Origin of the sequence: Alsobacter ponti (assembly GCF_024294805.1) — a bacterium.
Lineage (GTDB): Bacteria > Pseudomonadota > Alphaproteobacteria > Rhizobiales > Beijerinckiaceae > Alsobacter > Alsobacter ponti.
On the sequence record NZ_JANCLU010000017.1, the window covers coordinates 56,426 to 113,201 of the forward strand.

Annotated in this window: 53 protein-coding genes (1 of these 53 only partly in view); 44 read left to right on the forward strand and 9 right to left on the reverse strand. The window is 68.7% G+C overall.

The features are described 5' to 3' along the window. The 3 genes in view from NK718_RS16290 to NK718_RS16300 are tightly spaced (at most 60 nt apart) and all read left to right on the forward strand, a layout consistent with a single transcriptional unit that may run on beyond the window. Positions 1–133, forward strand: the 3' portion of a protein-coding gene (locus NK718_RS16290) for a carbohydrate ABC transporter permease (RefSeq protein WP_254744411.1). 761 nt of this gene lie to the left of the window's left edge; 133 of the gene's 894 nt are visible here — the last part of the coding sequence; the start codon falls outside the window, past its left edge; its stop codon occupies positions 131–133. A 60-nt stretch (positions 134–193) separates the two neighbouring features. After that, positions 194–1,291, forward strand: coding sequence for a Gfo/Idh/MocA family protein (locus tag NK718_RS16295; protein WP_254744413.1), 1,098 nt, complete (start codon positions 194–196; stop codon positions 1,289–1,291). Positions 1,292–1,322: 31 nt separating this feature from the next. Further along, positions 1,323–1,964, forward strand: a complete 642-nt coding sequence (locus NK718_RS16300) for a ThuA domain-containing protein (RefSeq protein ID WP_254744415.1) — start codon at positions 1,323–1,325, stop codon at positions 1,962–1,964. 262 nt (positions 1,965–2,226) lie between these two features. Here the strand turns inward: NK718_RS16300 and NK718_RS16305 are convergent, their stop codons facing one another. After that, positions 2,227–2,589 carry a hypothetical protein gene (locus NK718_RS16305; protein WP_254744417.1) on the reverse strand — a complete coding sequence of 121 codons (363 nt, stop codon included), beginning with the start codon at positions 2,587–2,589 and terminating at the stop codon, positions 2,227–2,229. A 413-nt stretch (positions 2,590–3,002) separates the two neighbouring features. Between NK718_RS16305 and NK718_RS16310 the strand changes: the two genes are divergently transcribed. The 3 genes from NK718_RS16310 to NK718_RS16320 all read left to right on the forward strand — a co-directional run bounded on the left by NK718_RS16310 (position 3,003) and on the right by NK718_RS16320 (position 6,331). Beyond that, on the forward strand, positions 3,003–3,770 hold the full coding sequence (locus NK718_RS16310) for an outer membrane protein (protein ID WP_254744419.1): 768 nt from the start codon (positions 3,003–3,005) through the stop codon (positions 3,768–3,770). A 109-nt stretch (positions 3,771–3,879) separates the two neighbouring features. After that, a complete protein-coding gene (locus NK718_RS16315; protein WP_254744421.1) occupies positions 3,880–5,331 on the forward strand; it encodes a class I adenylate-forming enzyme family protein in 1,452 nt (483 codons plus the stop codon). Positions 5,332–5,368: 37 nt separating this feature from the next. After that, the gene (locus NK718_RS16320; RefSeq protein WP_254744423.1) at positions 5,369–6,331 is read left to right on the forward strand and encodes a tripartite tricarboxylate transporter substrate-binding protein; all 963 of its coding nucleotides are present in this window, start codon (positions 5,369–5,371) and stop codon (positions 6,329–6,331) included. A gap of 24 nt (positions 6,332–6,355) precedes the next feature. Here NK718_RS16320 and rfbF read toward each other — a convergent pair whose 3' ends face one another. Then, a complete protein-coding gene (gene rfbF / locus NK718_RS16325) occupies positions 6,356–7,132 on the reverse strand; it encodes a glucose-1-phosphate cytidylyltransferase (protein ID WP_254744425.1) in 777 nt (258 codons plus the stop codon). Between the two features lie 142 nt (positions 7,133–7,274). On the opposite strand from rfbF, the gene rfbG reads away from it, so the two are divergent. The 10 genes from rfbG (at position 7,275) to NK718_RS16375 (ending at position 18,087) form a co-directional block, all read left to right on the forward strand. Further along, positions 7,275–8,378, forward strand: a complete 1,104-nt coding sequence (rfbG, locus tag NK718_RS16330; RefSeq protein WP_254744520.1) for a CDP-glucose 4,6-dehydratase — start codon at positions 7,275–7,277, stop codon at positions 8,376–8,378. After that, on the forward strand, positions 8,378–9,625 hold the full coding sequence (locus NK718_RS16335; RefSeq protein WP_254744522.1) for a methyltransferase domain-containing protein: 1,248 nt from the start codon (positions 8,378–8,380) through the stop codon (positions 9,623–9,625). The genes rfbG and NK718_RS16335 overlap by 1 nt, the downstream gene beginning before the upstream one ends. Further along, complete coding sequence (rfbC, locus tag NK718_RS16340; protein ID WP_254744427.1) at positions 9,622–10,149, forward strand: dTDP-4-dehydrorhamnose 3,5-epimerase; 528 nt, start codon at positions 9,622–9,624, stop codon at positions 10,147–10,149. The genes NK718_RS16335 and rfbC overlap by 4 nt, the downstream gene beginning before the upstream one ends. A gap of 144 nt (positions 10,150–10,293) precedes the next feature. Further along, positions 10,294–10,944, forward strand: a complete 651-nt coding sequence (locus NK718_RS16345; protein ID WP_254744429.1) for a methyltransferase family protein — start codon at positions 10,294–10,296, stop codon at positions 10,942–10,944. A gap of 279 nt (positions 10,945–11,223) precedes the next feature. Continuing rightward, positions 11,224–11,934: an outer membrane protein gene (locus NK718_RS16350; RefSeq protein ID WP_254744431.1), complete on the forward strand. Its 711-nt coding sequence runs from the start codon at positions 11,224–11,226 to the stop codon at positions 11,932–11,934. A 324-nt stretch (positions 11,935–12,258) separates the two neighbouring features. Next, positions 12,259–13,008, forward strand: coding sequence for an outer membrane protein (locus NK718_RS16355; protein WP_254744433.1), 750 nt, complete (start codon positions 12,259–12,261; stop codon positions 13,006–13,008). 324 nt (positions 13,009–13,332) lie between these two features. Beyond that, complete coding sequence (locus NK718_RS16360) at positions 13,333–14,082, forward strand: outer membrane protein (RefSeq protein ID WP_254744435.1); 750 nt, start codon at positions 13,333–13,335, stop codon at positions 14,080–14,082. Between the two features lie 376 nt (positions 14,083–14,458). After that, positions 14,459–15,175, forward strand: a complete 717-nt coding sequence (locus tag NK718_RS16365; RefSeq protein WP_254744437.1) for an outer membrane protein — start codon at positions 14,459–14,461, stop codon at positions 15,173–15,175. A 131-nt stretch (positions 15,176–15,306) separates the two neighbouring features. Beyond that, the gene (locus NK718_RS16370) at positions 15,307–16,665 is read left to right on the forward strand and encodes a phenylacetate--CoA ligase family protein (RefSeq protein WP_254744439.1); all 1,359 of its coding nucleotides are present in this window, start codon (positions 15,307–15,309) and stop codon (positions 16,663–16,665) included. A gap of 120 nt (positions 16,666–16,785) precedes the next feature. Further along, positions 16,786–18,087: a phenylacetate--CoA ligase family protein gene (locus NK718_RS16375; protein WP_254744441.1), complete on the forward strand. Its 1,302-nt coding sequence runs from the start codon at positions 16,786–16,788 to the stop codon at positions 18,085–18,087. A gap of 19 nt (positions 18,088–18,106) precedes the next feature. On the opposite strand, the gene NK718_RS16380 is transcribed toward NK718_RS16375, so the two are convergent. Continuing rightward, the gene (locus tag NK718_RS16380) at positions 18,107–18,721 is read right to left on the reverse strand and encodes a TylF/MycF/NovP-related O-methyltransferase (protein WP_254744443.1); all 615 of its coding nucleotides are present in this window, start codon (positions 18,719–18,721) and stop codon (positions 18,107–18,109) included. 307 nt (positions 18,722–19,028) lie between these two features. Here NK718_RS16380 and NK718_RS16385 point away from each other — a divergent pair, with 307 nt between their 5' ends. After that, the gene (locus NK718_RS16385) at positions 19,029–20,225 is read left to right on the forward strand and encodes a glycosyltransferase family 61 protein (protein ID WP_254744445.1); all 1,197 of its coding nucleotides are present in this window, start codon (positions 19,029–19,031) and stop codon (positions 20,223–20,225) included. 1 nt (position 20,226) lies between these two features. Next, positions 20,227–21,108, forward strand: a complete 882-nt coding sequence (locus tag NK718_RS16390; RefSeq protein ID WP_254744447.1) for a glycosyltransferase family 2 protein — start codon at positions 20,227–20,229, stop codon at positions 21,106–21,108. Positions 21,109–21,130: 22 nt separating this feature from the next. Here the strand turns inward: NK718_RS16390 and NK718_RS16395 are convergent, their stop codons facing one another. The 4 genes from NK718_RS16395 to NK718_RS16410 form a co-directional block, all read right to left on the reverse strand. Next, entirely contained in the window at positions 21,131–21,886 is a 756-nt protein-coding gene (locus NK718_RS16395; protein ID WP_254744449.1) for a cephalosporin hydroxylase family protein, read from the reverse strand. Positions 21,887–21,897: 11 nt separating this feature from the next. Next, complete coding sequence (locus NK718_RS16400; RefSeq protein WP_254744451.1) at positions 21,898–23,073, reverse strand: class I SAM-dependent methyltransferase; 1,176 nt, start codon at positions 23,071–23,073, stop codon at positions 21,898–21,900. Positions 23,074–23,229: 156 nt separating this feature from the next. After that, on the reverse strand, positions 23,230–24,003 hold the full coding sequence (locus tag NK718_RS16405; protein ID WP_254744453.1) for an FkbM family methyltransferase: 774 nt from the start codon (positions 24,001–24,003) through the stop codon (positions 23,230–23,232). Positions 24,004–24,035: 32 nt separating this feature from the next. Further along, positions 24,036–24,881, reverse strand: a complete 846-nt coding sequence (locus tag NK718_RS16410; protein ID WP_254744455.1) for a hypothetical protein — start codon at positions 24,879–24,881, stop codon at positions 24,036–24,038. A 540-nt stretch (positions 24,882–25,421) separates the two neighbouring features. Here NK718_RS16410 and NK718_RS16415 point away from each other — a divergent pair. From NK718_RS16415 to NK718_RS16535, 25 genes are all read left to right on the forward strand, one after another. Next, entirely contained in the window at positions 25,422–26,789 is a 1,368-nt protein-coding gene (locus tag NK718_RS16415) for a porin (protein WP_254744457.1), read from the forward strand. A gap of 157 nt (positions 26,790–26,946) precedes the next feature. Beyond that, a complete protein-coding gene (locus NK718_RS16420) occupies positions 26,947–27,225 on the forward strand; it encodes a hypothetical protein (protein WP_254744459.1) in 279 nt (92 codons plus the stop codon). A gap of 383 nt (positions 27,226–27,608) precedes the next feature. After that, positions 27,609–29,309 carry a type I secretion system permease/ATPase gene (locus NK718_RS16425; protein WP_254744524.1) on the forward strand — a complete coding sequence of 567 codons (1,701 nt, stop codon included), beginning with the start codon at positions 27,609–27,611 and terminating at the stop codon, positions 29,307–29,309. Beyond that, entirely contained in the window at positions 29,309–30,643 is a 1,335-nt protein-coding gene (locus NK718_RS16430; RefSeq protein ID WP_254744461.1) for an HlyD family type I secretion periplasmic adaptor subunit, read from the forward strand. The genes NK718_RS16425 and NK718_RS16430 overlap by 1 nt, the downstream gene beginning before the upstream one ends. A gap of 108 nt (positions 30,644–30,751) precedes the next feature. Then, complete coding sequence (locus NK718_RS16435) at positions 30,752–32,029, forward strand: family 4 glycosyl hydrolase (protein WP_254744527.1); 1,278 nt, start codon at positions 30,752–30,754, stop codon at positions 32,027–32,029. A gap of 325 nt (positions 32,030–32,354) precedes the next feature. Then, positions 32,355–32,924: an HPF/RaiA family ribosome-associated protein gene (locus NK718_RS16440; protein WP_254744463.1), complete on the forward strand. Its 570-nt coding sequence runs from the start codon at positions 32,355–32,357 to the stop codon at positions 32,922–32,924. Between the two features lie 95 nt (positions 32,925–33,019). Beyond that, positions 33,020–33,667, forward strand: coding sequence for a dienelactone hydrolase family protein (locus NK718_RS16445; protein ID WP_254744465.1), 648 nt, complete (start codon positions 33,020–33,022; stop codon positions 33,665–33,667). Next, positions 33,657–33,896, forward strand: a complete 240-nt coding sequence (locus NK718_RS16450) for a ChaB family protein (RefSeq protein ID WP_254744467.1) — start codon at positions 33,657–33,659, stop codon at positions 33,894–33,896. The genes NK718_RS16445 and NK718_RS16450 overlap by 11 nt, the downstream gene beginning before the upstream one ends. A gap of 467 nt (positions 33,897–34,363) precedes the next feature. Then, complete coding sequence (locus NK718_RS16455; protein WP_254744469.1) at positions 34,364–35,791, forward strand: extracellular solute-binding protein; 1,428 nt, start codon at positions 34,364–34,366, stop codon at positions 35,789–35,791. A 59-nt stretch (positions 35,792–35,850) separates the two neighbouring features. Next, positions 35,851–36,765, forward strand: coding sequence for a carbohydrate ABC transporter permease (locus tag NK718_RS16460; RefSeq protein ID WP_254744471.1), 915 nt, complete (start codon positions 35,851–35,853; stop codon positions 36,763–36,765). Positions 36,766–36,767: 2 nt separating this feature from the next. After that, entirely contained in the window at positions 36,768–37,655 is an 888-nt protein-coding gene (locus NK718_RS16465; protein WP_254744529.1) for a carbohydrate ABC transporter permease, read from the forward strand. Continuing rightward, positions 37,652–39,115 carry an amidohydrolase family protein gene (locus tag NK718_RS16470; protein WP_254744473.1) on the forward strand — a complete coding sequence of 488 codons (1,464 nt, stop codon included), beginning with the start codon at positions 37,652–37,654 and terminating at the stop codon, positions 39,113–39,115. Before NK718_RS16465 ends, NK718_RS16470 begins: the two co-directional genes overlap by 4 nt. Positions 39,116–39,153: 38 nt before the next feature. Continuing rightward, a complete protein-coding gene (locus tag NK718_RS16475) occupies positions 39,154–40,230 on the forward strand; it encodes a sugar phosphate isomerase/epimerase family protein (protein ID WP_254744475.1) in 1,077 nt (358 codons plus the stop codon). 243 nt (positions 40,231–40,473) lie between these two features. Continuing rightward, entirely contained in the window at positions 40,474–41,664 is a 1,191-nt protein-coding gene (locus NK718_RS16480) for a glycine C-acetyltransferase (protein ID WP_254744477.1), read from the forward strand. Beyond that, the gene (gene tdh, locus NK718_RS16485) at positions 41,664–42,689 is read left to right on the forward strand and encodes an L-threonine 3-dehydrogenase (protein ID WP_254744479.1); all 1,026 of its coding nucleotides are present in this window, start codon (positions 41,664–41,666) and stop codon (positions 42,687–42,689) included. Before NK718_RS16480 ends, tdh begins: the two co-directional genes overlap by 1 nt. Before the next feature lie 252 nt (positions 42,690–42,941). Then, positions 42,942–45,692, forward strand: coding sequence for an SH3 domain-containing protein (locus NK718_RS16490; protein ID WP_254744481.1), 2,751 nt, complete (start codon positions 42,942–42,944; stop codon positions 45,690–45,692). A gap of 174 nt (positions 45,693–45,866) precedes the next feature. Next, entirely contained in the window at positions 45,867–46,688 is an 822-nt protein-coding gene (locus NK718_RS16495; RefSeq protein ID WP_254744483.1) for a chromate resistance protein ChrB domain-containing protein, read from the forward strand. Between the two features lie 318 nt (positions 46,689–47,006). After that, entirely contained in the window at positions 47,007–48,029 is a 1,023-nt protein-coding gene (locus tag NK718_RS16500; protein ID WP_254744485.1) for an ABC transporter substrate-binding protein, read from the forward strand. Between the two features lies 1 nt (position 48,030). After that, positions 48,031–48,864, forward strand: a complete 834-nt coding sequence (locus NK718_RS16505) for an ABC transporter ATP-binding protein (protein WP_254744487.1) — start codon at positions 48,031–48,033, stop codon at positions 48,862–48,864. Beyond that, positions 48,861–49,715: an ABC transporter permease gene (locus NK718_RS16510; RefSeq protein ID WP_254744489.1), complete on the forward strand. Its 855-nt coding sequence runs from the start codon at positions 48,861–48,863 to the stop codon at positions 49,713–49,715. The genes NK718_RS16505 and NK718_RS16510 overlap by 4 nt, the downstream gene beginning before the upstream one ends. Positions 49,716–49,745: 30 nt before the next feature. After that, a complete protein-coding gene (locus NK718_RS16515) occupies positions 49,746–51,098 on the forward strand; it encodes an FAD-dependent oxidoreductase (RefSeq protein WP_254744491.1) in 1,353 nt (450 codons plus the stop codon). Continuing rightward, positions 51,095–52,261 carry a CaiB/BaiF CoA transferase family protein gene (locus tag NK718_RS16520; RefSeq protein ID WP_371877310.1) on the forward strand — a complete coding sequence of 389 codons (1,167 nt, stop codon included), beginning with the start codon at positions 51,095–51,097 and terminating at the stop codon, positions 52,259–52,261. Before NK718_RS16515 ends, NK718_RS16520 begins: the two co-directional genes overlap by 4 nt. Beyond that, complete coding sequence (locus tag NK718_RS16525; RefSeq protein WP_254744493.1) at positions 52,261–53,037, forward strand: enoyl-CoA hydratase-related protein; 777 nt, start codon at positions 52,261–52,263, stop codon at positions 53,035–53,037. The genes NK718_RS16520 and NK718_RS16525 overlap by 1 nt, the downstream gene beginning before the upstream one ends. Before the next feature lie 3 nt (positions 53,038–53,040). Further along, positions 53,041–53,379 carry a ferredoxin gene (gene fdxA / locus NK718_RS16530; protein ID WP_254744496.1) on the forward strand — a complete coding sequence of 113 codons (339 nt, stop codon included), beginning with the start codon at positions 53,041–53,043 and terminating at the stop codon, positions 53,377–53,379. Position 53,380: 1 nt separating this feature from the next. After that, entirely contained in the window at positions 53,381–54,313 is a 933-nt protein-coding gene (locus tag NK718_RS16535; RefSeq protein WP_254744498.1) for a LysR family transcriptional regulator, read from the forward strand. A 390-nt stretch (positions 54,314–54,703) separates the two neighbouring features. Here the strand turns inward: NK718_RS16535 and sorB are convergent, their stop codons facing one another. Further along, the gene (gene sorB / locus NK718_RS16540) at positions 54,704–55,012 is read right to left on the reverse strand and encodes a SorB family sulfite dehydrogenase c-type cytochrome subunit (RefSeq protein WP_254744500.1); all 309 of its coding nucleotides are present in this window, start codon (positions 55,010–55,012) and stop codon (positions 54,704–54,706) included. A 10-nt stretch (positions 55,013–55,022) separates the two neighbouring features. Next, positions 55,023–56,231: a SorA family sulfite dehydrogenase catalytic subunit gene (sorA, locus tag NK718_RS16545; protein WP_254744502.1), complete on the reverse strand. Its 1,209-nt coding sequence runs from the start codon at positions 56,229–56,231 to the stop codon at positions 55,023–55,025. 95 nt (positions 56,232–56,326) lie between these two features. Between sorA and NK718_RS16550 the strand changes: the two genes are divergently transcribed. Continuing rightward, the gene (locus NK718_RS16550; RefSeq protein WP_254744504.1) at positions 56,327–56,656 is read left to right on the forward strand and encodes an ArsR/SmtB family transcription factor; all 330 of its coding nucleotides are present in this window, start codon (positions 56,327–56,329) and stop codon (positions 56,654–56,656) included. The last annotated feature ends 120 nt before the right edge of the window (positions 56,657–56,776 follow it).

Below are 56,776 nucleotides of genomic sequence, written 5' to 3' on the forward strand. Positions count from 1 at the left end.
GGGCGAGTACTCGGCCGAGTGGAGCCTGATCCTCGCCTTCATCACCCTCACCATCCTGCCGACGCTGCTGATGTTCCTGCTCGCTCAGAAGCACATCGTGGCGGGGCTGACCGCCGGCGCGGTCAAGGGATGAACCCCTCTCCGCCCGGCCGCGCGCCGGGCGCAACCCACTGACGGACAGGAGTTTTCGGACATGCGCAGGATTGGCGTCGGCATCATCGGATGCGGCAATATCAGCGGGGCCTATCTGACGGCCGCGCAGGGCCTTCCCGCCATCGAGGTGCGCGCGCTCGCCGACATGCGAACGGCCGCGGCGGAGAAGCGCGGGGCGGAGTTCGGGCTGCCGGCCATGCGGGTCGACGAGCTTTTGAAGCGCGACGACGTCGAGATCGTCATCAACCTCACCGTGCCGCTGGCGCACACCGACATCAGCATGGCGGTGCTGCGCGCCGGCAAGCACGTCTACTCGGAGAAGCCGCTCGGCGTGAACGTCGCCGAGGCGCGCAAGGTCATGGACCTCGCCGAGGAGAAGGGCCTGCGCGTCGGCTGCGCGCCGGACACCTTCCTCGGCGGCGGCCACCAGACGGCGCGCCAGCTCATCGACGAGGGCGCGATCGGCACGCCGATCGCCGGCTCCGCCTTCTTCATGTGCCCCGGCCACGAGCGCTGGCACCCCGCGCCGGGCTTCTACTACCTGCGCGGCGGCGGCCCGATGCTGGACATGGGGCCCTACTACATCACCGACCTCGTGCAGCTGCTCGGCCCGGTCGCCGCCGTCATGGGGTCGACCTCGCGCATGCGCTCCGAGCGGCTGGTCACCAGCGAGCCGATGAACGGGACGCTGATCCCGGTCGAGGTGGCGACCCACGTCGCCGGCACGCTGGAGTTCGAGAGCGGCGCGCTGGTGTCGATCGCCATGAGCTTCGATGTGCCCAAGCACCGCCACACCCCCATCGAGATCTACGGCACCAAGGGCAGCATCGCCGTGCCCGACCCCAACCGCTTCGGCGGCGAGGTGGCGGTGGCGCGCACCGGGGGCGAGTGGGAGACGATGCCGCTCACCCACGGCTACGCCGACGGCAACTACCGCTCGCTCGGCGTGGCCGACATGGCCGCCGCCATCGCCTCGGGCCGCCCCCACCGCGCCAGCGGGGCGCTGGCCTTCCACGTGCTGGAGGTGATGGAGGCCTTCCAGACCTCGTCCGACGAGGGCCGCCGCGTCGCCATTCAAAGCCGCGTCGAGCGCCCCGCCATGATGCGGACCGGCATCGAGACCGGCCAGATCGACTGACGCCCCAACGAGAAAAAACGGAGCAAGACCAATGCGCAAGGCCATGATCGTCTGGGGCGGCTGGGCAGGGCACGACCCCGATCTGTGCGCCTCCATCATGCGGGGCTGGCTGAAGGAGGAGGGGTTCGACGTGCGGATGGAGACCTCCACCGCCGCCTTCGCCGACCCCGCCATCCACGACCTGTCGCTGATCGTGCCGATCTACACCATGTCGAAGATCGAGAAGGAGGAGGCCGCCAATCTCTGCGCCGCGGTGCGGGGAGGGGTGGGTCTGGCCGGTCACCACGGGGGCATGTGCGACGCCTTCCGGGACGCGGTGGAGTACCAGTTCATGTGCGGCGGCCAGTGGGTGGCCCATCCCGGCAACATCATCGACTACCGCGTCGACGTGACCCGCCCTGACGATCCGATCATGAGCGGAATCGCCGACTTCGAGTACCGTTCCGAGCAGTATTACATGCACGTCGACCCGGCCAACGAGGTGCTGGCGACGACCACTTTCGACGGCGAGCACGCGCCCTGGTGCAAGGGGGTGGTGATGCCGGTGGTGTGGAAGAAACGCTATGGAGAAGGCCGGGTGTTCTACTCCTCGCTCGGCCACCGGGCCTACGAGCTGGACGTGCCCGAGGTGAAGACGATGATGCGTCGCGGCCTACTGTGGGCCGCCCGCTGACCGCCTGATGTGTTCCGCTGGAAACGGCCCCGCGAACGCGAGTTCCGGGGCCGAATTCGGGACCGAAACCCGCCGCGATCGCATCGTCGCATGGCGGTTCGGGCTGGATCGGATCTTCGGGTCGAATTCCGACGGCGATGTCGCCCGCTGAGGGGCGCACCTTGAAAGTCGTCGGAAACGCGAACTTCGCATCGAAACGGACGGGCGGGCCGGAGCGACCGGACGCCTCGCCCGGCCGTGCCTGCGAAACCCCGCGCGCGGGCTAGTAGTACGGCCGGTAATAGGGCCGGTAGTACGGTCGGTAGTAGCCGCCGTAATAGCCGCCGTAGTAGGGGTCGCCGTAATAGGGCCCGTAGTAGCCCCCCGCCGGCGCCCAGACGCCGGTCGCCCAGCCGCCAGAGCCGACGCCGACGCCGACCGAGACCGGCGCGGCCACGGCCACCGGCGCGGCGGCGTAGCGGTTCCGCTCTGCGGTGAGGCAGCGGTTGAAGGCGCGCGTGCCGGGGCGCAGGCCCGACTGCTCGCACACATACTCGGCGCTGAGATAGGGATCCGCCGTCTGGCATCCGGCGAGCCCCAGGGCGAGGCCCGCCGCGGCGAGGAAGGAGAGACGCTTGACGCTCATGCACGATCTCCCTGAACGGGGGGCCGACGGTCCCGGCGCGGACCTGCCGTCATTGGCGCGTCCGGCCCGGGCCGCCCGGCCCTTCAGTGAACGTTCGTTCGGCCCCAAAAGATGCAACGACTCTGATCCCGAACGCCACCTTCGGCCTTGACCTCGCGCAAGCCGCGCCGCGAGGGGACTAGGGACGCAAGCGACCCGGCAACCTGACACGGGACCGCGGCCGCGCTCCCGGTGGGTCTCGGCGGTTCAGGAGCCGCCAGTTCCGGGGGACGCGCCCACATCTCACGCCGCCTCCAAGGTCGTGGCATCCATGTCACAGTAGATGCAACTTCTGCGTGTACTCACCTTGTAAAATATCGCCAAAGATGAAATGTTGATCGTGTACTTCGAGTCGCGATCTGGGCAACGCAACAATGAACAAAACCTTTCTGACCGCGGCGGGCGTGCTCTCCGCGGCATTCACGCCGGCAATCGCCGCCGACCTGCCGGTGCGCACCGCGCCCGCGGCTCCGGTGATGACGCTCGCTCCCTACAATTGGACCGGCTTCTACGCCGGCGTGAACGCGGGCTTCGTGTCCGCCGACACCAGCGGCACGGGCTACAATCCGGGGGGCCCGACGGGCGCCTGCTGGAGCTTCGACTGCAGCTTCTCGACGAGCGACTCGACCACCGGCGTGCTGCTGGGCGGCCAGCTCGGCTACAACTTCCAGTCCGGAGCCTTCGTTTTCGGCGTCGAGGGCGACCTCGGCTGGACCAACGCCAACAGCAGCGGCGTCACCCAGACCTACACCTACGCCAAGACCGGCCTGGACGCGCTCGGCACGCTGCGCCTGCGGCTCGGCTACGCCTTCGACCGCGTGCTCGTCTACGGCACCGGCGGCCTGGCCTTCGGCAATCTCTCGAACAAGTACACCGACACGTACTGGTTCGGCCCGTCGGGCTCCTACTCGCCCGCCAAGAACGACGGCTGGCAGGTCGGCTGGACGCTCGGCGCGGGCGTCGAGTACGCCATCAACAACAACTGGACGGTGAAGGCCGAGGGTCTCTACTACGCCTTCGACAAGACGTCCGGCGTGGCGACGAGCTCCAGCGGCATCGACACCTACACGGGCGGCATGCGCAGCGACACCAACGGGTGGGTCGGCCGCATCGGCCTCAACTACCGCTTCGGCGGCCTCTGATCCGCGGGAGCGGGCCGGCCCCGCTCCGCCAGGCTTCGCGCGACCCAGCACCCTCGTGCTGGGTCGCGCCGTTTTCAGCGCCCGCCCGCGCGCGTCCCGAGGGTTTCACGTGTCGTCGCTTTCGCCCCGCCCGCATTTTCCGTCCTATGTGGACGCCGTCCTTCGCCACGCGGCGCTCGATCCGTTCAAGGCGGCCATCGGCACGGAAGGCGGCGTCGTCACCTATGGCCAGCTCGCCGAGGCGGTCCATTGCGCGACGACCAACGCGGCGCGCGCCGGGCTGAAGGCCGGGTCGGTGGTCGGCATCGTCGTCGGCGATCCGGTCTGGCACATCTGCCTCATCTGCGCGCTGCACCGCCTCGGGGTGGTCAGCGTGTCGCTCGGCTATCTCGAGACGGGGCTGCCGCTCGGCCTCGCGGCGATCCTGGAGGACGCCGGCGAGAAGGTCGACTTCGCCGGCCAGGTGCTGCGCGTCGCGCCGGAGTGGTTCACCCGCCCGGCCGACGTCGCGCCGGCGCGGGCCGACTTCGGCCCCACCGACCTGTGCCGCATCGCCCTGTCGTCCGGCACCACCGGGCTGCCGAAGCCGATCGCCATGAGCCCCGAGATCCTGTGGCATCGGCTGACCACCTATCTCCTGCGCGGACGCTTCGGCGTGTCGGAGAAGGTGTTCTGCGGGCCGCCGCTGCGCTCGCACTTCGCCTTCGCCATCGCCTTCGCCGCGCTGATGTCCGGCAAGATGGTCTGCTTCGCCTCCAGCGCCGCCACCACGGTGCCGCTGGTCAGCTATTTCGGGGCCGACCTCGCGGTCATCTCCGTCCACCAGCTCTCCGAGCTCGCCAACGCGCAGCACGCCCAGTTCGGCGGGCTGTCGAGCCTGCGCGAGATCCAGGCGGGAGGCTCCACCATCTCCGACGCGCTGCTCGGCAAGGTCCGCGCGGTGCTCGCCTGTCCGGTGCTCAACACCTACGCCTCCACCGAGGCCGGCACGGCGGCGCTCGCGCCGCTCGAGCGGCTCGGCGCGCTGCGGCGGGAGGGCGCGGTCGGGGTGCTGGCGCCGTGGGCCGAGGTCGTGGCATGCGACGAGGAGGGGCGGGAGTTGCCGCCGGGCGCGGAAGGGCTCCTGCGCGTCAGCGCGGCGGGCATGGCCCCGGCCTACCAGCCCGGCCTACGCACGGTCGAGGAGCCCGCCTGGTTCTTCCCCGGCGACATCGGCCACGTCACGCCGGAGCGCGTGCTCGTCATTCGCGGCCGCGACGCGGAGTTCATCAATATCGGCGGCAACAAGATCGCCCCGGAGCGGATCGAGGAGCTGGTGCGCGAGTGCTCCGGCGTCGCGGACGCGGCGGTGTTCGCGGTCGACATCAAGGCCGACTTCCCGCAGGTCTGGGCGGTGGTGACGGCCAACGGCCCGATCGATCCCACGGCGATCATGCGCCATTGCGCGGCGAAGCTTCCCGCCACGACCCCCACCGTCATCCGTGTCGTGGCGTCCATTCCGCGCAACGCCACCGGCAAGATCATGCGCGACAAGCTGCGCAAGGAGCTGGCCGGCGGCTGACGCCGGTCGCCCGCATACCGAAGAGAGGACACCCCCGATGGGCCTGACGCGCGTCGTTCGAACCGTCATCGCGCTGGGCGCGCTCGCGCTCGCCACCGCCGCCGCGCCGGCCAGCGCCGAGACCTATCCGGACAAGCCCATCCGCTTCATCGTCGGCTTCGGCCAGGGCGGCCCGACCGACGTGGCGGCGCGCGCGCTGGCCGAGGAGATCGGCACGCTGCTGGGCGGCAAGATCTATGTCGAGAACCGCCCCGGCGCGTCGGGCAACATCGCGACCCAGGCGGCGGCGTCGTCGCCGGCCGACGGCTACACCTTCCTGATCGGCGCGACCCCGCTGGCGGTCAACGAGACGCTGTTCCCGGATTTCCCGATCCGCTTCGGCAAGAACATCGCGGCCGTCGGCGCGGTGGGCGCGACCGGCAACGTGCTCGTCGCGCATCCCTCGCTGAACGTGCGGACCGTCGCCGATTACGTGGCGCTGGCGCGCAAGCAGCCCGGCGCGGTGGACTACATCACGCTGGGCCGAGGCTCCTCCTCGCACCTTGCCGGGCTCGAGTTCGAGCGCCTGGCGGGCGTGTCGCTGACGCCGGTTCCCCATCTCGGCAACGGCGAGGCGGTGCAGGACATCGTGGGCGGCCACGTGAAGAGCTGGTTCGCCACCATCCCCTCCGTGGTCGAGCTGGTGAAGGGGGGCCAGGTCGTGGCCCTCGGCGTCACCGGCCCGGTGCGCTCCGCCTCGCTGCCGGACGTGCCGACGCTGTCGGAAGCGGGGCTGACGGGCTTCGACGTGAGGCTCTGGATCGGCCTGTTCGCGCCGGTCGGCATCCCGGCCGAGCGCCTGCGCGCGTTCTCGGACGCCTTCGACCGGGCCATCGCCCGGCCGGAGCTGCAGGCCGTGTTCGCCGCGCAGGGCATCGAGAAGCTGAAGATGACGCAGCCCGAATTCACCGCCTTCGTCGAGGCGGATATCGCCCGCTGGTCGGCGCGGCTCGGCAAGTAGGCCGGGGGAGCGCCGACGCCGCCGTCAGCGCTTCCAGAGCGCCCAGGGGGCCTTGCCGGATTCCCACATCGCGACGAGCTGCTGCTTGTCGCGCAGCGTGTCCATGGGCTGCCAGAAGCCGTCGTGGCGCCAGCCGGCGAGTTCGCCGGCGGCGGCGAGGCGTTCCATGGGCTCGCGCTCCCAGATGGTCTGGTCGCCGTCGACGAGGTCGATCGCCGAGGGGTCGAGCACGAAGAAGCCGCCGTTGATGAGGCCGCCGTCGCTCTGCGGCTTCTCCTCGAACGCGGTGACGCGCTCGCCCTCCAGCACCAGGCGGCCGAAACGGGCCGGCGGGCGCACGCAGGCCACCGTCGCCTTGCGGCCGTGGTTGCGGTGGAAGGCGATCTCGGCGGCGATGTTCACGTCGGCGACGCCATCGCCATAAGTCATGCAGAACGGCTCGCCGGGGTCGAGATAGTCGCGCACGCGGCGCAGGCGGCCGCCGGTGTTCGTCTGGTCGCCCGTGTCGACCAGCGTCACCCGCCACGGCTCGGGGCTGGCGCGGTGATGGCTCACCGTGTTGGTCGTCATGTCGAAGGTGACGTCGGAGCTGTGCAGGTAATAGTTCGCGAAATATTCCTTGATGACGTAGCCCTTGTAGCCCAGGCAGACGACGAAGTCGGAAATGCCGAAATGGGTGTAGAGCTTCATGATGTGCCAGAGGATCGGCCGGTCGCCGATCTCCACCATGGGCTTGGGCCGAACGCTCGACTCCTCGGCGATCCTGGTGCCGAGCCCGCCCGCGAGTATCACGCATTTCATAATGTCGGTTCCATCGCAATTGCGGCCGGGTCGCCGGGCCGGCGCGGACCGTCCCGTGGTTGACATAGCGCGCCGCTGACGCCAAGACCTCCCCGACTTTACGACATTTGCGTTTCCGGCGTCTTTCCATCCGGCGACGGGGCTGAACATGAGCGCATTCTGGTCCGGAAGACGCGTCCTCCTCACCGGGCACACCGGTTTCAAGGGGGCGTGGCTGTCGCTGTGGCTGGAGCGGCTGGGGGCCGAAACCTGGAGCCTCGCTCTCCCGGCGGCGACGCAGCCGAGCCTGCACGCGCTCGTCGCCCGCGCGCCGGATCAGCGCGCCGCCACGCTGGACATCCGCGACGGCGCGGCGCTCGCCGCCTTCGCCCGCGAGGCGCGGCCGAGCGTGGTGCTGCACCTCGCGGCCCAGGCGCTGGTGCGCGTGTCCTACGCCGACCCGGCCGGCACCTTCGCCACCAATGTCGGCGGCACGGTGAACCTGCTCACCGCGCTGCGCGGCGCGCCGGAGCTGGAGGCCGTGGTGGTAGCGACGACCGACAAGGTCTACGCCAACGACGAGGCCGGCCGGCCCTTCGTCGAGACGGACGCGCTCGGCGGGCACGACCCCTACAGCGCCTCGAAGGCGTGCTGCGAGATCGCGGTGGCGAGCCTGCGCGACAGCCTGTTCGTGGGCGGCCCGCGCATCGCCACGGCGCGCGCCGGCAACGTCATCGGCGGCGGCGACTGGTCGGCCGACCGCATCGTGCCCGACATGGTGCGCGCCGCCGCGCGGGGCGACGCGCTGGAACTGCGCTCTCCGGACGCGGTGCGCCCCTGGCAGCACGTGCTCGAGCCGCTGGCCGGCTATCTCGCCTTCGCCGAGGCGCTGGCGACCGGGCGGACCGCGGAGACGGCGCTGAACTTCGGGCCGGACCCGGAGGCCTTCGCGCGCGTCCGCGAGCTGGTCGACGCCATGCGCGACGGGCTCGGCCTGGCGCAGGGCTGGCGTCCGCAGCCGGGCGAGCACCCGCGCGAGGCCGGGCTGCTGACGCTGGATTCGACCCGCGCCCGCGACACGCTGGGCTGGCGGCCGCTGCTCGACTTCCGCTCCGCCGCCGAGTGGACGGCGCGCTGGTACGCCGACTGGCGCGCCGGGGCGGACGCCCGCGCCCTGTGCCTAGCCCAGATCGCCGCTTACGAAGCCCTTTCCCGCGAAGCCCTTTCCCGCCAAGCTCTTTCCCGCGACCGGACCGCCCGCCCATGATTCCCGCCATCGCCTGCCGCTTCTGCTCCGCGCCGCTGACGCGGACCTTCGTCGACCTGGGCGAGACGCCGCTCGCCAATTCCTATCTGCGCGCCGAGCAGCTCGGCCGCCCGGAGCCGCGCTACCCGCTGCACGCGCGGGTGTGCTCGCGCTGCCGGCTGGTGCAGGTGGACGCGGTGGCGACGCCCGAGCACATCTTCAGCGACTACGCCTATTTCTCCTCCACCTCGGCCTCCTGGGTGGCACACGCGCGCCGCTTCGCCGAGGGCGCGATGCGCCGCTGGGGGCTGGGCCCGGAGAGCCGCGTCGTCGAGGTGGCGAGCAACGACGGCTACCTGCTGCGCCATTTCGTCGAGTTCGGCGTGCCCGTTCTGGGCGTCGAGCCCGCCGCCAACGTGGCCGAGGCCGCGCGCAAGGCGGGCGTGCCGACGGAGACGGCGTTCTTCGGCCGCGACACGGCGCGCCGCCTGCGCCAGGCCGGCTACGCCGCCGACCTGACGGTCGCCAACAACGTGCTGGCCCACGTGCCGGACATCGACGACTTCGCCGCCGGCTTCGCCGAGCTGCTGAAGCCGGGCGGCGTCGCCAGCTTCGAGTTCCCGCATCTGCTGCGGCTGATCGAGGGCGTGCAGTTCGACACGATCTACCACGAGCACTTCTCCTACCTGTCGCTGCTGGCGGCGGAGCGCATCTTCGCGGCGCACGGCCTGCGCGCCTTCGACGTCGAGGAACTGCCCACGCATGGCGGCAGCCTGCGCCTGAGCCTGTGCCACGAGGCCGCCGCGCATCGCCCGACGCCGGGCCTCGCCAAGGTCCGCGCCGACGAGGCGGCCGCCGGGCTCGACGGCGACGCCGCCTACGAGGGCTTCACGCCGCGCGTCGAAAAGGTGCGCGACGACCTGCTCGCCTTCCTGCGGACGGCGAAGGCGGAAGGCCGGCGCGTCGCCGCCTACGGCGCGGCGGCCAAGGGCAACACGCTGCTCAACTATTGCGGCGTCGACGGCGCGCTCATCGACTACGTCGTCGACCTCAGCCCCCACAAGCAAGGCCTCTATTTGCCCGGCAGCCACCTGCCGATCCTGCCGCCCTCGCGCATCGCCGAGACGAAGCCGGACTACGTGCTGATCCTGCCGTGGAACCTGCGCGAGGAGATCATGCGGCAGATGGCGCACGTGGCGGACTGGGGCGGACGCTTCGTCGTCGCCGTGCCGCGCCTGACCGTATTCGAGCCGGGGCAGGGGGCATGAAGCTCGTCCCGACGGAGCTGCCCGGCGTCATGGTCGTCGAGGCCGAGCCCGTCGGCGACGAGAGGGGCCTGTTCGCGCGGGTCTATGACGCCGACGCCTTCGCCGCCGCCGGCCTGCCGACGGACTGGCCGCAGTGCAACCTGTCGTGGAACCCCGTCCGCCACACCCTGCGGGGCATGCACTTCCAGACGGGGGAGGCGGCCGAGCCGAAGCTGGTGCGCTGCACGCGCGGGCGCGTCTTCGACGTGGCGGTGGACCTGCGCCCCGCCTCGCCCGGCTTCCGCCGCTGGGTGGGCGTGGAGCTCGACGCGGACCGCCGCAACGCGCTCTACGTGCCGCCCGGCTGCGCGCACGGCTTCCTGACGCTGACGCAAGAGGCCGAGGTGCTCTACATGATGGGCGCGCGCTACCGGCCCGAGGCGGCCTCCGGCGTGCGCTGGAACGACCCCGCCTTCGCCATCGCCTGGCCGGCCGCGCCGGCGCTGATCGGCCCGCGCGACGCCTCCTGGCCGGATTTCGGCTGATCCCGCGCTTGTGACCGCGGCGGCCCGTTTTCTCGCGACGAGATGAGCCCCCACGCGGGGTGGCCGACTTGCGAAATCTCCTTACCACAACTTAAAGTTACATTTTGCTGAGGTGAAACGAGCTCCGACGGGAGAGCCGAACGCGTGTCCAAGCCGATGGTCCTTCGCGGGGATTCGGGCTCCTGGCCCTTCCTGATGCGCGTGCAGCGCGTCCGCAAGGGCGCGCTCGGCGTTCTGATCGCCTGCGGGCTCGGCGCCATGGTGTTCGTCGCGCCGGCGCTGGATCGCGCCGGGGCGGCCGGCGCGGCGATCCGATGGAGCGGCGTGGCGCTGCTGTTCGCCTGCCTGTTCGGCCGCGTCTGGTGCTCGCTCTACATCTCGGGCCGCAAGGGCTCGGAGATCGTGCGAAGCGGCCCCTACGCGCTGTGCCGCAACCCGCTCTACGTGTTCTCGATGCTCGGCGCCTGGGGCGTCGGCGCGCAATCCGGCAGCCTCGCCGTGGCGGCGCTGTGCGCGGCGCTCACCTGGGCGGTGTTCCGCGTCGTGGTGTTCCACGAGGAGGAGTTCCTGACGGTGCGCCACGGCGCGAGCTTCGAGGACTATGCGAGCGAGGTGCCGCGCTTCCTGCCGCGCGCGCTGTGGACGGGGTACGACGGGCAGATCCCCGTCGAGCCGCGCCTCGTCATGCGCACCGCGCTCGATTCAGCGCTGTTCTTCCTCGCCGTGCCGGTTTTCGCCGTGATCGAGCAGGCCCAGCGCTCCGGCCTCGTCGACGCGCTGATCGTCCTTCCCTGAACCACCTCGTTCGGAGTCGTGGGCGGAGCGCCCGCGCCAGGGCGGACTCGCGCGCGGCACGCCAAGCAGCTTGAGCGTAACCACTCAGCATTCGACGCGCCTGAACGATGTGATCCGGCAAGTTGACAAAAGCAAAACACCGACTGAACCGGTGGTGGATTGTTGTTGTTTCGCAGCCACGGCAGCAACCGGAAGTTGACGACATTTCGACTTCTTCTCGACAAGTTACACGCGGGGGTTGTAATCGAGAGCTTCACACTCTCGGAAAGGGCCCTTTTCATGCGTCGCATTCTTCTCGCCAGTGTCATGAGCCTGGCGGCTCTTCCGGCCTTCGCCGCAGACCTTCCGGTCCGCACGGCCCCGGTCGCTCCCGCGCCGGTCTACGCTCCGCTCTACAACTGGACGGGCTTCTACATCGGCGCCAACGCCGGTTACGCGTGGGGCAACAGCGACGTCGTCGACCTCGCGCTCGGCACCAAGTATTCGCTCGATCCGGGCGGCTTCACCGCCGGTCTGCAGGCCGGGTACAACTACCAGGTCAACCAGTTCGTGCTCGGCGTCGAGGCCGACGCCAACTGGATCGACGCCTCCGACAGCTACAGCGACGGCTTTGTCTACGCCTCCAGCAAGGTGTCCTGGCTCTCCACCATCCGCGCCCGCGTCGGCTACGCCTTCAACAACGTCCTGATCTACGCCACCGGCGGTATCGCCTTCGGCGAGGCGAAGGCGACGTGGTACGACGGCGGCGCGATCTCGATCCGCGACTCCGACACCCGCACCGGCTGGGCCCTCGGCGCCGGCGTCGAGTATGCGTTCAACCGCAACTGGACCGCCAAGCTCGAGTACCTCTACTACGACCTCGGCGACTCGTCCTTCTACGGCAGCGCCCCGGTCGTCGGCCCGGCCCTGCTGCCCGTCGGCACGACCACCGGCGCCAAGGCCGACTGGTCCGGCAACATCGTGCGCGCCGGCATCAACTACAAGTTCTGATCCCGTCGCGCTCCGGCGCGACAGCACGCCGCCGCGGCCCCTCCGCGGCGGCGTTTTTTTGTTTCAAGTCCGGCCTGATGCAATCAAAACGGGAATGCAACCGAAATGCATCGGCATGATTTCGCGCCATAGATTTGCACGAGAGCCCAGTCGCGCATCGGTCATGATGAAGTAACTATTGGTTAATCATGTGACAACCTAGCGTATGTGGCGTTCATATCACATACGTGAATTCCGATTGATATTTTTCGGATTTCAACTCGACAAATCGCGACTCCGGTTTTATCTACCGCGCATGGACCACTAGACAGAGAGGCTGTTCCAATGCGTCGTGTTCTTCTCGCCAGCGTGCTTAGCCTGGCGGCCCTTCCTGCGTTCGCCGCCGACCTGCCGGCCCGCACCGCCCCGGGCGCGCCCGCGCCGGCGATGGCTTCCATGTACAATTGGACCGGCTTCTACATCGGCGCCAACGCCGGGTACGCCTGGGGTGCCGGTGACGTGAACGTTGTCGGCGACGCGGCCATCCTCGCCAACCTGGCCGCCGCCACCGGGCCGACCTCCGGTTCGCTGAATCCGGGCGGCTTCACGGCCGGCGCGCAGGCCGGCTTCAACTACCAGATCAACCAGTTCGTGATGGGCGTCGAGGCTGACGCCAACTGGGTCGACGCCAACGACAAGAGCTCCTGGACCGGCGCGGCGCCGGGCTCGTCCGCCAGCTTCAGCAGCAAGGTCGAGTGGCTGTCGACGGTCCGCGCGCGCCTCGGCTTCGCCGTCAATAACGTCCTCGTCTACGGCACCGGCGGCGTCGCCTTCGGCCAGGCCAGGTCCGCGTGGAGCTACAATGACGGCACGAACGCGTGGACGGGCGGGGAGTCCGGCACGCGCGCTGGCTGGGCGCTCGGCGCCGGCGTCGAATACGCCTTCAACCGCAACTGGACGGCCAAGGTCGAGTATCTGCACTACGACCTCGGCGACAAGACGTTCTTCAGCACGACCGCGGCCACCCACACCGCCAAGCTCAAGACCGACTACAGCGGCAACATCGTGCGCGCCGGCATCAACTACAAGTTCTGATCTCGTCGCGCTCCGGCGCGACAGCACGCCGCCGCGGGCCCTCCGCGGCGGCGTTTTTCGTTTTGGGTCCACACGGCGCGATGATGACGGAAATGAGTCCGAGATTCAGCGCCATGATTTGACGCCGCGGACCTTGCGTGCGGGCCCTGTCACGCGTCGGTCATATCTTGGTAACCATTACTTAATCGCGTCACATACTAACGTATGTTGCCGCCATACCACATACGCAACTTCGGATTGATAATTTCGTGATTTCAACTCGACAGATTGCGTCGGGAGGTTGTATCTACCGCGCATGGACTACCAGAAAGAGAGGCTGTTCCCATGCGTCGCATTCTTCTCGCCAGCGTGATGAGCCTGGCGGCTCTTCCCGCCTTCGCCGCCGACCTGCCGGCCCGCACCGCCCCGGTTGCGCCCGCGCCGGTGATGGCCCCCATGTACAACTGGACCGGCTTCTATATCGGCGCCAACGCCGGCTACACCTGGGGCTCGGGCGACGTGAGCGTCGTCGGCGACAGCACCTTCATCAGCAACCTGAACGCCGTCGGCGCGCCGACCAAGGGCTCGCTGGATCCGGGCGGCTTTACGCTTGGCTTGCAGGCCGGCTACAACTACCAGGTCAACCAGTTCGTGATGGGCGTCGAGGCCGACGCCAACTGGGTCGACGCCAGCAAGAGCTCCTACTGGGCTGGCCTGACCCCGGGCTCGACCGCCAGCTTCGGCAGCAAGATCGAGTGGCTGTCGACGATCCGCGGCCGCCTCGGCTACGCGGTCAATAACTTCCTCATCTACGGCACCGGCGGTTTCGCCTTCGGCCAGGGCAAGGCCACGTGGGGCTACGGCGACGGCGTGAACGTGTGGTCGGGCAGCGAGTCCGGCACGCGCACCGGCTGGGCGCTGGGCGCCGGCGTCGAGTACGCCTTCAACCGCAACTGGACGGCCAAGGTCGAGTATCTGTACTACGACCTCGGCGAGAAGACGTTCTACAGCACGACCGCGGCCGGCAACACCGCCGCGCTCAAGGCCGACTATAGCGGCAACATCATCCGCGCCGGCGTCAACTACAAGTTCTGATCCGCTCGCCTTTCGCGAGTATTGGCCGCCGCGATCCCGTCGCGGCGGCCTTTTTCATGGATGGCCCTCGGCTTCGCGCAATACAGGCGGAAAGGGGCGGGCGCGGACGGCCAGTCGAGCCTCCGGGCCGCCTGCCTAAAGAAGGTGCAAAGCCGAATTGACGCCCGTCGCGGCGCTTCGTTCCGCGCCCTCAACTGGGGCGTTCAACTTTCGGTAACCAAACCGACATCATGGCGCATCTGTCCGGACGCGGCGTCTGTTGCCCGAATGCAACGGACACAACCCTTGATTGATTTTACGCAGGTTTGGGCTCGACACCCCACACGCCCCGGTTGTATTCGACTCTCATACAGTTTCACACAAAGGGGCATCCACTATGCGTCGCATCCTCCTCGCCAGCGCCATGAGCCTCGCGGCTCTGCCGGCTTTCGCGGCCGACCTCCCGGCCCGCACCGCTCCGATCGCGCCGGCGCCGGTGATGGCTCCCATGTACAACTGGACCGGCTTCTATGTCGGCGCCAACGCCGGCTACGCCTGGGGTTCGGGCGACCTGACGTTCATCAACTTCCCGACCACCGAGCTCGGCTCGGGCATGTCGCTGGACAATGACGGCTTCACCGCCGGCGTGCAGGTCGGCTACAACTACCAGATCAATCAGTTTGTGCTCGGTGTCGAAGCGGACGCCAACTGGGTTGAAGGCAGCGACAAGCGCACGGTCCTCGGCCCGACGCTGACCGCCTACGGCACCTCCAAGGTCGAGTGGCTGTCGACGATCCGCGCCCGCCTCGGCTTCGCCGTCAACAACTTCCTGATCTACGGCACCGGCGGCTTCGCCTTCGGGCAGGGCAAGGCCACGCTGACGATCGCGGACGCGGAGGGCACTCAGTGGAGCGGCAGCCAGTCCGGCACCCGCACCGGCTGGACCCTGGGCGCCGGCGTCGAGTACGCCTTCACCCGGAACTGGACGGCCCGCGTCGAGTATCTGTACTACGACCTCGGCGACAAGACCTTCTACGCTCCGCAGTCCACCGCCGCGGTCAAGGCCGACTTCAACGGCAACATCATCCGCGCCGGCGTGAACTACAAGTTCTGATCCTCTTACCGGGGCATTCGAGAAGCCGCCGCGAGTCCGCTCGCGGCGGCTTTTTTCGTTCGCGTCGCCGCGCCGCTCGTGACGCCGCATCGGCGTGGTGCAGCGCCCTTATGTGAGTCCGGGACCGAGCCATGGTCGATTTCTCGCGATTCCCGCTGCGCCCGAACGCCTTTTCCGAGCGCCCGCTGAACATCGTCAAGCCGGAGGACAAGGCGGCCTTCGCGCTGCTGATGGAGCTCGTGCTGCTCGAGACCGGCAGCCGCGCGGCGCGCGAAGCCTGGCAGAAGGCCCAGCTCGCCAACGTGCTCGGCCATGCGCAGAAACGTTCGCGCTTCTGGGCCGCGCGCATCGGCCCGGGGAAGGCCTCGGCGGTGAAGCTGCGCAAGCTGCCCGAGCAGACGCGCGCCGAGGTGCTGGCGCAGGTGAAGGGCGAAGGCCCGCTGCTGACGCGCGCCGACGGTGTCGCCACCAAGGCGCACTTCACCTCCGGCTCGAGCGGCCAGCCGGTGACGTTCCACGTCAGCGAGGCGAATGCGATCTACAACGAGATCCGCTCCTTCGCGCAATACCTCATGGAAGACCGGGACCTGCGCGCCAACTGGGTGCGGCTGAAGCCCGCGCCGCCCATGCCCGCGCCGGGCTACAAGATCACGCGGGCTGACAATTTCGCCGGCCGGCTCGGCGGCCTGTTCGCCGCCGGCAAGGCGACGTTCATCGACTTCTCGACGCGCGACCTCGGCGAGGTGATGCGGCTCGTGAAGTCGTGCCAGCCGGGTTACCTCATCGTGCCGCCGCGCTATATCGAGATGTTCATCGAGCAGGCGGGCCTCGACTATCTGAAGAGCCTGCCCCTGAAGCTGCTGATCGGCATCGCCGAGGGCGTCCCCGAGGAGCTGCGCAAGACCTGCGAATCGATCGGCGTGACCTTCGTGTCCACCTATTCCTGCGAGGAGGTGGGCGTCGTCGGCGCGCAATGCCGGACGCAGCCCGACTGCTTCCACGTGGCGACCAGCAACGTCATCGTCGAGGAATCGGACGACAAGGTGGAGGTCGACGGCAAGGCGCTCGGCCGGCTGCTCGTCACCCACCTGCACGGCTACGCCACGCCGTTCATCCGCTACGACGTCGGCGACCTCGGCACCATCCAGGAAAGCTGCCCGTGCGGGCATGACGGGCCGGTCGTCACCAACCTGTTCGGCCGGCTGCTGTCGAGCGTCAAGCGCCGCGACGGCACGCGCGCCAGCCTCTACGTGCGAGGACAGGAGATGCAGCGCGTGCATCCGCTGCGGGAGTTCCGCATCCGCCAGACGGCGCTCGACCTGATCGAGATGGACGTCGTCTCCGACGAGCCGACCCCGGAGGGCGCGCTGAAGCTCGCCGACTATGTGCGCGCCGTGGCGGGGGAGGAGTTCCGCGTCGAGGCGCGCTTCGTCGACGCCATCGACTGGGGGCCGTCGCCCAAGCGCCTCGCGTTCCGCTGCGAGGTGTGAGTCCATCTCGCGTTCCGCTTCGCCCGCCCGCAGCCTCGTTCACTTGCCGATTGCGAATTCATGGTCGATTTTTCCGCATTCCCTCTCAAACCCACTGCCTTTGCGAAGAGCCCTTTTCAGATGGTTGCGCCGGAGGCGAAGGGCGCGTTCGGACTGCTGACGGAAATTCTTCTGCTGGAGACGGGCGACCGCGCCGCGCGCGAGGCGTGGACGAAAGCCCAGCTCGCCAACGTGATCGCCCACGCGCAGGCGCGCTCCCGGCTCTGGGCCCGGCGCATCGGTCCGGCGCGGGCCGGTTCCGTCGCGCTGGCTGACCTGCCCGAGATGAGCCGCGCCGACCTGATCGCCCAGGTGGAGGCCGAAGGCCCGCTGCTCGGCCCGGCGGAGGGGGTCGAGACGTCGGTCCACTCCACGTCGGGCTCGACCGGGCAGCCGGTGACATTCCACATCACGCAGGCCAACGGCCTCTACAACGAGGTGCGGCTGTTCGCGCAATATCTTCTGGAGAACCGCGACCTGAAGCTCACCCGGCTGCGCACCAACGCCCAGGCGAAGGTTCCCCCGCCGGGCTACAGGCTGAAGCGCATGCCGTCCTACGCGGGCGCGCTGGAGCCCCTGTTCGAGACCGGCGAGGTGGTCGAACTGCTCTATGCCAACGTCCCGGGCGCCGAGCTGGCGCGGATCGTCAGGTCGACGCGGCCGGGGCTCATCGTCTGCGCGCCGCGATTTCTGGAGGAGGTCGTCGCCGCCGCCGGATTCGAGCTGTTCAGAAGCGCGAAGGTGAAGGCGATCATCTGCCTCGCCGAGGCCGCGCCGGACTGGATCCGCGAGGGATTCGACGCGATCGGCGTTCCGCTGCGGGCCAACTACTCCGCCGAGGAGGTGGGGTTGATCGGCGTCGAGTGCCCCGCCACGCCGGGCTGCTACCACGTCGCCACCAGCAACGTCGTGGTCGAGGAAGCGCCGGGCCCGGTCGAGTACGAGGGCGTCGCGCGCTTCCGTCTCCTCGTCACCCACCTGCACGGCTACGCCACGCCGTTCATCCGCTACGAGATCGGCGATCTGGGCAAGCTCGCACCGCGCTGTGCGTGCGGGCACGACGGCCCGGTCATCACCCATCTCGCCGGCCGGCTCTCCTCGACGCTGCGCCACGCGGACGGCAGCCGCGGCCAGTTCCACGTGCGCGGCGGCGAGGTGCAGGACATCGTCCCGGCGACGAGGGAATTCCGCATCCGGCAGACGCGGCTCGACCTGCTCGAGGCGGAACTGGTCGCTCCCGGCGCGACGCCCGCGCAGGCGGAGGCGTTCGCCGACCATCTGCGCGCGCGAGCGGGGGCCGGCTTCCGCGCCGAGGTCCGCTTCGTCGACACCATCGACTGGGGGCCGTCGCCCAAGCGCCTCTCGTTCCGCTGCGAGGTGTGACGTCTCCGCCGACTTCGCGTCAGCGGATCAGGAGCCCCTGTCCGGTCGGGAGCGTGACGATCATCTTGCCCTGCCGGGCGGCGAAGTCGTTCCAGGCCTCGTACTGCGCCTCGTGATCCCTGAAGGCGTAGTCGTCGATCACGACGATGGCCCCGAGGGACAGTTTCGGCCACAGGCGCTCGATCGTCGCCATTTCGGCGGGGGCGTGGTTGAGGTCGATCGAGAGATAGGCGATCCGCTCGATCCGGGCTTCATCGAGCGAACCGGGCAGCACCCCGCGCACCAGGCGCGCGTTCGGGAACGGCGCGAAGTTGCGCTGAGCCAGATCCCACACGTTGGAATAGACGTTCCGGTTCAGCGCGCTCGCCTGGCGGCGCTGGGCTTCGTTCAGCCCGTCCAGGGGAATGCCCTCGAACGTGTCGAACAGCCAGAACGACTTCGGCACGGACCCCATGGACAGGTAATGGCAGACGGTGAGCGACAGGATGCCGGTGTGGACGCCGCACTCCACGAAGTCGCCGTCGAGCCCGAGCCCGTGTTGCGCGGCCCAGCAGCAGATGTGCGCGCGCCAGCGAATGTCCGGCACGCCTCGCTTGCGCTTCCGCCAGCCTTCCTTGTTCAGCTCCGCGGACATTGTCCAGGCGTCGGCGAATGTCTGGTCGTCGAGAAAGGACAAATTCTTGTTGCGGACCCCGACACCGTCCGCCCGGTAATCAACATGAATCGACCTGTCCCTGAGGACACGAAATTTGTCTCCGAAGGCGTTGATCTTTCTCTCCAGCTGAGATAGCATGTTTTTTGTATTTGAAATATTCATGATAGTATTCCGTTTCAATCATGCTGAAAACACGACCAGCCGCCGAATCGGAGATCGGTGTCGACAAGCAGGAGCGGGAGGGTTAAGTCGCTCCGCGGCCCCCTTGTTCCCGCAGCGCTACTCCATGGCCCGCAAGAAATCGAAGCTCCGCAGCATGATGTCGGCCCGGCGGCTGCGCTGGTCGGCGACGCGCGCGCTGGCGGCCTGCGCGCCTTCGCTCGGGCGCAGCCTCGCCTTTCCGACGCGCGGCGTGCGCGCCGTCGATTGCGCCAGCACCGTGATGGAGGACGTGCGCGAAGACCTGAGGCTGGCGGCGACGCCGGCCGAGACCGCCGACATCCTCGTCCCCGCCATGGCGTTCGATTCGGGTGACGTGGGCGGCAACCCGGCGGGCCATGCCGTCCAGTCCCGGCAGGCGGCGCTGGTCGAGGGCTGCGACATCCTCGGCCACACCATGACGCCGGTGCTGGCCGCGACCGGCGACCTCGTGAATTTCGACGGCGTCACCCCGAACTGGAACTACGCCAAGGCGGCGCTGCTGCGCGCCCGCCCGGCGCCGCCCGGCCGCTACGCGCTGCTGCCGGACGTGTCGAACTACTACCATTTCCTCGGCAACGACGTGCTGCCGCTGGTCAACTGGCTGGAGCGCCGGCCCGGCGACGCGCCGCTGACCATCGTGACGCGGCGCGAGATCAACCCGATGGCGCGCCACGTGATCGACGCGCTGGCGCGGGCCTATCCGGTGCTGCGCGTCATGGAGATCGGCGCGCTGGAGCGGCTGACGGGCGTGACGCTGGAATGGGTGTTCGCGCTCGCCACGAACTACGAGTGGATGCCGGTGACGCGCGGAGACGCCGACCGGCTGGCCGCCATCCTCGCCGCCCACGACGCCGCCGGCGGGCTCGCGCCGGCCGCGCCCGGCGAGCGCCTGTATCTCGACCGCGGCAACGCCAAGCTGCGCCGGATGACCGACGCCGAGGCCGTCGACCGCGTGCTCGAACGGCACGGCTTCGCGCGCTTCGTGGCGCGCTACGACAACCACGCCGAGCAGGTCGCGGCCTTCGCCGGGGCGCGGATCGTCGTGGCGACGCACGGGGCGGGGCTCGCCAATTTGCTGTTCTGCCGGCCGGGCGCGACCGTGGTCGAGATCTTCCCGTCGAATTTCGTCAAGAGCACCTATTTCTGGCTCAGCCGCCGGCTGGGGCTCAATTACCGCTACGTCATCGGCGGGCCGGGCGACTACGACCAGCATTTCGCGGCCGGGGCCGACGCGCTCGACCGCGTGCTGGCGGAGGTGACGGTAGCTGGATCGGATCGCTGACATGGCCTCGCTGACCGTCGCCGTCCCCGTCTACAACGAAGCCGAGATGCTGCGCGCCACGCTCGATGAGGTGAGCCGCCAGAGCTTCGGCGACTTCGTCGTGCTGGTGTTCGACAACGCCTCGACCGACGCCACGCCGCAGGTGGCCGCCGAGTTCGCCGCGCGCGACCCGCGCTTCCGGCACGTCCGCCAGCCTTACAACAAAGGCGCGCTGGCGAACTTCCACGAGAGCCTGATGGCGGCCGAGACGCCGTTCTTCATCTGGCGCGCTGCCGACGACCGCTGGAGCGACAACTATCTCGAGGCGCTGCACGGCCTGCTGACGGCCAACCCGCGCGACCAGCTCGCGGTCGGGACCATCGAAACGGCCGACCTCGACGGCCGCAAGCGCCGCATCGCGGCGTTCCCGGCGCGGTTGCGCGGGCAGGGGGCGGGCGGCGTGATCCGCATGCTGCGCGCCTCGAAGGCGGCCTGGATCTACGGGATGTTCCGGCGCGAGGCGCTGACGGCCCGCATGAACGAGGTCGTCGCCTCCTATGGCCACCCGTGGGGCTTCGACCACCTCGTCCTGTTCCGCTTCATCCTCGAAGACGTCGTGGCCGGCACGGCGGAGACGACGTTCTACCAGATCATCAAGCGCACGCGCGGACAGGCCACGATCCGGCGGACGCCGCCGGCGCTGGAGCAGATGCTGGAGCTGCGGCACAAATTCTATGCGCTCGCCCGGCGCGACATCGAAACGTCGGCGCGCCCGCCGGTCTGGAAAGCGGTTTGGCGTGCCTATCTCTGGTTCTATACTGGAAAACGAGTTTACCGCTTCGAGAAGATCCTGAAGCGCTCGCTGCTCGAGAAGGTCAGCCGGGTCTCCCGCGTCGCGCCCTGAGTCTCGAGGTCGCGATCCGCCCTCAGCGGATGCGCTTCAGCCAGGCCTCGGGCCAGTGCGAGATGTCGCCCTGGAACGTGCCCTCGTTGAACACGCGGGGCGGCTGCTCGTGGGAGAACTCGGGGTGGCGGGCGGCGAAGTCGCGCGCCGCCTGCGTGGGGTTGTCGGAGGTCCACTCCTTCCGGCCGCGCGGCGTATCGGCGAGGTCCTTCATCACGCCGTCCGTGGCGACGATCCACGAGCCCGGCGTCACCAGCGGCGCGTAGAGCTCCAGCTCCTCGGCGACATGCTTGTAGGAATGGTCGCTATCGAGCACCACCATCACCGTCTCGCCCGGCGCGATCAGCGAGCGCACTTTGTCCAGCACCTCGGGCGCGGTGGAGGAGCCCTCGATGAGCGTGATCAGGTCGCTCAGCGGATGGCTCTCGATGCGCGCGCGGTTGGCCGGACGGATCTCGATGTCGATGGCGATGACGCGCCCCTTGCCGAGCAGACGGCACAGGCTGGCCGAGTAGATCGCCGAGCCGCCATGCGCGACGCCGGTCTCGACGATCACGTCCGGGCGCAGCGCCGCCACCGCCTCCTGGTAGCGGATCATGTCCTCCGGCATCTGGATCACGGGCACGCCGAGCCAGGCGAAGGAGTACGAGTATTTCTGGTTCCAGCCCACCTTGACCCACAGGTCGGAGAGAACGTGGAAGGCCTCGTCGCTATAGAGCTCCAGCGTCCTGTCGCCGAGCTCGAGAACGCGACGCTCCGTGTCGATGTTGACCCGCATGGTCCTCGCCTTCAGTGAATGGGAACCAGCCGGGCGGTGATGCCGACCCGCGCCGCGATCTCGCGGATCTCGTCGACATAGCCGGGGTTCATGATGAAGATCGTCCGCGCGCCGCGCCGGGCCGCGTCCTCGGGGCCGAGCACGAGCAGCCCGCTGCACGGCAAATAGCGGTTTTGCTTGCCGGGATTGATGTCGACGACGTGGTCGATGTACTGGGCTTTCTCGTCCACCATCAGACCGAACGTCACGCCTTTCGCCCCCGCGCCCCACAGCGCCACCGGCCCCTGCGCGGCCGCCTCGCGGATGTCGCGCCGCCAGCGCTGGATGAAGCTTTCGCTGAAGCTTTGCAAGTCCAGATGCGGCAGCGTGCCGGTTTCCGGCGCGTGCGCGGCCTCGTCCTCGCTCGCCACCGCCTCCGCCCACAAATATTGCCCGCCGAAGACGTAGCGGATGGAGGGCGCGGCGAAGCCCGCGCGTTTCAGGGCGAGCGCCAGCGCTTCGGCCGAGAACAGCGAGCAGTGCTCGTAGAAGAAGTCCTGCATGGCCTGGTTCTGGACGATCCATTCCACGCAGGGCGTCTCGATGAAGATGCGGGCGCGGGAGGCCGGCCCCAGCGCGTCGCGGATCGAGGCGAGGAAGCCGACCGGGTCGGGCACGTGCTCGATCGTGTGCCGGCTGGCGACGACGTTGGGCGCGGTCGGCAGGCGGTCGGCGACCGACTTGTCGAAATAGCAGCGAAAGATGCGCGAGCCGGCCGGGCCTTCGCCGTCGGCGCCGCGCCAGGCGGGGTCGAAGCCGGTGGCGCTGCCGAGCCGCCGCCCGGCGGCGCGCGCCACCTCGCCGATGAAGACGCCCTGGCCGCAGCCGACCTCGAGGACATGGATGGTGTCGCCGGCGGGAATGGCGCTCACCACGTCGTCGGCGCGGGCGCGCACATGCGCCATGAAGGCGGGCGAGTAGGTCTGGTCGTTCTCGTAGGACTGGTCGTAGACGATCAGGTCCGGGTCGAACGCCCGGTTCCACACGAAGCCGCACGAGCGGCAGCCGACGAGGTCCATCGGGCCGGTCGGCGCGCGGCGGGCCTCCTCGCGGGTCGGATAGAGCCGGTTGAGCAGGATCGGCACATCGGCGCGGGCGACGAACGGAATGGCGGTGGTCGCCGAGCAGACCGGGCAGTGATCAGCCATGGAACACTCTGTGGGCGGGGCCGGGTCCGGAGTCGAGGGAAAAACCGACGGCGACGGATCGTCGTGCGACCCAAGGTTATTCGGCCCTCATGCACCATTCGGGCCCCCGGTGCAAGGCGAGGGGGCCTGCGCCATTCGCAGCGTGTCGCGGCCCGTTCAGTCCTTCACGTAGAAATGGTCGTAACCGAGTGAGCGCACGCGCCGCAAGTCGAGCGGGGCGAGGCGGCGGTCGAGCTCCTCGACGGGGCCGGCGAAATACTCCACCTGAAGCACCGCCGCGTTGCGGCGCAGAGTCGCCTCCATGCCTTCCAGAACCTTGGTCTCGCCGCCCTCGACGTCGATCTTGGCGACGACGAGCTTGCCGGTCACGTCCAGCGTGGCGTCGACGGTGGTGACCTCCACGTCGATCAGGGTCTCTCCCGCCTCGGCCTCGCCTTCGAGAATGCGCGAGTGGCCGCGATTCTTGGCCAGCGACACGACGAATGAGGCGCGGCCCGGCTTGTCGGCCACGGCCTGCTCAACCACGCGCACCTTCGCGAGCGCGTCGTTGATCCACAGATTGGCGCGCAATTGGACGAGGTTGGCGGGCGCCGGCTCGTAAGCGACGATGGCCTCGAAGGGCAGGCGCGAGGCGAGCACCAGTGAATAGAGGCCGGAATGCGCGCCGATGTCGAGGAACACCGCGCCTTTATTCAAGGCGGGGTGCTGGAGCGTCAGCGCCGCGAGCGCGTCGATCTGCTCCTCCTCCCACACGCCGCGGAACAGCAGGTTTCGGTCCACCGCGTTGATCTGGTCGAGCAGCAGCAGCACGCCCATGCGCCGCTCCACCATGTAGCGATGGCGGAACAGGCGCGCGTAGGTCTTCAGCACGCTGGAGACGAGGTTCCTCGTCAGGTGAACCCGGCGCAGCAGGCGCGGAGTGTGGAACATGGCGCGTGTCTCGGCGGCTATCGTCGGGCGGTTCAGAAGGAGAGGGCGGGGTCGGGCGTCATCGGGACGAAGGCGCGGCGCGCCTGCTCCTCCTGCTCGTCCAGCCGCTCGGGTTCGCGGAAGGGGGCTTCGCCGGGGGCGCGCTTCTCGTTGACGCGGACGTCGCGCGCCGTCTCGATCCAGGCGCGGTCGGCGTCGGACACCGGGATGTCGAGCTCGGCGAGCAGGGTCTCGAACACGCCCGGTTCGCCCAGCGCGTCGTTCTCGACCTCGACGACGCGCAGGCCGGCGGCGCGGGCGCGCGCGGCGTAGAGCTCCTGGCGCGCCTGCATCTCGTGCGCGTGCCAGTAGCAGAGCTGGTAGTCGCTGAGCCGCGCGGGCTCGGAGAGGCCGATGCAGAGCGCGTCCTCCGGCCGCAGCAGGAAGCGCTCGCCCAGCCGGGTGCGGCCGGGCACCGCGCCGATGCGCAGCAGCGACAGGGCGATCTTGCGCAGGTCGCGCCGCAGCACGATCAGCGACATCGGCAGTCCAAGGTCCAGCGCGGCGTCGAAGAAGCCCTTGCCGAACACGTGGCTGGTCTCGACGTAGACCGGCTTGTCGAGCGTCGCGATGGCCGGCAGCTTGACGAAGCGCAGGAAGTCGCGCGCCAGGCCCGGCCGCCTTTGCACGTCGCGCAGCAGGGCGTCGAAGCGCGGCTCGGGCTCGTGCGCCCCGGTCACCGCCTCCAGGCCGTCGAACAGATGGGCCAGCCGGCCCGATCCGCTGCGCCCGTCGGTGAGCGTGAACACGAGGTGCTGGCGCGGAACCTCCGGCCGGCCGAAACGGCCGGCGGCGATGCGCAGGAGGTACGAAGCCCGTCTCAGATGGTGCGATTTCATCGGCCGCGCGCAAGGGGGCGGAACAGCGCGCTGCCCGCCGAGGTTTGTGAAGTCTCGGCATCCTTCTAGCGGGAGAGGCGCGCGATGCAACTTGGCGAGGGAAAACCCAGCCGAAACCGGGCGGACGGAATCGCCGCGTGAATCGCCGCCGCCATCGATTCGCCATCGTTAACGAAGGGTTGCCGCGGGGCTTCGGCGGCCTCTTATCCTTAAGAAAAGCTAAATGCCGCCAGCGGTTAGGGTGGCGCGCCGGGGCCTGGTGCAACCCTGAGTATGCTCTTTTTGCAACACGGTTCGGACAACATAGGTCCACAACCCCGGAGAGCGTACATTACAGGTTGCACAGGCAGAGGTTGTGCGTAGGTTGAAGCAGCGGTCAGGGGGGTCCTTGGCGCAACACGGGGCAGCCAGATGGGTCCGGCGATCGGATCCGGAGGGAGGCCCTCCACCGAGGGGGGTTTGGAAGTCAGCTTGGCTGTGCGTTTTGCGCGGTCGCCGTCGGCCAGATCTTTCGAATTTATGTTCACTCAGGAGACGACTATGAAGCTCATGAAGAGCCTCCTCCTCGGAACGGCCGCCGGCTTTGCCGCGGTCGCCGGGGCTCAGGCCGCCGACCTTCCGACGAAGAAGGCGGCGCCGGTTGAATACGTCCGCGTCTGCTCGCAGTTCGGCGCTGGCTTCTTCTACATCCCGGGCTCGGACACCTGCCTGAAGGTCTCTGGCCGCGTCCGCGCTGACTACTTCTACAACGAGCCGCTGGCTCGCTCGTCGAACACGACCTCGACCCGCGCCCGTGGCTACCTGGCTCTCGACAGCTACACCGCGACCGATTGGGGTCCGGTGCGCGCCACGACCCGCGTCTACGTGACGAAGGACTCCGGTTCTTCCGCCACGACGACGCTGGACTGGGCCTACATCCAGTTCGCGGGCGTGACGGCCGGCCGTATCGCGACCTCGTTCTTCGAGTTCGCTCCGTTCGGCGGCGTGTCGTTCTTCGGCGGCGGCGCGAACGGCCGCGGTTCGGACTACGGCGCGATCAACACCCTCGCCTACACCTACAATGCCGGCAACGGCTTCCTCGCCACCATCGCCCTCGAGGACGGCACGGAGCGTCGCGTCGGCATGCTGAACGAGGTGTTCAACCCGGTTGCTCCGAACGCCGCTGGCTACTATGGCGGCATCTACGGTGCGACGTCGTCGTCCTACGGCGGCCATGTGATGCCTGACATCGTGGGTCGCCTCGAGTACGGCGGCAGCTGGGGTGTCGCGACCCTGACCGGCGCGGTTCACCAGACTCGCACGAACTTCGTGTCGGGCGCACCGCTGAACCCGAACGGCCCGGTTGCCGAGATGGACAGCGAGTGGGGCTTCGCCATCCAGGGCGGCGTGAAGGTCAACCTGCCGATGCTGGCGGCTGGCGACGCGCTCTTCCTGCAGGCGGCCTACGCTGATGGCGCTTCGTCCTACACCGGTTGGGGCCCGTCGAACGGCATCGCCAACGCGACGGCGCTCGGCGGCTACGACGTCTATGTCGATGCTTATGGCAACGCTAAGACGGCTAAGTCCTGGTCGATCACGGGCGGCATCGAGCACTACTGGATCCCGACGCTGTCCACGGCGCTCTTCGCGGCTTACGGCCAGTTCAACGGCGGCACGGTCTACAACGCCAACATTCCGGTTCCTGTGGGTGGCACGCCTCCCGGCTCGTACCAGGACGACTGGGCGGTCTTCTCGATCGGTGCCAACGTGAAGTGGACCCCGGTCCGCAACCTGCTGCTCGGCGCCGAGGTGGTCTACCAGAAGGCGACCGACGTCCCGACCAACTTCCTCTATCCGACGACTGGCCCGGGCGCCGGTCGCCAGGAGGACATCTGGTCCGGCCGTCTGCGCGTCCAGCGCGACTTCTGATCGCTTTCGATCCTCGGATCGGAAACGGGAACCCCGGTGCGCAAGCACCGGGGTTTTTTCGTGCTCGCCTTTCGGCATGACAGAGGTCAAACTTCCACCGGCGGTTGTATTCTAACCTTGCTCAACGCCGCCGGACGGCGCGGCGAGGGAGGGTGCCATGATCTCGAAGGAAGACTGCATCGCGTTCTGCGGCCTCACGCAGGAGGAGGTCGACGCCATCGCCGAGCACGAGCATCTGGGCGAGATCGGCGCGGCGGCGCTCGCCAACTATCTCATGCACATCCAGCACGGGCCCGAGCGGGTCCGCGAAATGATCGTCGAGGACATCCGCGACGCGCTGTCGCATGGGCGCAAGGCGCATGCGGCCGAGCTGACCATGGCGCTGCGTCACTTCCTGTCCGAACATCCGGAGGGCCGGCTGACATCCGTCGCATGATCCGGCGTCGCGACGGTCCAGCTCAAGAAATAAGGCGTCGTCTCGAAATGGCCGCAGTCGTCGCCCAAGAAGCCGCCGCCCGCGAGGGGAGGCACGACAGTGGCCCTGCACGCGGATATAAACTTCAGGTTGTAATGACGATCATCACAACTGGCTGAACGATTGAGGCGCGACGGCTTGCCTAAGCTCAGGCGTGGCGAAACAATCGCGTAATCTTTGAAGGCTAAGGTTGAGTTGCGACCGCATGCTTCACGTTGTCGTCGCAGGGTGCAGTTCGAGGACGGCGCGGCCGGGGCCAGGATCGGGCAGGCCGCAAGGAAGGAAGTAGCGTGAGTGCAGTGGACCCCGCCCGCGGCCAGACGGCCTCCGAACTCGCGGCCTTCATGCGCTCCTTCAAGGGCGCGTTCGCCGGCGTCGGCGTCATCAGCGCCTTCGTCAACATCATGACGCTGACCGGCACCGTCTACATGCTCGAGGTCTACGACCGCGTGCTGCCGTCCAAGAGCGTGCCGACGCTGATCGCCCTGTCGCTGCTCATCGTGGTCCTGTTCCTGATGCAGGGCGCGCTGGAGTTCATCCGCGGGCGCATCCTCTCCAATATCGGCGCGTCGCTCGACGAGACCTTCGGCTCGCGCGTCTACGCTGCCATCCTGCGCCTGCCGCTGGTGACCAAGCCCGGCGGCGACGGCCTGCAGCCCTTGCGCGACCTCGACCAGGTGCGCGCCTTCCTCGGCAGCGCGGGGCCGACCGCCCTGTTCGACCTGCCCTGGATGCCGCTTTACCTCATCATCGCCTTCGCCTTCCATTTCTGGATCGGCATGACGGCGTTGATCGGCTCCGCCCTGCTGATCGCCATCACGCTGACGGCCGAGCGCCTGACCAAGGGGCCGGCGCGCGAGTCGACCACCCTGCTCGCCACGCGCAACGCGCTCACCGAGTCGACGCGCCGCAACGCCGAGGTCATCCGCGCCATGGGCATGTCGCGCCGGCTCGGCGCGCGCTGGATCGACACGCACCTGAACCACCTCGACGCCAATCTGCGCGCCTCCGACATCGCCGGCGGGCTGGGCTCGCTGTCGCGCACGCTGCGCATGCTGCTGCAATCGCTTGTGCTCGGCGTCGGCGCCTACCTCGCCATCAAGCAGGAGGTCTCGCCCGGCGCCATCATCGCCTGCTCGGTGCTGCTGTCGCGCTCCCTGCAGCCGGTCGAGCTGTCCGTGGCCCACTGGAAGCCGTTCCTCTCGGCGCGCCAGAGCTGGGCGCGGCTCAATATGCTGCTGACGCAGCTGCCCGAGGAGAGCGAGCCGATGCTGCTCCCCGAGCCGCGCGTCGGGCTGCGCGTCGAGAACATCAGCGTGGTGCCGCCGGGCGACCGCCGGCTCATCGTGCAGGACGTCTCGTTCGCGGTCGGCGCGGGGCAGGGGCTCGGCGTCATCGGCCCGAGCGCGTCGGGCAAGTCCAGCCTCATCCGCGCCATCACGGGCGTGTGGCCGGTGGTGCGCGGCTCCATCCGCCTCGACGGGGCGGCGCTGGACCAGTGGTCGGCCGAGCAGCTCGGCCGCCACGTCGGCTACCTGCCGCAGGACATCGAGCTGTTCGACGGCACGGTGGCGGAGAACATCTCGCGCTTCGACAGCGAGCCGAACCCCGAGGCGGTGATCGAGGCGGCCACCCAGGCCGGCGTCCACGACATGATCCTGCGCCTCGCCAACGGCTACGAGACGAAGCTCGGCGACGGCGCGGTGGCGCTGTCCGCCGGCCAGCGGCAGCGCGTGGGCCTCGCCCGGGCGCTCTACGGCAAGCCGTTCCTCGTGGTGCTCGACGAGCCCAATTCCAACCTCGACGCCGCCGGCGAGGAAGCGCTGGCCAACGCCATGACCGGCGTGCGCGCCCGCGGCGGCATCGTCATCGTGGTGGCCCACCGGCCGAGCGCGCTGGGCGCGGTCGACCAGGTGCTCGTCATGAACGAGGGCCGCATGCAGGCCTTCGGCCCCAAGGAAGAAGTGTTCGAGAAATATGTGCGGCGCGGCCCGCCGGTTCCCGCACCCGCCAAGTTGAAGGCCGTCGGGGAGGGCCAGGGCTGATGCTGATGCTCGAGGACAAGACGGGCCTCCCGCGCGTGCGCCGCACCGCCCGCGCGTCGGTCCGCCGCCATTTGATCGCCGGCATCGCCGTGGTCGTGCTGCTCGGCGGCGGCGTCGGAGTGCTCGGCGGCACCAGCGAGATCGCCGGCGCGGTCATCGCGCCCGGCCAGCTCGCCGTCGACACCAGCGTCAAGAAGGTGCAGCACCAGACCGGCGGCATCGTCGGCGAGATCCGCGTGAAGGAAGGCCAGCACGTCGAGGCCGGCGAGGTGCTCGTGCGCCTCGACGAGACCGTGCTGCGCGCCAACCTCCAGGTCGTCACGAAGCAGCTCGACGAACTGGCGGCGCGCCAGGCGCGGCTCGAGGCCGAGCGCGACGACAAGCGGGAGGTGAAATACCCGCCCATGCTCACCAGCCGCGCCGGCGAGCCCGATATCGCCGGCCTGATGCAGAGCGAGTCGCGGCTGTTCGACCTTCGCGCCACGGCGCGGCAGGGCCAGAAGGAGCAGTTGCGCCAGCGCGTCAGCCAGCTCCAGGAGGAAATCCAGGGCATCGAGGGCCAGATTTCCGCGAAGGGCCGCGAGATCGAGCTGATCCAGCGCGAGCTGGAGGGCGTGCGCGACCTCTTCAAGCGCAACCTCGTCCAGCTGCCGCGCCTCACCGCGCTCGAGCGCGAGTCGACGCGGCTGGCGGGCGAGCGCGGCTCGCTCATCGCCTCCGCCGCGCAGGCCAAGGGAAAGATTAGCGAGATCGAGCTGCAGATCATCCAGATCGACCAGGACCTGCGCAGCGAAGTCGCCAAGGAATTGCGTGAGATCCAGGGCAAGACCGCCGAGCTGGGCGAGCGCCGCGTCGCCGCCGAGGACCAGTTGAGCCGGGTCGACATCCGCGCGCCGCTGGCCGGCCTCGTCCATCAGCTCTCCGTGCATACCGTGGGCGGCGTTGTCGGCCCCGGCGAACAGATGATGCTGATCGTGCCGGAGGGCGAGCAGCTCGTCATCGAGGTCAAGGTCGCGCCGCAGGACATCGACCAGCTGTCGATCGGCCAGCCGGCCTCGCTGCGCTTCTCCGCCTTCAACCAGCGCACCACGCCGCAGCTGGAAGGGCAGGTGAGCCTGATCTCGGCCGACCTGTCGACCGACCAGCGCACCGGCGCGAGCTACTACACGGCCCGCATCGCGGTGAAGCCGGATGAGATGAACAAGCTCGGCTCGCTCAAGCTGCTGCCGGGCATGCCGGTGGAGGCGTTCATCCAGACGGGCATGCGCACCATGATCTCCTATCTCAGCAAGCCCCTGACGGAGCAGTTCTACCGCAGCTTCCGCCAGCAGTGAGGGCGTGACGCCGGCCGGGAAGCCTGTTTGCGCCTGGACGCGGACGGCGAGATAATTTGAGGGAACGAGTGACGGTGGCCCGCCTCGCGGTGTGAGGGCTGACCCATGTTGGCGCGAACGACGCGGATCGTCTTCCTGGGGGCCGGGAGCAAGGCGTTCGGGCTCTCGCTCCTGCGCGACGTCCTGTCGAGCCCGGCGCTGAGGGGCGCGACCCTGTGCCTTGTCGACACCGATCGCGCGGCTCTGGAGCGGATGGCGGAGCTCGCCGGTCACCTCAACCGGCATATGGACGCAGGACTTGTCGTCGAGAGCACGACGGATCGCGAGCAGGCGCTTCCCGGCGCGCGCTTTGTCGTCAACGCCACCGCGATCGAGCGCAACAGGCTGTGGAAGCTCGATTTCGAAGTGCCGCGCAAATTCGGGATCCGCCACACGCTGGGGGAGAATGGCGGGCCAGGGGCGCTGTTCTTCACGTTGCGGACGCTTCCGCTCGTCTTCGACATCGCGCGCGACATCGCAAGGCTCGCCCCCGACGCGCTCTTCATCAATTGCTCGAACCCGGAAAGCCGGATCGTGCTCGCCTTGCGCAAGTATACGGGGCTGAAGGTCGTCGGCCTTTGCCACGGGTTGTCCATGAGCCGGGGCGACATCGCCCGAATTCTCGGCCTCGCGCCCGAGCGCGTGAGTGTGGTGGGGGCGGGGCTCAATCACGCCCAGTGGCTCCTGCGAATCCGCGACCATGAGACGGGAGACGATCTCTACCCCATGCTGCGGGCCAGGGAGCCGAAGCTCGCCCCGGCCGACCTGCCGCTGACCCGGGCTCTCTTTCGCGCCTTCGGCTATTGGCCCACCTGCAGCGACAGCCACCTCGGCGAGTATTTCTCGTTCGGCTGGCAGGCGGGCGAGAGCGGTTACGATTTCGCGGCCGACGAGAGATCGCGCGAGGATCTGGACCGGCAAATTTCGGCCGTGATCGACGGCGGACCCATCCCTGGCGGCTGGCTTTCGCCGTCAGGGGAGGGCTTGGCGGACATCATGGAGGCCGTTGTTCAGGATCGGCCCCGCCTCCTGCAGTCGGCCATTCTCTACAATGAGGGCGCTATCCCCAACCTGCCGTCCGACCTGGCCGTCGAGGTCCCGGCCGTCGCCGACGCTGGCGGCGTGCGACCCGTCGCCGTCGGCGCGCTTCCCGATCCGATCGCAAAGCTGCTGGCGATGCCGGCCCATGTGCACCAGCTCGCCGTGGAGGCCGCCGTCCATGCGTCCCGCGATCTGGCGTTGCAGGCGCTTCTCGTGGACCCGGTCGTCAATTCCATCGACGCGGCGGTCGGCCTGCTCGCGGAGCTTTGGGACGCCAACCGCCCCTATATCCGCCCCTGTCTCTGAGAGGCGTGGGCTAAAGGCTTCGCGCCGACGGTGGACGAGCCGCCGACGCAGCGGCTTCCTTCTCGCCCGGATCGATGAGGGATACACGCCTAGGCTTTGACGGCGCGGATTTCGCAACCGGTTTGATACGGCTCAACTCAACGGAGGTCCAAGCTTGATAGGGTTCAATTTATGATCGGGACCATCCGATCAAGTCGATGAATTCGCGCTCTGCTGCGCAGATCTCGACAAGGCGTGGGTGTTTCGCCGGATGTGCAAGGCAGCATCGACGACGCCCATCATTGCCGGTTCTGCGCCGCGGGCTTCACGCGGAGAGGAACAGGCCATGCAAACGCCGATCCAGATCGACTTCCAGGGCGTCGACACCTCTGAAAGCGTCAGGGAGTCCCTCCTGAACCATGTCGCGGAGCTGGAAGACAAGTTCGGCCGCATCACGGCCGGCCGGGTCGTCCTGAAAGGCCCCGGCGCGCGACATCGGCAGGGCGGGCTGTACGAGGTGAACATCTGGCTGACCCTGCCAGGCGGGCGCGAGGTCGCGGTGGTGCGCACGCCCCGCCTCGACGAGCGCCACGCCGATCTCGCCTTCGCCATCAACGATGCGTTCCACCGTGCACGCCGCCAGTTGCAGGATCAGGTGCGCCGCATGCGCAAGGACGTGAAGACGCACGACGCCACGCCCGTGGGGACCGTCGTTCGCCTGACGACGCCGAGCGATCACGGCTTCCTCTCCGCGCCTGACGGGCACGAAGTCTACTTCCATCGCAACAGCGTGCTGAACCGCCAGTTCGGCCGGCTGAAGGTCGGGGACAAGGTGGCCTTCGTGGAGGAAGCGGGCGACAAGGGCCCGCAGGCAAGCACGGTGCGCCGCCTCCCGCGCCAGCCTGCGGGGATCTGAACGCCGGGGTCGTCGCGACCTCGCCGCCGAGATGGCGGCCTGGCGCGACGGGTGGCGCGCGTTCCTCCCATCGTCCGCATCGAGGAATGATGCCGATGCCGAACCGCCTCGCGCCGCGCGCCATCGTCCTGCCCGACGGACGCGAAGGGGTGCTGTCCGTGCCGGCGCGCGTGCGCGGCCTTGTCATCTTCGCCCATGGCAGCGGCTCGAACCGGCTGAGCCCCCGCAATACGGCGGTCGCCCGCGACCTTCAGGCGCGAGGTTTCGCGACCTTGCTGTGCGATCTCCTGACCGAGGAAGAGGCGCTCGACCGGGCCAATGTTTTCGACATTTCCCTGCTCGCCCGACGGCTCGGCGATGTCATCGCGTGGGCGTCCACCGAGCCCACGCTCACGGGGCTGCCGCTTGGCCTTTATGGCGCCAGTACGGGCGCCGCGGGGGCGATCATGGCCGCCGTGAACTCCCCGCACGAGGTGAGCGCCGTCGTCTCGCGCGGAGGACGCCCGGACCTCGCCAGGGCGGCCCTGCCATTCCTCCGCGCGCCGACGCTGCTCGCGGTCGGGGCCAACGATACGGAGGTCATCGCCCTCAACAGGGAGGCTCGGGAGCAGATGACCTGCGAAAGCGAACTCCTGATCGTGCCTGGGGCGTCCCATTTGTTCGAGGAGCCCGGCGCGCTGGAGCAGGTGAGCAGCGCCGCCGTCCGCTGGTTCGAGAGGCACGTTCCCAATCATGCCCTATGACGCTCCCGAGGACTTGCCCGAGCGCGTGCGGGCTCATCTGCCGTGGCGCGCGCAGGACATCTTCGTCGCCGCCTTCAACCATGCCTGGCGCGACCACGCCGATGATCCCGAGCGGGAGGCCATCGCCTTCCGCATCGCCTGGTCCGCGGTGAAAAAGCGCTATCGCAAGGTCGGTGAGCGGTGGATCGCGATCGCAGAGGATGGCTTGCCTTCGCGAGAGCCGGATTGAAACCGCGCCGCGCGTGATCCCGCGCTGTTCGCCGGCCATGGATCCACGGTTCGTCCGGGCCACGAGGCGACGGCGCTGGTGACCGCCAACGCCATGGGCCTGCTTCGCGCGCCGACCGAGGCTACGGCCGGCGGCTGAGCAGGCCGGCCGTATCCGATCATGCCGCTTGCTGGATACACCGCCCGCGCGCGTATTGGCTGGGCCTGCGCGGGCGTTTTGTCGTGTGCGGGCCAGATGACACCTGCATCCCGAGCTAGAGCTCTGCAATAAACGGGATGAACTCAATCTCCCATTGATTTTGTATCCAATCAATGAAACGATTGCATCGTGGATACGTCGGAGGTGATCCGCTCGCCCGATCTCCGGGGGAGTGGATCGGCTCCCGCGTCGAGAAGCGAAACCTGTAGCCGCTCATCCCGTGGACGCGCCACGCCAACAAGGCGCGCCGCCGCTTGGAGGAAACCGCCATGACTGGAAAGACCAGCGAGAGAAGTGAATCGGGTGTCTCCCGCCGCGCCGTCCTGTCCGGGATCGCGAAGGCGGCCGCCCTCGGCGTATTCGCGCCGGCGGTGATCGACAGCGCGCGCGCCGCGGCCGGCAAGATCGACCTCGGAGGCTATGCCGGCCCGACGCTCACCAGTGAGCCCGTCACGCTGCGCTTCATGCGGCAGGACTTCACGCCCGACGTGAACGCCCTGCTCGAAAAGGCCTACGCCGAGTTCAAGGCGAGCTTCCCGAACATCACGGTCGTGGAAGAGAAGGTGCCGTACGGCGACCTGCAGAAAAAGATGCTCGTCTACGTCGCGTCCAACGACGCGCCGGACATCATGATGGGCCGCACGGATTTCGCCGACGCCTACCACGCCGGCAAGATGGCGCTGCCGTTGCAGGACTATCTGTCGAAGGCGTTCGTCGAGGACATCCCGGCGAACCTGCGAAGCGCCGCCTCGTCCGGCGGCAGCCTCTACTGCTCGCCCTGGGAAACCAGCGTGATGCTGCTCTACTTCAATCGCGACATGTGGGCGAAGGCCGGGCTGAAGACGCCGCCCGAGGTGGACACCCTCGAGGGTGGCTGGACGGACGAGGAGTTCATCGCGCAGCTCGAGGACCTGAACGGCAAGCTCAAGGCCGCCGGCGACACGAAGAGCTGGGCTCTCGCCGCCGCCGGGCAGGGCAATGGCGGGCCGGGCGCCAACTACAGCCAGCTCGAAAGCATCTGGATCCGCTCGCAGGGCGATCCCACCGCGCCGAAGTCCTCCTCGACGTACAAGACGCTGGCCGGCATTAGCGACGACGGACGCTCGGTCACCGGCTATATCGACACGCCGGAAGCCATCAAGGGCATGCGGTACTACCAGTCGCTGTTCTCCAAGGGCCTGACCCCGCTCGGGCCGGTGCCCAACCAGTTCCCGGGCGGGCTCGCGGCGACGTATTTCGGCGGGCTCAACTTCACCAACCGCTTCCGCGTGCCGGGGATGGAGCCGCCGTTCAAATGGGGCGTCTCGCCGCCGCCCAAGGGCAAGATCGTGTTCAACGGCAACGGCTCGGACGCGCCGCTGGTGTGGGCGAAGAGCAAGCATCCGGCCGAGGCGGCGGCGCTTCTCGCCTTCCTGTGCAACGACACCAACCGGCTCGCCTTCCACAAGGCGTGGGGCTCGATGCCGTCGCGCACCTCGCTGCGCAAGGCGATGAGCGAGTTCGCCACCGAGCAGCCCTTCAAGCTGGCCTCGGCACTCTCGGACGCCTCCTACAGCGTGCCGCGCACGCCGGGCTATTTCGACTATTTCAACGCCATGAACCCGGCGGTGAAGGACATCGCGCTGGGCGCGGATCCGGCCAAGGTGCTGCCGGATACGGCGGCGAAGATCGACCGATTGCTCGTCAAGTACAAGTAAGCGGCCCGGCGTCGGCGGCCGGCTCGTCCGGCCGCCGGGCCTCGCGACAGGAGCGACGCATGCGGGCAGTCCGGGTCATCGCGCCGGCAGGGCGGCGGAGCGGATGGAACGGCGACGCGGTCCTCGCCTCGGCGATGGTGCTGCCCGCCGTCGTCGCGCTGGCGATGTTCCAGTTCCTGCCGCTCGTCACGGCGGTGCTCAACAGCCTGCAGTCGTTCGGTCCCTTCGACCGTTCGTCGACAGGGTGGGTGGGGCTCGACAATTACCGCGAGCTCTTCGCCGATCCCGCCTTCCGCTACGCGCTGCTCAACACGTTCCTCTACATCGTCCTGATGCTGGGCTTCACCATTCCGCTTGCTCTGCTCCTCGCCGTTCTTCTGGACAGGCGGTTGCCCGGCTCCACCTTCGCGCGCAACGCCATCATCGGCGCGCTCGCTGCCTCCGAGGCGGTGACGGCGCTGATCTGGAACCAGATGTACGAGCCCTCGAGCGGGCTGTTCAACGCCATCCTGGACGCGGTGTCGCTGCCGACCCAGCCCTTCCTCACGAGCGGCGGCCAGGCGCTGGTCAGCATCGTCGTCATGTCGGTGTGGAAGGATGTCGGCCTGCCGATGCTCATCTTCCTCGCCGGGCTGCAATCCATCCCGCGCGAGCTGCCCGAGGCGGCGGAGCTCGACGGCGCGGATGCGCGCCAGATCTTCTGGTACGTGACGCTGCCGGCGCTGCGGCCCAGCCTCGTCGTCGCCCTGTTCATGATGACGATCACGGCGACGCGCATGTTCACGCCCATCCTCATCATGACGCAGGGCGGGCCGCAGGGCGCGACGACGAACCTGGCGCTGTTCTCCTATCTGCAAGGCTTCGAGTTCCAGTCGCCGGGCACGGCCTCGGCCAGCGTCGTGTGCATGCTGGTCGTGCTGGCGCTCGTCACGGCGGCCCAGAGCTTCCTCCTGCGCGGGCGGGAGGCCGATTGAGCATGGTCGCCCTCGCCAACTCGGATCTCATGAGCCTGCGGCGGGCGGAACGCCGCGCCTACGTGGTCCGGCACGCCGGCGGCATCGTCACGGTGGCGCTCGTCGGGTTCATCTTCGGATTCCCGATCCTGTGGGCGGCGCTGTCGTCGCTGAAATCCACCAACGACATCGTCACCGGCACGTTTCCGCTGTCGTGGTCGTCCTTCGTGCCGCTCCGCCCGACGCTGGAGAATTACGTCTACCTGTTCACCCAGCTGAAGTTTCAGAACAATTTGATGAACACCGCCATCGCGGCGGCCGGGCAGGTGAGCATCGCGGTGGTGGCCTCGTCGCTGGCGGGCTACGCCTTCGCCCGCCTCAGATTCCCGGGCAGCGATATGGTGTTCGCGCTGCTGCTGCTGACGGCGTTCATCCCGGTCGAGGCGATCATCGTGCCGCTCTACCAGGTGATGCAGCAGCTCGGTCTCGTGTCCACCTATCCGGCGCTGTTCCTGCCGTTCGCCTGCAACCCGTTCGGCGTGTTCCTGATGCGCCAGGCCTTCCGGGACATCCCGGTCGAGATGGACGAGGCCGCCAGGATCGACGGCGCGGGGCCCTTCCGCATCTTTATCTCCATCGCGCTGCCCAACGTGAAGCCGACCATCGCGACGCTGGTGCTCATCCAGTTCATCTGGTCGTGGAACGCCTATCTGTGGCCGCTGGTCGTGATGCAGGATCCCAACAAGCAGATCGCCCAGGTCGCCATCGCCAACCTGAAGTCGATCCCGAACTTCCCGATGGACGGCCCGCTGTTCGCGGCGGCGACCGCGGTGACGATCCCGCTCGTCATCCTGTCGATCTGCCTCCAGCGCTACTACGTCCGCGGCCTTGTCTCATCGGGGATGAAATGACCGTCACGCTGCTCAAGGCCAGGTGGATCGTCGGCCACGAGAACGACCGCCACTGCCTGCACGAGGACGGCGAGATCGCCGTCTCCGGCGACTCCGTCCTCTTCGTCGGCAAGCGCTTTCCCGGGCAGGCCGACCGCGTGGTGGACTACGGCCACGCGCTCGTCGGGCCGGGCTTCATCGATCTCGACGCGCTGTCCGACCTCGACACCACCGTGCTCGGCTTCGACAACCAGCCGCCGGCGCGCAAGGGCAGGGTCTGGCCCCGGAGCTACATGGATGCCGGACCGATCGAGATGTACACGCGCGAGGAGCTCGCGTTCCAGAAGCGCTACGCTTTCACGCGCCTGATCCGGGGCGGCATCACGACCGCGCTGCCCATCGCCTCGCTGTTCTACCGGGCGTGGGGAGAGACGGTGGAGGAGTTCTCGGACGCGGCTGCGTCCGCCGCCGATCTCGGCCTGCGCATCTATCTCGGGCCTGCCTACCGCGCCGGCAACACGTTCGTGAACGAGGACGGCACGCTCGACTACTTCTTCGACGAGGAGCGCGGACTGGCCGGCCTGCGCGACGCGGAGCGTTTCTGCGAGACCTTCGAAGGCCGAGCGGGCGGGCTCGTGCGCACCATGCTGGCGCCCGACCGCATCGAGACTTGCACGCCGGAGCTTCTGCGCCGGTCGGCGGCGGCAGCGCGCGCGCTGGGCGTGCCGATCCGCCTCCATTCCTGCCAGTCGCGCTTCGAGTACGACACGGTCGTCCGCCTGCGCGGCAAGAGCCCGCCGGAATGGATGGCGGAGCTGGGCTTCCTCTCGGAACGCACCTTGCTGCCGCACGGCATCTACGTGTCCGGGCTCAACGGCATCGACCGGCCGGGCCGCGACCTCGAGATCATTCGCGACAGCGGCGCGACCATCGTGCACTGCCCGCTGGTGTCGGCGCGGCACGGGCAGGCGCTGCGCTCGTTCCGCTCCTATCGCGACATGGGCATCCGCATCGGGCTCGGCACCGACACCTACCCGCCCGACATGCTGCTGAACATGCAAATCGGGCTGATGCTGTGCCGCGTCGTCGAGCACGACGCCCAGGCCTGCCGCGCCGAGGACTATTACGACGCCGCCACGGTGGGCGGCGCCGACGCGCTCGGGCGGCCGGATCTCGGCCGCCTGCGGCCGGGCGCGAAGGCGGACCTGATCGTGGTGGACCTCGACGACCCGTTCATGGGGCAGGCGACCGACCCCATTCAGACGCTGCTGCTCAACGCGTCGTCCCGCAGCGTCCGCAGCGTCATGATCGACGGCCGCTTCGTCATGGAGGACGGCGTGATCCCCGGCGTCGACGAGCGCGCCGACCGCCGTCGCGCCCAGGCGCAGTTCGACGGTGTCGTGGCGAAGTACCCGATGCGCACGCTGGGGCACCCGCCGGTCGGCGAAATCTTCTCGTCGAGCTACAAGCGCATCCGCTGAGCGAAGGCGGGCCGCGAAAAGCCCTTGGGAGGTCAAGGATGAGAATCGGCGTCGATGGCCGCAAGATCCCGGAGGCGGCCCAGCGCGGGCCGCTCGCCAGTCTCGACCACGGCAAGAGCTTCGGCATGGCCGGGCTGTTCTACCGGACCGTGCTGGACATGAGCCCGACGCTCGACCGCGGCGAGTTGCGCGCCATCCGCCGGCGCGCCGACGAACTCGGCATGTATGTCGAGACCGGCCTGGGCAAGGTGAACCCCTACGCCTCCCCGGAAGCCCCCGAACTGCGGCTCGCCGGCGACGGCGACATCGTGCTCGGCTTCCGCCGCATGATGGAGGCCTGCGTCGACATCGGCTGCACGGAGCTGTGGATCGCCACCGCCAACTACAAGACCGTCTACGCCGGCAAGTGGGCCTATGACCGCTTCCGGACCGACGTGACGTGGCCGGAGCAACTGCGCGCCACCCAGGCCTTCCTGCTCAAGCTCGCGCCGATCGCGCGCGACCTCGGCGTGCATCTCAACATGGAGACGCACGAGGAGATCACCACGTTCGAGCTGCTGCGGCTGATCGAGGCGGTGGGGGCGGACGTCATGGGCGTCGTTCTCGACACGCTGAACCCGATGCAGCGCGGCGAGCATCCGGTGTGGGCGGCGCGGCGCGTCGCGCCCTTCGTGCGCCAGACCCACATCAAGGACGCCTATCTGACGCATGTGCCGGGGGGCGTCACCGTGCAGGCGCGCGCATGCGGCGACGGGGTGATCGACTTCGGCGAAATCCTCGCCGTTCTCGCCGCGCACAACCCCACGCTCAACCTCTCGCTCGAATGCGCCGGCCCGCGCGACGCCAGCTTCGTGCCGCGCCATACCCTCCTGGAGGTCTTCGACCCCGACTGGCTCGCCAGCCATCCCGACCTGACCCGCGAGGAATACGCGGCGTTCCTCGCGATGGTGCAGGCCTATGGCGCGCGCATCGCCTCCGGCGAGGTTGCGACGTGGGACGCCTATGTCGCCGCGCCGTTCGGCTACGCCGAGTCGATCGCCACGATCCGGCGCAGCGTCGCGCATTTGCGCCGCGTCTGCGCCGAACGCAACCTGCCGCTGGAAGCCGAGGCATGACGGGGGCGGGCGCCCGCCGGCCCCGCGCGTCACGCGAGGGGACGGCCCTCCATATCGGATCCACTCAATAGCTTAATTGTATCCAAAAATGGATTGTACAGAATCCAGTTTCATGGCAAGACTGATGCGTCGCGGTCGCACCGGATGAGCGTCGACGCCTGGGGACCGATACGCGCGGCGACCCTGGGGTCGCCTCTCGCCCCGAGCGCGCGCTGCTGCTGACCTATCACCGCGAGGTGTCGAATGGATGCCGGCTTCTCACGACATGCCGCCGCGCTGCTGTCGGACATCGAGGCGAACGGGCTGCTCAAGACCGAGCGGGAGATGTCCGGCCCGCAGGGCGGGCGCATCACCGTCCGGGGCCGCGAGATGATCAATCTCTGCGCCAACAACTATCTCGGGCTGGCCAACCACCCGGTCGTGCGGCGTGCGGCTGCCGAGGCGCTGGAGACGCATGGCTTCGGCATGGCGTCGGTCCGGTTCATCTGCGGCACGCAGGATCTCCATCGCGAACTCGAGCGAGCCATCGCGCGCTATTTGGGCAAGGACGACGCCATCCTGTTCGCCGCGTGCTTCGACGCCAACGGCGCGGTGTTCGAGACGCTTCTGGGCCCCGAGGACGCGGTCATCTCCGACGCGCTCAACCATGCCTCGATCATCGATGGCATCCGCCTCAGCAAGGCCCGCCGCTTCCGCTACGCCACCGGCGACATGGACGAACTCGAGACGCGCCTGCGCGAGGCCGACGCCGAGGGCTGCCGGTTCAAGATGATCGTCACCGACGGCGTGTTCTCGATGGACGGCCACGTCGCGCGGCTGGCGGAGATCTGCTCGCTCGCCGAGCGCCACGGAGCGCTGGTCGCCGTCGACGACTGCCACGCCACCGGGCATCTGGGCGAGAAGGGCAGGGGCACGCCGGCGCTGACGGGAACGGGCCAACGTGTCGACATCGTCACCGGCACGCTCGGCAAGACGTTGGGCGGGGCGATGGGCGGGTTCATCGCAGCGAGCCAGCCCATCGTGGACGTGCTTCGCCAGCGCGCCAGGCCTTATCTGTTTTCGAACAGCCTGGCGCCGCCCGTCGCGGCGGGCTCGCTCGCGGCCATCGCGCTCGCGGAAGCCGGAGACGACCTGCGCCGGACGTTGATGCGCAACACGCAGCGCTTCCGGGCCGGGCTCGCCGCCGCCGGGTTTTCGCTGCTGCCCGGCGAGACGCCGATCATCCCGGTCATGCTCGGGGAGGCGGTGACGGCCCAACGCATGGCCCGGGCGCTGGACGCGCGCGGCGTCTATGTCGCGGGCTTCTTCTATCCGGTGGTGCCGCACGGCAAGGCCCGCATCCGGACACAGATGTCGGCGGCGTTGACGGAGGCGGACATCGACGCCGCCATCACGGCCTTCGTCGAGGCCGGACGCGACGAGGGAGTGATCTGATGAAATCCCTGGTGAAGGCGCTTCCCGAGCCCGGCATCTGGTTGGAGGATCGCCCGGTGCCGGCGATCGGGGCCGAGGACGTGCTGGTCAGGGTGCGCAAGACCGGCATTTGCGGCACCGACGTGCATATCTACAAATGGGACGACTGGGCCAGCCGGACCATTCCCGTTCCGATGATCGTCGGCCACGAATACGCCGGCGAGATCGCCGAGCTCGGGGCCTCCGTACGCGGGCTCGCCGTCGGCCAGCGCGTGTCCGGAGAGGGACATGTGGTCGGCGGCGGCAGCCGGGCGGCGCGCGGCGGCAAGTACCACCTCGACCCCGATACGAAGGGCATCGGCGTCAACCTGCCGGGCGCGTTCGCGGAGTATGTCCGCGTCCCGGCCTTCAACATCGTGCCGCTGCCGGACAGCGTCGACGACGAGATCGGCGCGATCCTCGATCCGCTCGGCAACGCGGTGCACACGGCGCTCTCCTTCGACATCGCGGGAGAAGACGTGCTGATAACGGGCGCGGGGCCGATCGGCATCATGGCCGCGGCGGTGGCCCGGCACGTGGGGGCGCGCCACGTGGTCATCACCGACACGAACCCGGCGCGTCTGGACCTCGCCGGCCGGGTGGCGGACGTGACGCCGGTGAATGTCGCGACCACCGAGCTGCGCGACGCCATGGCGCGGCTGAAGATGCGCGAGGGCTTCGACGTCGGGCTCGAAATGAGCGGCGCTCCGGCCGCCCTGGAGCAGATGATCGACCATATGGTCATGGGCGGCCGCATCGCCCTGCTGGGCATTCCGTCACGGGCCTTCCCGTTCGATCTCGGCAAGGTGGTCTTCAGGATGATCACCCTGAAGGGCATCTACGGGCGCGAGATGTTCGAGACCTGGCACAAGATGCTCGCCATGCTCGAAAGCGGGCTCGACGTCCGCAAGGTGATCACCGACAGGCTGCCCGCCGCCGATTACGCCCGCGCCTTCGAGCAGGCCGCCTCCGGCCGCGGCGGCAAGATCGTGCTGGACTGGACCTGACCATCGGCCGCGATCGCGTCCCGGCCCCTGATCGGCCTTGTCGCCCCGTCCCCCGTACCGGTTATAATCGACCCCGGATCGTGCATGGCTGACTGCCGCGGATCGGCCGCTCGCGCAGTCGCTTGCCGCAGCTACGTCGCAAGATGCCAAGCGGGGAATGGCGAGCCGGTGAGAGGCTGCGTCCTTCCCGTCCGGCACGGACCACGAAGGTGGGCGTGCATCGGACTCCGGGCGATGCTTGGAGGCTTGAGCATGACGTCGATCGCGGTTCGCCTTCTGCTGACCGGGGCGCTCCTGTTCGGGGCATCGGCGGCGGTCCTCGCCGCCCCGGGCGTAACCACCACATCCGTCAACATGCGGTCCGGGCCGGGCACCAACTTCTCCAGCGTTAGGGTGCTGCCCGCGGAGACCTCGCTCGACATCGGCGACTGCGACGCCAGCGCGGCGTGGTGCGCGGTCACGGTGAAGGGGACGCGCGGCTTCGTCAGCGGGCGCTATCTCCAGCGCAGCGACGAGGCGGATAGCTGGCCCCGCGCCTTCGACGTGGGCAAGGGACGGATCGTGCTGTACCAGCCCCAGTTCACCGACTGGCCGGACTACAAGGCGATCGACGCGCTCGTCGCCGCGGCCTATCAGCGGACGCCGGACGCCAGGCCGATCTTCGGCGTCATCGGACTGCGGGGGGCGACGGCGCTGGACGACGAAGCCGGCAAGGTCGTCATCTCCAACATCGTCGTCACATCGCTGAACTTCACGGGTCTCGACCGGGCCGAACTGGCGGCGCTGGCCCTCGACACCGGCAAGCTGCTGCCGACCGCCCCGATCTCGATATCCGAGGAGCGCGTGGTGGCCAGCCTCGCCGGCCAGAAGCGCCTGAACGACGTGTCCGGGCTGAAGGCCGATCCGCCGCCCATCTTCGTGTCGAAGACCCCCGCGATCCTGCTGCAGACCAATGGCCCCGCGGCCTTCGCGCCGGTGAAGGGACAGGACGGCGTCTCCTTCGTCGTCAATACGAACTGGGATGTGTTCAGGATCGATGCCGGCGGGGCATTCTACCTGAGGGACAACACGCACTGGTTGACCGCGCCCGCGCTGCAGGGGCCGTGGACTCCGGCAACCCAGCTGCCGCCCGCCATCGCCTCGCTGCCCGCCGACGGGGACTGGGCGGACGCACGCGCCGCCATGCCTCCCGCTCCTTATCCGGCCGGCGCGCTCCCGCGCGTGGTGCTCTCGGACAGGCCTGCGGAGCTGATCCAGTTCGCCGGCGAGCCGGAGCTGGAGGACGTGCCCGGCACGGCGCTGAAATGGGCGTCGAATTCCGAGACCGACATCTTCTTCGAAACGACGTTGCGCCAGTGGTACGTGCTGCTCTCGGGCCGGTGGTTCCGCGCCGCCTCGCTCGACGGGCCGTGGACGTTCGCCACGCCCGACCTTCCCGCGGACTTCCGGAACATCCCCGACGACGCGCCCTATTACGCCGTGCGCGCCTCGATCCCGGGCACGCCGGAAAGCGCCGAAGCGCGCCTGCGGGCGAGCATCCCCGTGATGGCTCGCGTCCAGCAAGGCTCCATCACGCCGACGCTCGCCTATGCCGGGCCGCCGCAATTCGCGCCGGTGGACGGCACGAGCATCGCGTACGCCGTCAACACCGAAGCCACGGTGCTGAAGGTGGGCGAGCGCTACTTCCTGTTGCAGGACGGGGTTTGGTTCGTCTCCGACAAACCCGAGGGCCCCTGGACGCTGGCACGAGACGTGCCCCCGGAGGTCTATCAAATTCCGGCGTCGTCGCCGCTCCACAACGTCACCTATGTCCGCGTCTACGAGACGGAGGACGATGCGGTCTGGTACGGCTACACATCCGGCTATCTCTGGGGCCTTCTGGCGTGGGACACGCTCGTCTACGGGAGCGGGTGGTGGTACCCGCCCTATTGGTGGGAGTGGAACGGCGGACCGCCGATCTATTATCCGCCCCCGGTGACCTGGGGGCAGTCGGCCTACTACAACCCCGCGCGCGGGACCTTCGGGCGCTACGGCTACGCATACGGTCCCTATCGCGGCATCGCGGGCGGACGTTTCTGGAACCCGCGCACCGGCACGTATGCGCGGGCGGGCGCGGCCTGGGGTCCGAACGGCGCGGCCGGGTTTGTCGGAGCCTACAATCCGCGCACCGGGAGCGGGGGCTATGTCGCCGGCGGCAGCAACGTCTACGGGTCGTGGAAGTCGGCCGGCGTGAAGCGCGGCGACGAGTGGGCGCGCATCACAGGCGGCTCCAACGCCGCCGGCGGCTCGACCATCCGCTGGAACTCGTCGAACGGCAGCGGCTTCATCCATGAAGGCCGGCGCGGCGACATTTATGCGGGCCATGACGGCAAGATCTACCGCAACACCGGCGACGGCTGGCAAACCTGGGACGGCGGCTGGCAGGACGTCAGGCCGCCGGAGCGCGGCGAACTGATCCAGCGCGGCGAGGGCATTCGCGACCTGTCGCCGGAAGCGCGCGAGCGGCTGCGCGAGCAGGTGGGCGGGGCGGGCGCGGCCGGCGCGGCGGGCGCCGCCATCGCGCGCGACCTCGGGCAGCGTCTGCCAGACAAGGCGCAGGGGCCCATCGGGGCCGGCAGCCCGACGCAGCGGCCGGCCGAAAGGGCGCGCGAGCGCGCCCAGGCTTCCCAGCGCCCTTCCGCGCAGCGCGTCCAGCCAAGTCGCCAGGCGCCAGACAACCTCGCCCGGGACGCCCAGGCCCGCCAGCTCGGCAACCAGCGCACCCTGTCGTCGGCGCAGATGGGGCGAGCCTCGCCATCGCCCTTCATCTCGTCGGGGCCCACCACCATCAACTCACCCAGCTTCAGCAGCTCGGGGCTCTATGGCGGGTATGGCGGCGGATACGGCGGCGGATATTCGGGCGGTGGCCGCTACGGCGGAGGCGGGTCATTCGGCGGAGGGGGGTCGTTCGGCGGCGGCCGCGGCAGCTTCGGCGGCGGCGGAAGAGGCGGCGGTCGCCGGTGAGGGCGCGGGCGTAGCCATCGGACATCGCCAGAGCGGGCGCTCAGCATTGTCACAGCTGACCTTGACAAGCCCCGATGGCGGGGCGAGCGTAGCCGCCTGGGGGTTGCGATCCCCTCACGAGGTTCCGGCCGAAGCATCGCGTCCAGGTTCGCTTTTTCAAGCCGGGGACGCGCCATGCCATCCATCAACTCCATCTCCATCGAGAAGCTTGCCCGTCTGGTTGGCACGCCGGCCTGCCCGGCGATCGTCGACGTGCGCACGGACGAGGATTTCGAGGCCGATCCTCGCCTCGTCCCGGGATCCGCCCGCCGCTCGCACCGCGATGTCGCCGCCTGGGCGGGCGAATACGCCGGCCGGTCCGTGGTGGTCGTGTGCCAACAAGGGCTCAAGCTGAGCCACGGCGTCGCGGCCTGGCTTCGCCACGCGGGCGCCGCGTCGGCCGAAAGCCTCGAGGGCGGGTTCGAAGCGTGGGCGCAGGCCGGACTGCCGTCGGTGGTCGTGGCGAAGCTTCCCCCGCGCGACCCGCACGGGCGGACGCTGTGGGTTACCCGCGAGCGTCCCAAGATCGACCGGATCGCCTGCCCGTGGCTGATCCGGCGCTTCGTCGACCCGGAAGCCGTGTTCCTTTACGTGAAGGCCTCCGAGGTCGCCGGCGTCGCAAGCCGCTTCGAGGCCACGCCGTTCGACGTCGACGAGGTGTTCTGGAGCCATCGCGGGGAGCTGTGCACCTTCGACGTCATGGTCGAGGAATTCGGGCTTGCCAGCCCGGCCCTGTCGCACCTCGCCCGCATCGTGCGCGCGGCCGACACCGGCCGGCTCGATCTGGAGCCCCAGGCCGGCGAGCTCCTGGCCGCGTCGCTCGGCCTGTCGCGCATGTACTCCGACGACATCGCCCAGCTCGATGCGGGCATGGTGCTCTACGACGCGTTCTACCGCTGGTGCCGGGACGCCACGGAGGAAACCCATAACTGGCCCGCAAAGCAGCCGGGTGCGTGACGGCCGGGACTGGACGTGGCCGCGCCCGCCTGCGGGGGCGGCCGAGATCATCGTGCTGAAGCCGCCGACGGAGTGACCAGGCAGCGGCGACGCGATTCAGGCCCTTGATCCGGCGGCAGTGCCGCATTCTTGGCCGCCGGCCGCGCAGCGACGCGGCAACCTGCCCGCTTCCGGTGCGCGTTCTCATTTCGGCAACGAGCGACCCGAAAAACGGTGCTATGGGGCGCGCCCCGCCCATGATCTAATTTCCGCTCGACACGTGAGTGGCGGCTGCGGATCGTCCCGGTCGCAGGTCGTGCAGCGCGGAAGGGGAGCGTCATGACACGGATCGATCGCAGGACATTGCTGAAGACGGCAACGGCGGCCGGGGCGGCCGCGACGGGCGGGTTGCTCAGTATCGACGCGATGGCCCAGGGCAAGCCCGTCGTGAACCTCCAGTTGGGCTGGCTGCTGTCCGGCAACCAGATCGGCGAGGTCTGCGCCAAGGCGATGGGCTTCTACGACCAGGAAGGCATCGAGCTTCGATTCCAGGCGGGCGGACCGAACATCGACGGCGTCGCCGTCGTCGCGGCGGGCCGCTTCGAGGTCGGACAGGTGTCGTCGAGCCCGTCGCTGATGCTGGCGGCGTCGCAGGACATCCCCGTGGTGTGCTTCGCGACCGGCGCGCAGGAGCATCCCTATACGTTCTTCTCGCTCAAGAAGAACCCGGTGCGCGAGCCCAAGGATTTCGTGGGCAAGAAGGTCGGCATCCAGGCGACGGGCGTGATCCTGCTCCGGGCGCTGCTGGCCAAGAACAAGATCCCGGAGAAGGACGTCACGATCGTCACGATCGGCGCGGACATGGCGCCGCTGATGACCGGGCAGGTCGACGTCGTCACCGGCTGGCTGACCAACACCACGGCTCTCGCCGTGCTCGGCGACCAGCGCGTCGACATGCGGCTGTGGGACACCGGCGTGAAGCTCTACGCGCTGCCCTACTACGCCACGGCGACCACCATCAAGACCAAGGCGGACGTGCTCGCCAAGTTCCTCACCGCGACGGGCAAAGGCTGGGCCTATGCGGCCGCCAACCGCGACAAGGCGGTGGAATATCTCGTCAAGGAGTTCCCCAACCTCGTCGCCAAGGACGAGCGCGACGCCCTCGACGTGATGGTCAAGTACGCCTTCTCCGCCAAGACGGCGCAGGAAGGCTGGGGCACGATGGACCCCGCGATCTGGCAGGACCAGATCAACCTCTACGCCCAACTCGACCAGTTCTCGAAGCGCACGCCGAAGCTCGAAGAGGTGATGACGCTCGAGATCCTGAAGATGACGGCCGGCAGCCGTCCGAAGGTCGGCTGAGATGTCGCTCCAGGGCCAGGCTCCGGCGCGGCTGTCCACTCCGCCGCCCCTCGCCGAGGGCGGGCCGGGGACGGCGCTGGCGTGCCACAACGTCACCGTCCGTTTTGTGACGGACAGGCGCACCGTGACGGCCCTGGAGAACGTCTCGTTCACGGTGGAGCAGGGCGGCTTCATGAGCCTGCTCGGCCCCTCCGGCTGCGGGAAGAGCACCTTGCTGCGCGTCGTCGCGGACCTGATCGCCCCGACGACGGGCAGTGTCTCGGTGCTGGGCATGACGCCCGAGGAGGCGCGCCGTCGCCGCTCGCTGGGCTTCGTGTTCCAGGATGCCGCCCTGCTGCCCTGGCGCACGGCGCTGCAGAACGTGCAACTGCCGCTCGAGGTGGGCGGCGCGCGCGGCCTGCCCCCAGGCGCCCCGACCCCCAGCGAACTTCTCAAGCTGGTCGGGCTGGAGGGCTGGGAGAACAGCTTCCCGCACGAATTGTCGGGCGGCATGCGGCAGCGCGTGTCGATCGCGCGCGCGCTGCTCGGCGGCCCGCGGCTGCTGCTGATGGACGAGCCGTTCGGCGCGCTCGACGAGATCACGCGCGACCGCCTGAACGAAGAACTACGGCGCATATGGGCCGAAACGGGCACGACGATCATGTTCGTCACGCACTCGGTCTACGAGGCGATGTTCCTCGGCGAGCAGGTCCTCGTGCTGGCCGCCAATCCCGGCCGGGTGAGCGAACTGGTCGACATCGACCTGCCGCGCGACCGGACGCTGCGCATCCGCGAGACGGAGCCGTTCATCCGCATCGCCGCCCATCTTCGCGATTGCCTGGGGAGGGGCGCATGACCACCCTGACCGAACGCGACGCCGGACCCGGGGCCATGGCCGGCCTCGATGCGATCGCCATGGCCGAGGCCGCATTTGCCCGACGGAAAGCCCGCGAGGCATGGCGTCGCAGGCTGCTCCCCGCTGCTGGCGTGCTGGCGACGCTCGCGCTGTGGGCGGGGCTCGTCTACGTCTACAAGGTGCCCCCCTTCATCGCGCCGTCGCCGGTGCTGGTCGCCGCGACGCTCGTCCAGAAGTTCGGGCTGCTGATGACGAACCTCGCGCCCACCGCGGTCGAGGCCGTCGCCGGCTTCCTGCTCGGCAACGTCACGGCCATTCTCATCGCCACCGCGTTCGTCCACAAGAAGGTGCTGGAAGAGGCATTCTTCCCCATCGTGGTCATCGTCAACACGATCCCCGTCGTGGCGAAGGCCCCGATTCTCGTGCTGCTGCTGGGCAACGGGCTCGAGCCGAAGATCGCCATCGCGGCGCTGATCTGCTTCTTCCCCACGCTCGTGAACATGGTGCGCGGCCTGGAGTCGGTGAACCCGCAGGCCATGGAACTCATGCGCGTGCTGTCAGCCTCCAAGACGGAAGTGTTCTTCAAGCTGCGCCTGTTCAACTCGCTGCCCTATCTCTTCTCCGCACTGAAAATCTCCGCGTCCACGTCCGTCATCGGGGCGATCGTCGCGGAATGGATCGGTTCGACGACGGGCATCGGCGCGCTGATCATCCAGGCCACCTACGCCTTCGATTCCGCGCTGCTCTACGCGACCGTCATCGTGGGCTCGGCCTTCTCCATGCTGTTCTTCCTGGTCATCTCCATGGGGGAACGCCTCGTGGTGCGCTGGCAGGCCCCGGTGGGCCACTGAGCCATCCAGAACCCATTCTCCGGAGGACGCATGACCTCTCCCGATCGCATCGAAGAAAAGCCGGGTTCCGCGCGCGTCGCCGCCCGCACTGACGTCGTCGTGGTCGGCGGCGGACCCGCCGGTTTCGCGGCCGCGCTGGCGGCGCGTCGCGAGGGCTGCTCGGTGACGCTCGTCGAGCGTTATCCCTACCTCGGGGGCCTCGCCTCGGGCGGCATGGTGCTCGTGCTCGACGACATGCACAACGGCCAGGAGATCACCGTGCAGGGCGTCTGCATGGAGATGATCGAGCGCATGGCCAAGGTCGGCGCTGCCGTGTTTCCTCCACCGGAAGATCGCCGGCAGGGGTGGGATGTCTATCGTCGCTGGGCGCGCTGGGGCGCGTTCGATTTCCGCGCGCAGAGCAAGCCCCAGCCCATCGTCATGGCCGCCGCCTTCGACCCGGACGGCTGGAAGCGCGTCTCCAACGAGATGATCGCCGAAGCCGGCGTGAACGTTCGTCTCCACTCGTGGTTCTCCAAGGCCATCGTGCGGGACGGGCGGATCGTCGGCGTGATCTGCGAGACGAAGGCGGGGCGCGAGGCGATCCTCGGCGATGTCGTGATCGACACGACGGGCGATCTCGACGTTGCGGCAGCCGCCGGAGCGAAATTCAACGAGGGCAAGTACATCGTGACGACGGTGTTCCGCCTGGGCGGCGTGGAGACCGACGAGGTCGAGCGCTTCCAGGAGGCCGATCCCGACGCCTATGCCCGGATCGACCGCGCGGCCAAGCGCGTCATGGGCGGATCGTGGGACTTCTGGTGGCTGAAGACGCCGCTGCCCGGCGTCGTGTGGTGCAACTGCCCTCACATGACTGGGTTCGACGCCCTCAAGGTTGAGGACCTCACCCGCGCCGATTTCGAGGGGCGCAAGCGCATCTACGCGCTTGTCGATTTCGTGCGCGCCAACATGCCTGGCTTCGCGAAGGCGTTCGTCGTCGACGTCGCGCCGCAGCTGGGAGTGCGCACCACCCGCCTGCTCGAGGGCGAGTATGTCGTCACCAAGGACGACGTGATGGACCGCGTCCACTTCGCCGACACGGTGGCGCGCGGCCGCGACTACTACACGCCCTATCGCTCGATGCTGCCGCGCGAGGTGGACGGGCTCATCGTCGCCGGGCGGCATTACTCCGCTACCGAGGCGGCCCAGAAAATGTCGCGGGAGATTCCTCCTTGCATGTCGATGGGCCAGTCCGCCGGCGTGGCGGCCGCGCTGGCCGTAAAGAGCGGCATTCCCGTGAGGCAAGTCGATCCCGCCGCCATTTGCGCCCGTGTCCGCGCGCAGGGCGGCGACCCCGGCGACGCGCCTTCAGCCAACGCCAAGATCATGGAGACCGCCGCGTGAACGCAGCTGCCGAACTCCCGCTCGCCGGGGTCAAGATTGTCGATTTCACCCAGGTCATGATGGGTCCGGTGGCGACGCAGGTGCTGGCCGACTTTGGCGCGGACGTGATCAAGGTCGAGCGCCCGCCGAGCGGCGACCTGTCGCGGACCTCGTTTCCGAACGATCCGGCCGGCTTGACCGGCCCCGTCTACTGCTCGCTCAACAGGAACAAACGCTCGATCGTGCTCGACCTGCGCCGCGACGAGGACCGGCAGGCGGTGCTGCGGCTGCTCGACGAGGCGGACGTCGTCGTCAACAATTTCCGCGCGGGCGTGATGGAGAGGATGGGCTTTGGCTGGGACGTTCTGAAAGCGCGCAATCCGCGGCTCATCTACGCCGTCGGCACCGGCTTCGGACTGAGCGGCCCCTACGCGCACAAGGGCGGCCAGGACGTGCTGGCGCAGGCCTTGTCCGGCGTGATGGCGCGCAAGTCCAACGACAGCCACCCGCTGTCGATCTACTCGACCACCTTCGCCGATTATTCGGCCGGCATGCACCTCGTCCAGGGCGTCCTGCTCGCCCTCATCCAGCGGGGCAAGACCGGTCGGGGCCAGCGCGTGAGCGTGTCGCTCTACGATTCGATGCTCGCCGCGCAGACGCAGGAAGCTGCCGCCCACATGATGCGCGGGCGCGAGGTGAACTGGGGCGCGATGCCGCTGACGGGCGTGTTCGAGACGACCGACGGAGCGCTGGTGCTGGTGGGGGCGTTCAAGGCCCATCCGCTGCGCGATATCGGCGTCGCTCTCGGCCTGCCGGACATCCACGACGACCCGCGCTTCATCGGCCATGAGATGCAGGTGCAGAACAAGGCCGCGCTGCAGGCGATCTTCCGGGAGCGCTTCGGCACGAACACGACGGCCTACTGGCTCGCGAAGCTGGAGGAGCAGGACCTGCTCTGCGCGCCGGTGCGGACCCTGGGCGAGGCGCTTGAGGACGAGCAGACGCGCGTCAACGGGATGATCCTCGAGACGACGAACCGGATCGAGACGGTGCGGGTGGTCGGCTCGCCCGTCCACCTGGACGACGCGCCCGTCACGATCCGCATTCCGCCGGCGGAACTCGGCCAGCACACCGCCGAGGTGCTGGCGGAATTCGGCGTGTCTCGGGGGGACAAGGTGGCGTGATGACGATCGAGTACGCAGTCAGGGACCACGTCGCGCGGGTCACGATCAACCGGCCGGACGTGCTCAACGCCATTGATGCCGAAGCCGAGAAGGCCCTTCAAGGGATCTGGGAGCGGATCGAGGCCGACCGCGACGTGCGCGCCGTGGTGCTGACCGGCGCCGGCGACCGCGCGTTCTGCGCCGGCGCCGACATGAAGGGCGGCAGCGGGGCGAGCGGCCTGGAATACTGGGCGATGCCGCGTCCAGGGGGCTTCGGCGGAATCGCGCTGCGCGAGACACTGGACGTTCCCGTGATCGCGCGGGTCAACGGTCACGCGCTGGGCGGCGGTTTCGAGATGGTGCTGGGCTGCGACATCGTCATCGCGTCCGAGACGGCGACCTTCGGCCTGCCCGAGGCGCGCGTTGGCCGGATGCCGCTCGACGGCGGCATGACCCTGCTTCAGCGCCAGGCGCCCTTCAAGCTGGCGATGGGCGTGCTGCTGACCGGCCGGCGCATCAAGGCTGCGGAAGCGCAGGCCATGGGGATCGTCAACGAGGTCGCTCCGACGGGAGGGCTCGACGACGCTGTCGAGAGATGGCTGGCCGACATCCTGGCCTGCGCGCCGCTGTCCGTGCGCGCCATCAAGCAGGTGGTGCGGCGCACCGCCCATCTCACCGCCGCCGAGGCGCAGGCCATGCGGCTGCCCGCGCTGGTGGAAGCGCTTCAGTCCGACGACGCGGAGGAGGGGGTGCGCGCCTTCGTCGAGAAGCGCAAGCCCGTCTGGAAGGGACGCTGACGCGTGACCTACGTCATCACGGACGCCTGCATCGACGTCAAGGACAAGGCGTGCCTGCAGGCCTGCCCCGTCGATTGCATCTACGAGGGGGGCCGGACGCTCTACATCCATCCGGACGAGTGCATCGACTGCGGCCTGTGCGAGACGGTTTGCCCGGTCGCCGCCATCCACGCCGACGACCGCCTGCCGCAAGACCTCGAGCCCTGGCTGGCGATCAACCGCGATTTCTTCGGACCGCAGGTGACGGGCTGGGGCAACCCGGGCGGCGCGGACGCCCGCCACACGACGGACGCCGACCATCCGGTCGTTGCGTCATGGCCGCCCCGGCCCGCCGGGGTCTGAAATGCTGCACGCCGCCGCGCTGACCTATTTTCGCGAGGTGGCGCGCGCCCGCTCCATTCGCCGCGCGGCGGCCTCGCTCAACGTCGCGGCGAGCGCCTTGAACCGGCAGATCCTGAAGCTGGAAGCGGATTTCGGAACGCCGCTGTTCGACCGTCTCCCGGGCGGGATGCGCCTCACGACCGCCGGCGAGTTGCTGCTGCGGCACGTCAGCGAAACGCTTCACGACTTCGACCGCATCCGCGCGGAGATCGACGATCTCAAGCTCGCCCGCTCCGGCCATGTCAGCATCGCGGCGGTGGACTCGCTCCTGGTCGACTTCCTGCCCCGCGCCATAGACCGCTTCCGCGCCGATTTCCCGGCGGTGAACTACACCGTGACCGCCGTCGGCCCGACCGACGTGGTCCAGATGGTGGCTGCGGGCGAGGTCGATTTCGGCTTCACTTTCGTCAGCGGGACGCCGGCCTCCGTCCGCTTCCTGGCCGAGGTGCCGGCGCCCATCGGCGCCGTGATGCGGGCCGACCACCCGCTCGCGTCGCGGCTCGTCGTCAGCCTCGAGGAGGCCTCCTCGTATCCCCTGCTGACGCAGACGGGCCCGCTGCCGCGGGCCTCCGAGGTGGACCCGGCCTTCGCGGCCTTCAAGGACGCGCTGACGCCACGGCTCATGTCCAATTCAATCCAGATGCTGAAGCTCGCGATCATGCTCAACATGGGCGTCGCGTTCTTCACCCGGCTCGGATTTCTCAGCGAAATCGAGGCGGGAACCGTCGCCTGGCGGCCGATGGCTTCTCCCGGAATCAACAAGCTGCGGCTGGGCCTGCTCGCGCCGTCCGCCCGCGCGATGAGCCCGCCCGCCGAACAACTGGCGCGACGCCTGGCGGACGGCCTCAGCCGCCTGGGAAACGAGGGCGCCGGCTACATGTCCGGCTCCTTCTGACCATCGTGACGCCGCGCCGGCGCGCGGTTGGCTGCTCGTTGGTCTGTTTCCATGGAAAAAAACAGTCAAAGGGCAGCTACATGCAACTGCGGCGTGCGAGGGCTTCCGGATGTCCTGTCCGGTTAAGGCGCTCGGGTCGCTCCGCGGTCTCGTCACGCCATGAACGCGACTAATGGGCCTATAGTGTCTCAGCGCCGGCGACTTGGCTTGCCTCGCCATCCAACTCAAAGCGTCGACGCCATATAAGAAATTTTATAGCAGTAATCGTCGCCGCGCTCTGCCCAACGCCTGCCCGTGTTGGCCCGTGTCGAGCACGTCTTTGCTCGTCATCGCTCGCCTTTGCTCGCCCTTTGCTTGTCGCCTCGCGTCGACCTCGCGAGGCGGTCCGCGTCAGTAGGCGGCGGCGAGATAGTCGGCGATGACCTTTGCGTCGTCGTCGCTGATCGGCGCCTTGTAGGTCTTGATCATCTTGACGACCTCGGCCTCCCAGAACGGCTTGCCCTTCTTGGGTGGCTGCATGGCCATGTAGTCGGCCGAGTGGCAGGCCAGGCAGTTGTTCTGGGCCGTGTCCAGGCCCGGTCCCGGCCGCAGCTGCGCGGTCTCGGCGGGAAGTTCGTAGCTGACGGGCTTCGCGAGGGCGAAGCCGACCGCGGCGAAGGTGAGGGCGGCGACGGCCGCGAACGTGAATGTCTGGCGCATCGGAAACCTCTCAGGCCGCGAGGACGCGAACACGTTCGACCACGTTGCGCATGTAGCCGGCGGGGTTCCACAGCGGCTCCATCGGCTGGGATTGCCCGATCCGGTTGATCGCGCGCACCTTCAGCACATGCTCGCCGGCCGGAAGGCGGACCTGCGTCCGCCACTCGCGGAAGGAATAGCGTCCGAGGTCTTCGCCGAGCCTGGCGCTTGTCCAGCTCGCGCCGTCGTCCGTCGACACCGCGACGTCCGCGATGCCGAAGCCGCCGTCGAAGGCGATGCCCTTGAGCATGACGTCCGAGCCGGCGCGCAGGCTCGCCCCGTCCGCCACGTTGGTGATGAAGGAGCGCACGTCGAAGCGCTGGATGGGCGTCGTCCTGGCGGGGGCCTTGCCGGGCTCGACGCAGGCGCAGGCATTGTCCGGGATGCGGTAGGCCGTCTGCATCCAGAAGCCGTCGTAGACGGTGTCGATCACCTGGATCTCATTGAGGTGCTTGACCCAGTAGGTGCCGTAATGTCCGGGCACGACGAGGCGCAGCGGAAAGCCGTTCAGGAAGGGCAGGTCCTCGCCGTTCATCGCATAGGCCACCATGACCTCGCCGTCGCGGGCATGGTCGATGTCGAGCGCTTTCACGAAGTCCGGGGTGGCCGGGAGCACGGGGCCGTCGAGCCCGTTGAACGTGACCTGCTTCGCCGAGGCCTGCACGCCGGCCAGGTCGAGGATCGCCTTGAGCGGCACGCCGCGCCAGCGCGCGTTGCCCATCGCGCCATTGGCGAGTTGCCCGCCCGCGACCCGCGGCTCGAAGAACCCCCGGCTGTTCCCCGAGCACTGGTTGACCGCCACGATCTCGACCGGCTCCATCGCCTTAAGGTCGGCGACCGACAGCGAGAGCGCCTTGCCGACCTTCCCCGTGACCGTCACCCGGAACGTCTCGGGGTCGATGCTCTGCGGGATATCGGCGAGGTGGTAGCGGACGAAGAACGCGTCGTTGGGCGTGATCGCGCCCTCGTCGAACACCGAGAACGGCGTTTCGAGTTGCGGCGGGCGCGCGGTCATCTGAAGGAGCGGGCGCTTCTGGGGATATTTCACCAGCGGCCGTTCGCCGGCGCCGAATGGCAGCGTCATGCTGTCCGCCGCATGTGCCAGGGAGGCGCCCCATTGAGCGGCTCCCAGTGCTGTGGCGCCCAGACCGATGCGATGCAGAAACTGCCGCCGATCCATCCTCGACTCCTCCCTGACGAACGCCTGTATCCGGCGCCTTGTGAAGAATATTAGATTTAGCTAAAGAAACGCGGCGAGATCAAGGAAAGTTTCCGATGGCGGCGGAGAAGCTGGATCTGGAGACGTTCGAGCGGCAGGCGAAAGCCGTCTCTGGCCTGCTGCGCGCGTTGGCGAACGAGCGGCGCCTGATGATCCTGTGCAAGCTCGTCGAACGCAAGGAAGCCAATGTCGGCATGCTCTCGCAAGCCGTCGGGTTGTCGCAGTCGGCGCTGTCGCAGCATCTGGCGAAAATGCGGGACGAGGGGCTCGTGAGCTTCCGCCGGGACGGTCAAACCGTCTGGTATCGGATCGCCGACGAGCGGACCGAGCGACTGTTCGACGTCCTGTACCGCCTTTACTGCGTGAACGCCGGCTCGCCCGATTGACGTGACCGGAGGCGCGAAGCATGGCCGCCCTGCCCACGGCGCGCTGAACAGGGCTCCCCGCCTGAGCCGACCCGCCGCCGACAACGCCGTCGCGCCGCGCCGTAGCGCGGCGTAAACTGC

Excerpts from the sequence above, each read along its gene's own strand:
- NK718_RS16505 (WP_254744487.1), top strand. The coding sequence starts at position 48,031 with ATGTCGCTCCAGGGCCAGGCTCCGGCGCGGCTGTCCACTCCGCCGCCC.
- NK718_RS16475 (WP_254744475.1), top strand. The coding sequence starts at position 39,154 with ATGAGAATCGGCGTCGATGGCCGCAAGATCCCGGAGGCGGCCCAGCGC.
- NK718_RS16460 (WP_254744471.1), top strand. The coding sequence starts at position 35,851 with ATGCGGGCAGTCCGGGTCATCGCGCCGGCAGGGCGGCGGAGCGGATGG.
- tdh (WP_254744479.1), top strand. The coding sequence starts at position 41,664 with ATGAAATCCCTGGTGAAGGCGCTTCCCGAGCCCGGCATCTGGTTGGAG.
- NK718_RS16480 (WP_254744477.1), top strand. The coding sequence starts at position 40,474 with ATGGATGCCGGCTTCTCACGACATGCCGCCGCGCTGCTGTCGGACATC.
- NK718_RS16400 (WP_254744451.1), bottom strand. The coding sequence starts at position 23,073 with ATGGCTGATCACTGCCCGGTCTGCTCGGCGACCACCGCCATTCCGTTC.
- NK718_RS16390 (WP_254744447.1), top strand. The coding sequence starts at position 20,227 with ATGGCCTCGCTGACCGTCGCCGTCCCCGTCTACAACGAAGCCGAGATG.
- NK718_RS16320 (WP_254744423.1), top strand. The coding sequence starts at position 5,369 with ATGGGCCTGACGCGCGTCGTTCGAACCGTCATCGCGCTGGGCGCGCTC.
- NK718_RS16395 (WP_254744449.1), bottom strand. The coding sequence starts at position 21,886 with ATGCGGGTCAACATCGACACGGAGCGTCGCGTTCTCGAGCTCGGCGAC.
- NK718_RS16295 (WP_254744413.1), top strand. The coding sequence starts at position 194 with ATGCGCAGGATTGGCGTCGGCATCATCGGATGCGGCAATATCAGCGGG.
- NK718_RS16510 (WP_254744489.1), top strand. The coding sequence starts at position 48,861 with ATGACCACCCTGACCGAACGCGACGCCGGACCCGGGGCCATGGCCGGC.
- rfbC (WP_254744427.1), top strand. The coding sequence starts at position 9,622 with ATGAAGCTCGTCCCGACGGAGCTGCCCGGCGTCATGGTCGTCGAGGCC.
- NK718_RS16440 (WP_254744463.1), top strand. The coding sequence starts at position 32,355 with ATGCAAACGCCGATCCAGATCGACTTCCAGGGCGTCGACACCTCTGAA.
- NK718_RS16455 (WP_254744469.1), top strand. The coding sequence starts at position 34,364 with ATGACTGGAAAGACCAGCGAGAGAAGTGAATCGGGTGTCTCCCGCCGC.
- NK718_RS16415 (WP_254744457.1), top strand. The coding sequence starts at position 25,422 with ATGAAGCTCATGAAGAGCCTCCTCCTCGGAACGGCCGCCGGCTTTGCC.
- NK718_RS16535 (WP_254744498.1), top strand. The coding sequence starts at position 53,381 with ATGCTGCACGCCGCCGCGCTGACCTATTTTCGCGAGGTGGCGCGCGCC.
- NK718_RS16465 (WP_254744529.1), top strand. The coding sequence starts at position 36,768 with ATGGTCGCCCTCGCCAACTCGGATCTCATGAGCCTGCGGCGGGCGGAA.
- NK718_RS16490 (WP_254744481.1), top strand. The coding sequence starts at position 42,942 with ATGACGTCGATCGCGGTTCGCCTTCTGCTGACCGGGGCGCTCCTGTTC.
- NK718_RS16350 (WP_254744431.1), top strand. The coding sequence starts at position 11,224 with ATGCGTCGCATTCTTCTCGCCAGTGTCATGAGCCTGGCGGCTCTTCCG.
- NK718_RS16515 (WP_254744491.1), top strand. The coding sequence starts at position 49,746 with ATGACCTCTCCCGATCGCATCGAAGAAAAGCCGGGTTCCGCGCGCGTC.
- NK718_RS16425 (WP_254744524.1), top strand. The coding sequence starts at position 27,609 with ATGCGCTCCTTCAAGGGCGCGTTCGCCGGCGTCGGCGTCATCAGCGCC.
- NK718_RS16495 (WP_254744483.1), top strand. The coding sequence starts at position 45,867 with ATGCCATCCATCAACTCCATCTCCATCGAGAAGCTTGCCCGTCTGGTT.
- NK718_RS16550 (WP_254744504.1), top strand. The coding sequence starts at position 56,327 with ATGGCGGCGGAGAAGCTGGATCTGGAGACGTTCGAGCGGCAGGCGAAA.
- NK718_RS16445 (WP_254744465.1), top strand. The coding sequence starts at position 33,020 with ATGCCGAACCGCCTCGCGCCGCGCGCCATCGTCCTGCCCGACGGACGC.
- NK718_RS16430 (WP_254744461.1), top strand. The coding sequence starts at position 29,309 with ATGCTGATGCTCGAGGACAAGACGGGCCTCCCGCGCGTGCGCCGCACC.
- NK718_RS16450 (WP_254744467.1), top strand. The coding sequence starts at position 33,657 with ATGCCCTATGACGCTCCCGAGGACTTGCCCGAGCGCGTGCGGGCTCAT.
- NK718_RS16310 (WP_254744419.1), top strand. The coding sequence starts at position 3,003 with ATGAACAAAACCTTTCTGACCGCGGCGGGCGTGCTCTCCGCGGCATTC.
- NK718_RS16355 (WP_254744433.1), top strand. The coding sequence starts at position 12,259 with ATGCGTCGTGTTCTTCTCGCCAGCGTGCTTAGCCTGGCGGCCCTTCCT.
- NK718_RS16305 (WP_254744417.1), bottom strand. The coding sequence starts at position 2,589 with ATGAGCGTCAAGCGTCTCTCCTTCCTCGCCGCGGCGGGCCTCGCCCTG.
- rfbF (WP_254744425.1), bottom strand. The coding sequence starts at position 7,132 with ATGAAATGCGTGATACTCGCGGGCGGGCTCGGCACCAGGATCGCCGAG.
- sorA (WP_254744502.1), bottom strand. The coding sequence starts at position 56,231 with ATGGATCGGCGGCAGTTTCTGCATCGCATCGGTCTGGGCGCCACAGCA.
- NK718_RS16410 (WP_254744455.1), bottom strand. The coding sequence starts at position 24,881 with ATGAAATCGCACCATCTGAGACGGGCTTCGTACCTCCTGCGCATCGCC.
- NK718_RS16370 (WP_254744439.1), top strand. The coding sequence starts at position 15,307 with ATGGTCGATTTCTCGCGATTCCCGCTGCGCCCGAACGCCTTTTCCGAG.
- NK718_RS16385 (WP_254744445.1), top strand. The coding sequence starts at position 19,029 with ATGGCCCGCAAGAAATCGAAGCTCCGCAGCATGATGTCGGCCCGGCGG.
- NK718_RS16365 (WP_254744437.1), top strand. The coding sequence starts at position 14,459 with ATGCGTCGCATCCTCCTCGCCAGCGCCATGAGCCTCGCGGCTCTGCCG.
- NK718_RS16525 (WP_254744493.1), top strand. The coding sequence starts at position 52,261 with ATGACGATCGAGTACGCAGTCAGGGACCACGTCGCGCGGGTCACGATC.
- NK718_RS16470 (WP_254744473.1), top strand. The coding sequence starts at position 37,652 with ATGACCGTCACGCTGCTCAAGGCCAGGTGGATCGTCGGCCACGAGAAC.
- NK718_RS16360 (WP_254744435.1), top strand. The coding sequence starts at position 13,333 with ATGCGTCGCATTCTTCTCGCCAGCGTGATGAGCCTGGCGGCTCTTCCC.
- NK718_RS16300 (WP_254744415.1), top strand. The coding sequence starts at position 1,323 with ATGCGCAAGGCCATGATCGTCTGGGGCGGCTGGGCAGGGCACGACCCC.
- NK718_RS16420 (WP_254744459.1), top strand. The coding sequence starts at position 26,947 with ATGATCTCGAAGGAAGACTGCATCGCGTTCTGCGGCCTCACGCAGGAG.
- sorB (WP_254744500.1), bottom strand. The coding sequence starts at position 55,012 with ATGCGCCAGACATTCACGTTCGCGGCCGTCGCCGCCCTCACCTTCGCC.
- NK718_RS16375 (WP_254744441.1), top strand. The coding sequence starts at position 16,786 with ATGGTTGCGCCGGAGGCGAAGGGCGCGTTCGGACTGCTGACGGAAATT.
- NK718_RS16380 (WP_254744443.1), bottom strand. The coding sequence starts at position 18,721 with ATGTCCGCGGAGCTGAACAAGGAAGGCTGGCGGAAGCGCAAGCGAGGC.
- NK718_RS16500 (WP_254744485.1), top strand. The coding sequence starts at position 47,007 with ATGACACGGATCGATCGCAGGACATTGCTGAAGACGGCAACGGCGGCC.
- NK718_RS16405 (WP_254744453.1), bottom strand. The coding sequence starts at position 24,003 with ATGTTCCACACTCCGCGCCTGCTGCGCCGGGTTCACCTGACGAGGAAC.